General features: G+C 70.3%; 47 protein-coding genes (2 of these 47 cut by a window edge). 18 read left to right on the top strand and 29 right to left on the bottom strand.

What is annotated here, in order from left to right; translation table 11 throughout:
* Window positions 1-704, top strand: the 3' portion of a protein-coding gene (locus tag QWY84_RS03675) for a lysophospholipid acyltransferase family protein (RefSeq protein ID WP_290201100.1). It extends 175 nt beyond the left edge of the window; the window shows 704 of its 879 coding nt (coding positions 176-879); the start codon falls outside the window, past its left edge; its stop codon occupies window positions 702-704.
* A gap of 24 nt (window positions 705-728) precedes the next feature.
* On the opposite strand, the gene QWY84_RS03670 is transcribed toward QWY84_RS03675, so the two are convergent.
* The 9 genes from QWY84_RS03670 to def form a co-directional block, all read right to left on the bottom strand.
* A complete protein-coding gene (locus QWY84_RS03670; RefSeq protein WP_290201099.1) occupies window positions 729-1,043 on the bottom strand; it encodes a tetratricopeptide repeat protein in 315 nt (104 codons plus the stop codon).
* Window positions 1,044-1,137: 94 nt separating this feature from the next.
* Complete coding sequence (locus tag QWY84_RS03665) at window positions 1,138-2,589, bottom strand: TrkH family potassium uptake protein (protein ID WP_290201098.1); 1,452 nt, start codon at window positions 2,587-2,589, stop codon at window positions 1,138-1,140.
* A 17-nt stretch (window positions 2,590-2,606) separates the two neighbouring features.
* Window positions 2,607-3,983, bottom strand: coding sequence for a Trk system potassium transporter TrkA (trkA, locus tag QWY84_RS03660; protein ID WP_290201097.1), 1,377 nt, complete (start codon window positions 3,981-3,983; stop codon window positions 2,607-2,609).
* A gap of 69 nt (window positions 3,984-4,052) precedes the next feature.
* Complete coding sequence (locus QWY84_RS03655; RefSeq protein ID WP_290201096.1) at window positions 4,053-5,414, bottom strand: sigma-54-dependent transcriptional regulator; 1,362 nt, start codon at window positions 5,412-5,414, stop codon at window positions 4,053-4,055.
* Window positions 5,411-7,609, bottom strand: a complete 2,199-nt coding sequence (locus QWY84_RS03650; protein WP_290201095.1) for a sensor histidine kinase — start codon at window positions 7,607-7,609, stop codon at window positions 5,411-5,413. Before QWY84_RS03650 ends, QWY84_RS03655 begins: the two co-directional genes overlap by 4 nt.
* Complete coding sequence (locus QWY84_RS03645) at window positions 7,591-8,181, bottom strand: DUF4390 domain-containing protein (RefSeq protein ID WP_290201094.1); 591 nt, start codon at window positions 8,179-8,181, stop codon at window positions 7,591-7,593. Before QWY84_RS03645 ends, QWY84_RS03650 begins: the two co-directional genes overlap by 19 nt.
* Complete coding sequence (rsmB, locus tag QWY84_RS03640; protein ID WP_290201093.1) at window positions 8,178-9,500, bottom strand: 16S rRNA (cytosine(967)-C(5))-methyltransferase RsmB; 1,323 nt, start codon at window positions 9,498-9,500, stop codon at window positions 8,178-8,180. The genes QWY84_RS03645 and rsmB overlap by 4 nt, the downstream gene beginning before the upstream one ends.
* Window positions 9,500-10,441 carry a methionyl-tRNA formyltransferase gene (fmt, locus tag QWY84_RS03635; protein ID WP_290201092.1) on the bottom strand — a complete coding sequence of 314 codons (942 nt, stop codon included), beginning with the start codon at window positions 10,439-10,441 and terminating at the stop codon, window positions 9,500-9,502. Before fmt ends, rsmB begins: the two co-directional genes overlap by 1 nt.
* A 149-nt stretch (window positions 10,442-10,590) precedes the next feature.
* A complete protein-coding gene (gene def / locus QWY84_RS03630; protein WP_290201091.1) occupies window positions 10,591-11,094 on the bottom strand; it encodes a peptide deformylase in 504 nt (167 codons plus the stop codon).
* A 130-nt stretch (window positions 11,095-11,224) separates the two neighbouring features.
* Here def and QWY84_RS03625 point away from each other — a divergent pair, with 130 nt between their 5' ends.
* The 12 genes from QWY84_RS03625 to QWY84_RS03570 all read left to right on the top strand — a co-directional run bounded on the left by QWY84_RS03625 (window position 11,225) and on the right by QWY84_RS03570 (window position 27,599).
* Window positions 11,225-12,256: a LysM peptidoglycan-binding domain-containing protein gene (locus tag QWY84_RS03625; RefSeq protein WP_290201090.1), complete on the top strand. Its 1,032-nt coding sequence runs from the start codon at window positions 11,225-11,227 to the stop codon at window positions 12,254-12,256.
* Between the two features lie 6 nt (window positions 12,257-12,262).
* Window positions 12,263-13,369 carry a DNA-processing protein DprA gene (gene dprA, locus QWY84_RS03620; RefSeq protein WP_290201089.1) on the top strand — a complete coding sequence of 369 codons (1,107 nt, stop codon included), beginning with the start codon at window positions 12,263-12,265 and terminating at the stop codon, window positions 13,367-13,369.
* 6 nt (window positions 13,370-13,375) lie between these two features.
* On the top strand, window positions 13,376-13,852 hold the full coding sequence (locus QWY84_RS03615) for a Smg family protein (RefSeq protein WP_290201088.1): 477 nt from the start codon (window positions 13,376-13,378) through the stop codon (window positions 13,850-13,852).
* Between the two features lie 112 nt (window positions 13,853-13,964).
* Complete coding sequence (locus QWY84_RS03610; RefSeq protein WP_290201087.1) at window positions 13,965-16,286, top strand: DNA topoisomerase I; 2,322 nt, start codon at window positions 13,965-13,967, stop codon at window positions 16,284-16,286.
* A gap of 4 nt (window positions 16,287-16,290) precedes the next feature.
* Window positions 16,291-16,839 (top strand): L-threonylcarbamoyladenylate synthase type 1 TsaC, encoded by a 549-nt coding sequence (gene tsaC, locus QWY84_RS03605; protein WP_290201086.1) that lies wholly within the window; start codon window positions 16,291-16,293, stop codon window positions 16,837-16,839.
* A gap of 12 nt (window positions 16,840-16,851) precedes the next feature.
* On the top strand, window positions 16,852-17,769 hold the full coding sequence (gene hemF, locus QWY84_RS03600; protein WP_290201085.1) for an oxygen-dependent coproporphyrinogen oxidase: 918 nt from the start codon (window positions 16,852-16,854) through the stop codon (window positions 17,767-17,769).
* Window positions 17,770-17,856: 87 nt separating this feature from the next.
* Window positions 17,857-18,573, top strand: coding sequence for a hypothetical protein (locus QWY84_RS03595; protein WP_290201084.1), 717 nt, complete (start codon window positions 17,857-17,859; stop codon window positions 18,571-18,573).
* A gap of 288 nt (window positions 18,574-18,861) precedes the next feature.
* Complete coding sequence (locus QWY84_RS03590) at window positions 18,862-19,488, top strand: DUF502 domain-containing protein (protein WP_290201083.1); 627 nt, start codon at window positions 18,862-18,864, stop codon at window positions 19,486-19,488.
* A 206-nt stretch (window positions 19,489-19,694) separates the two neighbouring features.
* Complete coding sequence (gene aceE / locus QWY84_RS03585) at window positions 19,695-22,352, top strand: pyruvate dehydrogenase (acetyl-transferring), homodimeric type (RefSeq protein WP_290201082.1); 2,658 nt, start codon at window positions 19,695-19,697, stop codon at window positions 22,350-22,352.
* Window positions 22,353-22,416: 64 nt separating this feature from the next.
* Complete coding sequence (gene aceF / locus QWY84_RS03580; RefSeq protein WP_290201081.1) at window positions 22,417-24,141, top strand: dihydrolipoyllysine-residue acetyltransferase; 1,725 nt, start codon at window positions 22,417-22,419, stop codon at window positions 24,139-24,141.
* Between the two features lie 233 nt (window positions 24,142-24,374).
* Entirely contained in the window at window positions 24,375-26,156 is a 1,782-nt protein-coding gene (gene lpdA / locus QWY84_RS03575) for a dihydrolipoyl dehydrogenase (protein WP_290201080.1), read from the top strand.
* A gap of 447 nt (window positions 26,157-26,603) precedes the next feature.
* Window positions 26,604-27,599, top strand: coding sequence for a 3-oxoacyl-ACP synthase III family protein (locus QWY84_RS03570; RefSeq protein ID WP_290201079.1), 996 nt, complete (start codon window positions 26,604-26,606; stop codon window positions 27,597-27,599).
* A 514-nt stretch (window positions 27,600-28,113) separates the two neighbouring features.
* On the opposite strand, the gene QWY84_RS03565 is transcribed toward QWY84_RS03570, so the two are convergent.
* Both QWY84_RS03565 and QWY84_RS03560 read right to left on the bottom strand, forming a co-directional pair.
* Window positions 28,114-29,151, bottom strand: a complete 1,038-nt coding sequence (locus QWY84_RS03565; protein WP_290201078.1) for an alpha/beta fold hydrolase — start codon at window positions 29,149-29,151, stop codon at window positions 28,114-28,116.
* Window positions 29,151-29,804, bottom strand: coding sequence for a hypothetical protein (locus tag QWY84_RS03560; protein WP_290201077.1), 654 nt, complete (start codon window positions 29,802-29,804; stop codon window positions 29,151-29,153). The genes QWY84_RS03565 and QWY84_RS03560 overlap by 1 nt, the downstream gene beginning before the upstream one ends.
* A 156-nt stretch (window positions 29,805-29,960) precedes the next feature.
* Here QWY84_RS03560 and QWY84_RS03555 point away from each other — a divergent pair, with 156 nt between their 5' ends.
* The 4 genes from QWY84_RS03555 (at window position 29,961) to QWY84_RS03540 (ending at window position 39,005) form a co-directional block, all read left to right on the top strand.
* Entirely contained in the window at window positions 29,961-34,802 is a 4,842-nt protein-coding gene (locus QWY84_RS03555) for an NAD-glutamate dehydrogenase (RefSeq protein WP_290201076.1), read from the top strand.
* Window positions 34,799-35,569, top strand: coding sequence for an alpha/beta fold hydrolase (locus QWY84_RS03550; protein ID WP_290201075.1), 771 nt, complete (start codon window positions 34,799-34,801; stop codon window positions 35,567-35,569). Before QWY84_RS03555 ends, QWY84_RS03550 begins: the two co-directional genes overlap by 4 nt.
* A gap of 114 nt (window positions 35,570-35,683) precedes the next feature.
* Window positions 35,684-37,978, top strand: coding sequence for an NADP-dependent malic enzyme (locus QWY84_RS03545; protein WP_290201074.1), 2,295 nt, complete (start codon window positions 35,684-35,686; stop codon window positions 37,976-37,978).
* Window positions 37,979-38,024: 46 nt separating this feature from the next.
* Window positions 38,025-39,005 carry a quinone oxidoreductase family protein gene (locus tag QWY84_RS03540; RefSeq protein WP_290201073.1) on the top strand — a complete coding sequence of 327 codons (981 nt, stop codon included), beginning with the start codon at window positions 38,025-38,027 and terminating at the stop codon, window positions 39,003-39,005.
* A 61-nt stretch (window positions 39,006-39,066) separates the two neighbouring features.
* Here QWY84_RS03540 and QWY84_RS03535 read toward each other — a convergent pair whose 3' ends face one another.
* The 6 genes from QWY84_RS03535 to QWY84_RS03510 all read right to left on the bottom strand — a co-directional run bounded on the left by QWY84_RS03535 (window position 39,067) and on the right by QWY84_RS03510 (window position 45,171).
* Window positions 39,067-40,305, bottom strand: coding sequence for a heme biosynthesis HemY N-terminal domain-containing protein (locus QWY84_RS03535; RefSeq protein WP_290201072.1), 1,239 nt, complete (start codon window positions 40,303-40,305; stop codon window positions 39,067-39,069).
* Window positions 40,302-41,543: a uroporphyrinogen-III C-methyltransferase gene (locus tag QWY84_RS03530; RefSeq protein WP_290201071.1), complete on the bottom strand. Its 1,242-nt coding sequence runs from the start codon at window positions 41,541-41,543 to the stop codon at window positions 40,302-40,304. The genes QWY84_RS03535 and QWY84_RS03530 overlap by 4 nt, the downstream gene beginning before the upstream one ends.
* On the bottom strand, window positions 41,540-42,340 hold the full coding sequence (locus QWY84_RS03525) for a uroporphyrinogen-III synthase (RefSeq protein WP_290201070.1): 801 nt from the start codon (window positions 42,338-42,340) through the stop codon (window positions 41,540-41,542). Before QWY84_RS03525 ends, QWY84_RS03530 begins: the two co-directional genes overlap by 4 nt.
* Before the next feature lie 9 nt (window positions 42,341-42,349).
* Window positions 42,350-43,291, bottom strand: coding sequence for a hydroxymethylbilane synthase (gene hemC, locus QWY84_RS03520; protein ID WP_290201069.1), 942 nt, complete (start codon window positions 43,289-43,291; stop codon window positions 42,350-42,352).
* 82 nt (window positions 43,292-43,373) lie between these two features.
* Window positions 43,374-44,123: a LytR/AlgR family response regulator transcription factor gene (locus QWY84_RS03515; protein WP_290201068.1), complete on the bottom strand. Its 750-nt coding sequence runs from the start codon at window positions 44,121-44,123 to the stop codon at window positions 43,374-43,376.
* Window positions 44,101-45,171: a histidine kinase gene (locus QWY84_RS03510; protein WP_290201067.1), complete on the bottom strand. Its 1,071-nt coding sequence runs from the start codon at window positions 45,169-45,171 to the stop codon at window positions 44,101-44,103. The genes QWY84_RS03515 and QWY84_RS03510 overlap by 23 nt, the downstream gene beginning before the upstream one ends.
* Before the next feature lie 349 nt (window positions 45,172-45,520).
* On the opposite strand from QWY84_RS03510, the gene argH reads away from it, so the two are divergent.
* Complete coding sequence (argH, locus tag QWY84_RS03505; RefSeq protein ID WP_290201066.1) at window positions 45,521-46,930, top strand: argininosuccinate lyase; 1,410 nt, start codon at window positions 45,521-45,523, stop codon at window positions 46,928-46,930.
* Between the two features lie 54 nt (window positions 46,931-46,984).
* Here argH and QWY84_RS03500 read toward each other — a convergent pair whose 3' ends face one another.
* From QWY84_RS03500 to QWY84_RS03445, 12 genes are all read right to left on the bottom strand, one after another.
* A complete protein-coding gene (locus tag QWY84_RS03500; protein WP_290201065.1) occupies window positions 46,985-47,410 on the bottom strand; it encodes a Tat pathway signal sequence domain protein in 426 nt (141 codons plus the stop codon).
* 17 nt (window positions 47,411-47,427) lie between these two features.
* Entirely contained in the window at window positions 47,428-48,399 is a 972-nt protein-coding gene (locus QWY84_RS03495) for an energy transducer TonB (protein ID WP_290201064.1), read from the bottom strand.
* Window positions 48,399-48,818, bottom strand: a complete 420-nt coding sequence (locus QWY84_RS03490) for an ExbD/TolR family protein (RefSeq protein WP_290201063.1) — start codon at window positions 48,816-48,818, stop codon at window positions 48,399-48,401. The genes QWY84_RS03495 and QWY84_RS03490 overlap by 1 nt, the downstream gene beginning before the upstream one ends.
* Window positions 48,815-49,243 (bottom strand): ExbD/TolR family protein, encoded by a 429-nt coding sequence (locus QWY84_RS03485; RefSeq protein WP_290201062.1) that lies wholly within the window; start codon window positions 49,241-49,243, stop codon window positions 48,815-48,817. The genes QWY84_RS03490 and QWY84_RS03485 overlap by 4 nt, the downstream gene beginning before the upstream one ends.
* Entirely contained in the window at window positions 49,200-49,919 is a 720-nt protein-coding gene (locus QWY84_RS03480; protein ID WP_290201061.1) for a MotA/TolQ/ExbB proton channel family protein, read from the bottom strand. Before QWY84_RS03480 ends, QWY84_RS03485 begins: the two co-directional genes overlap by 44 nt.
* A gap of 126 nt (window positions 49,920-50,045) precedes the next feature.
* Window positions 50,046-51,809, bottom strand: a complete 1,764-nt coding sequence (locus QWY84_RS03475) for an ABC transporter ATP-binding protein (RefSeq protein ID WP_290201060.1) — start codon at window positions 51,807-51,809, stop codon at window positions 50,046-50,048.
* Window positions 51,806-52,744: an ABC transporter substrate-binding protein gene (locus tag QWY84_RS03470; protein ID WP_290201059.1), complete on the bottom strand. Its 939-nt coding sequence runs from the start codon at window positions 52,742-52,744 to the stop codon at window positions 51,806-51,808. The genes QWY84_RS03475 and QWY84_RS03470 overlap by 4 nt, the downstream gene beginning before the upstream one ends.
* Window positions 52,741-53,682: a sucrase ferredoxin gene (locus tag QWY84_RS03465; RefSeq protein WP_290201058.1), complete on the bottom strand. Its 942-nt coding sequence runs from the start codon at window positions 53,680-53,682 to the stop codon at window positions 52,741-52,743. Before QWY84_RS03465 ends, QWY84_RS03470 begins: the two co-directional genes overlap by 4 nt.
* A gap of 13 nt (window positions 53,683-53,695) precedes the next feature.
* A complete protein-coding gene (locus QWY84_RS03460) occupies window positions 53,696-54,769 on the bottom strand; it encodes a FecCD family ABC transporter permease (protein ID WP_290201057.1) in 1,074 nt (357 codons plus the stop codon).
* Window positions 54,769-55,788 carry a FecCD family ABC transporter permease gene (locus tag QWY84_RS03455; RefSeq protein ID WP_290201056.1) on the bottom strand — a complete coding sequence of 340 codons (1,020 nt, stop codon included), beginning with the start codon at window positions 55,786-55,788 and terminating at the stop codon, window positions 54,769-54,771. Before QWY84_RS03455 ends, QWY84_RS03460 begins: the two co-directional genes overlap by 1 nt.
* On the bottom strand, window positions 55,785-56,678 hold the full coding sequence (locus QWY84_RS03450) for an ABC transporter ATP-binding protein (protein ID WP_290201055.1): 894 nt from the start codon (window positions 56,676-56,678) through the stop codon (window positions 55,785-55,787). The genes QWY84_RS03455 and QWY84_RS03450 overlap by 4 nt, the downstream gene beginning before the upstream one ends.
* Window positions 56,679-56,726: 48 nt before the next feature.
* On the bottom strand, window positions 56,727-57,671 hold the end of the coding sequence (locus QWY84_RS03445; protein ID WP_290201054.1) for a TonB-dependent siderophore receptor. 1,476 nt of this gene lie beyond the right edge of the window; 945 of the gene's 2,421 nt are visible here — the last part of the coding sequence; the start codon falls outside the window, past its right edge; it ends in the stop codon at window positions 56,727-56,729.

Below are 57,671 nucleotides of genomic sequence, written 5' to 3'. Positions count from 1 at the left end.
GGCGCCTGCGCATGCTGTTCGCCGCCTTCCGGGAGCTGGGCAAGCAGCTGCTGGAAACCGGCATCATCTGGTTCGCCGACGAGGCCCGCCTGCGGCGGCTGGTGGTCAACCCGGACGCCCTGGACACGCTCGCCGCCCACTGGCCGGAAGACCGCGGGCTGCTGCTGGCCGCGCCCCACCTCGGCAACTGGGAGCTGGCGAGCCTGTTCATCAACCAGCGCTTCCGGGTCCACAACCTCTACCGGCCGCCGCGCGACCCGGAACTGGAACCCCTGCTGCTCGAGGCGCGGGAGCGTACCGGGGCGCGCTCCCTGCCGGCGACCCCGGCAGGCATCCGTCAGCTCTACAAGCTCCTGCGCCAGGGCAGCCTGGTCGGCATCCTGCCGGACCAGACGCCGCGGGAAAGCGGCGTCCATGCGCCCTTCTTCGGGGTGCCGGCGCGCACCATGGGGCTGCTGTCGCAGATGGCGCGGAAGACGGGCGCGCCGGTGCTGTTCACGTTCATGGAACGCCTGCCGTGGGGGCGCGGATTCCGCCTGCACGTCCTGCCGGCCCCCGCGGGCATCGATGCCGACGATCCGCTGCAGGCGGCCACCGCCGTCAACGCCGGGGTCGAGGCCTGCGTCCGGCGCGCCCCCGCCCAGTACCAGTGGACCTATCGGCGCTTCCGCCCGGCGCCGCCGGGGCGGGAGCATCCTTACTAGGGCGTGTCGCCAGCCCTGCCGCGGTCACGACGACTGCTTGTCCAGCCGCTTGCGGAAGACTTCCATCTCCTTGGCCGCCTGCAGGTCGCCCTTGTCGCGGGCGATGCGGATGCCGTCGTCGTAGGCCGCGCGGGCGCCGTCCGGGTCTCCCGCCGCGGCCAGCGCCTGACCCAGCGCCTTCCAGGCGGCCGAGTAATCGGATTGCTGCTCCAGGGCGCGACGGAGATGCTCCACGGCCTCCTCGTGGCGCCCTTCCTTGAGATAGCCCTGTCCGAGGGACAGGCGGAGCATGGGGGAGTCCTGGCCGGAAGCCAGCAGCTGTTCCAGGCGATCAAGCATGGGTCGTCTCCGCGCCGGGGTACGGTGCAGGGATGCGGCCGCTGCCGGCGTTTTTCAACCGGGCGCCCGGGGGCCGGCCTCCCGGGCCTTGCCGTCAGCGGCGCCAGAACGCCGGGGTGAAGAGCACCAGCAGCGTGAACACCTCCAGGCGGCCCAGCAGCATGGCGAACATCAGCACCCACTTGGCCACGGGGCCGAGGCCGCCGAAGTTGTCCGCCACACCACCGAGCCCCGGTCCCAGGTTGGTAATGGTGGCGGCCACCGCCGAGAACGCCGTGACCTGATCCAGGCCCGTGCCCATGAGCACCAGCATCATCAGGGCGAACAGGGCGATGTACGCCGCGAAGAATCCCCAGACGGCATTGATCACGCGCTCGTCCACGGCCCGCCGGCCCATCTTCACCAGTACCTGGGCCTGGGGATGGATGAGCCGCAGGATCTCGCGGTAGCCCTGCTTGAGCAGCAGCACGAAACGCACCACCTTGATGCCGCCCGCCGTGGACATGGCGCAGCCGCCGATGAACGCGGCCATGATCAGCAGCACCGGCAGGAACACCGGCCAGCCTGCGAAATCGGTGCTGGCAAAGCCGGCGGTGGTGGCGATGGAGACCACCTGGAAGACCCCGTGATGCGCCGTGTCCAGCCAGCCCGCCTCTTCCCCGGTGACGAACAGGGTGACGGTGACCACGGCGGCGAGGGTGGCCAGGATCGCCAGGTACCAGCGGACCTCGGTATCCCGCAGGTAGTGGCGCAGGGAGCGGTCGCGCCAGGCGACGAAGTGCATGGCGAAGTTGATGCCCGCGATGATCATGAAGATCACGCAGATCAGCGAGATCACGGGGCTGTCGAAATGGCCGATGCTGGCGTCGTAGGTGGAGTAGCCGCCGATGGCCACCGTGGAGAAGCTGTGGCCGATGGCGTCGAACACGCTCATGCCCGCCAGCCAGTACGCCAGCCCGCAGGCGATGGTCAGGCTCAGGTAGATGTACCACAGCGCCTTGGCCGTCCCGGCGATGCGGGGCGTGAGCTTGGTGTCCTTGACCGGCCCCGGGGTCTCGGCCCGGTACAGCTGCATGCCGCCGACGCCGAGCATGGGCAGGATGGCCACGGCCAGCACGATGATGCCCATGCCGCCGAGCCACTGCAGCTGCTGGCGGTAGAAGCGGATGGAATGGGGCAGCTCCTCGATGCCGGCGAGCACGGTGGAGCCGGTGGTGGTCAGCCCGGAGAGGCTTTCGAAGGCCGCGTCCGTAAGCGGGATGGCCGGGTCCTCGGCCAGGTAGAGGGGCAGCCCCCCGGTGATCCCCAGGACGACCCAGAACAGAACGACCACCAGGAAGCCGTCCCGGGTGCGCAGATCGTAGCGGGCATTGCGCACGGGCAGCCACGCCAGTCCGCCCACGGCCAGGATGACCGCGAACGACGCCAGGAAGGGCACCAGCCCCGGGTCGCCGTACAGCACTGACACCAGCGCGGGCGGCAGCATGGTGATGCTGAACAGCATCAGCAGGAGGCCGACAATGCGCAGGACCGCGGAAAGATGCATGGAAGGCTGCCCGCCCGTCAGATAAAGGTAACGCCCACCTGGAACAGGCGCTCGACCTCGGGGATGCGCCGCTTGTCCACCAGGAACAGGATTACGTGATCCTCGGGCTCGATCACGGTGTCGTGATGGCCCATGATGACCTCGTCACCGCGCACCACGCAGCCGATGGTGGTCCCCGGCGGCAGGGGGATGTTCTCGATGCGCCGGCCCACCACCTGCGACGAGCGGGCGTCGCCGTGGGCCACGGCCTCGATGGCCTCGGCGGCGCCGCGGCGCAGGCTGTGCACCATGACCACGTCGCCCCGGCGGACATGGGCCAGCAGGGTGCCGATGGTGGCCTGCTGGGGCGAGATGGCGATGTCGATATCCTCGCTGCCCTGGACCAGGTCGACATAGGCCGGGCGGTTGATCAGGGACATGACCATGCGGGCGCCGCGCCGCTTGGCGAGCATGCCGGAGAGGATATTGGCCTCGTCGTCGTCGGTCAGCGCGCAGAAGATGTCGGTGTTCTCGATGTTCTCCTCGAGCAGCAGCTCCTCGTCTGCGGCATCGCCCAGCAGCACGATGGAGCGGTTGAGCTCCTCGGAGATGGCCCGGGCCCGCCCGGCCGAGCGCTCGATGATCTTGACCTGGTAGCGGGCTTCCAGGGCCTGGGCCAGGCGCTTGCCGATGTTGCCGCCGCCGGCGAGCATGATGCGCTTGACGGGCTTGTCGAGCCGGCGGAGCTCGCTCATGACCGCGCGGATATTCTTGCGCGCGGCGACGAAGAAGACCTCGTCGCCGGCCTCGATCACCGTATCACCCTCCGGGATGATGGCCTTGCCCCGCCGGAACAGCGCCGCCACGCGGGTCTGTACTCGCGGCATGTGCTCGCGCAGGGTGCGCAGCGCCTGGCCCACCAGCGGCCCGCCGTAGTAGGCGCGTACCGCCACCATGCGCACCTTGCCCCCGGCGAAGTCGAGCACCTGCAACGCACCCGGATGCTCGATCAGGCGCTTGACGTACTGGGTCACCAGCTGTTCCGGGCTGATGAGCACGTCCACCGGCAGGGCTTCCGGCGAGAACAGCTGCGGGTAGGCGAGATACTCCGGCGCCCGCACCCGGGCGATCCGCGTGGGCGTGTGGAACAGCGTATAACCCACCTGGCAGGCGATCATGTTGGCTTCGTCACTGCTGGTGACGGCGATCATGAGGTCGGCGTCGTCGGCGCCGGCGCCCTTGAGCACCGGCGGGTGCGTGGCGCTGCCCACCACCGTGCGCAGGTCCAGGCGATCCTGCAGGTCCTGCAGGCGCCGGCCGTCGGTATCCACCAGCGTGACGTCGTTGGCCTCGCTGGCCAGGTTCTGCGCCAGCGAGCTGCCCACCTGGCCGGCACCGAGGATGATGATCTTCATTGGCGGCAATCCACGCTGGGGGCCATAGGGAAACGCTGAATCATTCCCGCGTGCTTGCTAAGCGGGACACTAGAAGTCGTGCGGATCAATCCCCAGGGCCTTCAGCTTGCGGTAAAGGTGCGTGCGTTCCATGCCGGCAAGCTTGGCCAGCTCGCCGACACTCCCCCCGGCCTCGCGCAACTGGTGCTGGAGGTACATGCGCTCGAAATCCTCGCGCGCCTCGCGCAGCGGCTGATCGAACGGCATGGCCCGGGCATCCGGTGCCGTGCCCGTGCCGGCACCCAGCGCCGCATCCACCTCGCCGGCGCTGATCTCCTCGCCCTCGCCGAGGATCAGCAGGCGCTGCACGAGGTTCTTGAGCTCGCGCACGTTACCGGGCCAGGGATAGCCACGCAAGCGCGCCACCGCCGCCTCGGAGAAGCGCCGCCGGGGCAGCTTCTCCCGGGCGATGAACCGCTCCAGGTAGAAATCCAGCAGCTCCGGGATGTCCTCCGGGTGCTCGCGCAGGGGCGGGATGCGCAGCGGCACGACATTGAGGTGGTAGTAGAGGTCCTCGCGGAAACGGCCCTCGCGGACCTCGGCTTCCAGATCCGTGCGGGTGGCGGCCAGGACGCGCACGTCCACCGCCACCGGCTCCTCGCCACCCAGCCGGTGGAACTTCTGCCCGGTCAGCGCGCTGAGCAGGCGCACCTGGGCGCCCATGTCCAGGTCCGCGACCTCGTCGATGAACAGCGTCCCGAGATTGGCCTGTTCCAGCCGTCCGTAGCTCACGCGCCCGTCGCGCTCGCTGCCGAACAGCTCCGGGGCCGCGGTACTGCTGCCCGCCAGGGAACCGGCGGCGACCTCGACGAACGGCCCTTCGCGACGGGGGCTGTGCTCGTGCAGGTAGCGGGCGAAATTGCGCTTGCCGCTGCCCGCCTCGCCGGAGATCAGCACCCAGGTGTGGTGGCTGGCGATACGCCGGGCCTGGGAGCGCAGCTCGGCCATGACCGCGCTGCGGCCCACCGGATCGACGAGGCCGTCGCTCTCGGCCCGCAGGCCGCGGTTCTCCCGGGCGAGGCGATCCGCCTCCAGGGCGCGCTCGACCACCAGAAGCAGCTTGGCCAGCGACAACGGCTTCTCGAGAAAGTCATAGGCGCCGAGACGGGTCGCCTCGACGGCGGACTCGATGTTGCCGTGCCCGGAAATCATGACCACCGGGCAGGGCAGCCCGCCGCCCTCGGACCACTCCTTGAGCAGCCCGATACCGTCGGTATCCGGCATCCAGATGTCCAGGAGGATGAGATCGGGACGGCGCTCCCGCAGGGCCTGGCGGGCACCGTTGGCATCGGCCGCCGCGCGCACCTGATAGTCCTCGTCCTCCAGGATCTCCTGGACCAGGCTGCGGATGTCCACCTCGTCATCGACGACCAGGATGTTCGGCGCGCTCATTGTCCCCCCTTGGCGATACGCTCCAGCGGCACCACCTCCGGCATGGGCAGCCGCACGGTCACGCAGGCGCCCGCGCTCAGGTTCTCGGCCGTGATGCTGCCGTTATGCTCTTCCACGATCTTCTTGACAATGGGCATGCCCAGTCCCGTTCCCTTGGCCTTGGTCGTGACATAGGGCTCGAAGAGATGATCCATGACCTCTTCGCCGAAGCCGGGTCCGTGGTCGGCAACCTGGAGCTCGATGCCGTGGAAGCCCGGGTCGTCCCGGTGCCGGGTCCGCAGCACCAGGTGGCAACGCTCCCCCGCCGGGGTCGCCTCGACGGCGTTCTTGATCAGGTTGTGCAGCAGCTGCCGGATACGCCCGACGTCTACCAGTATGCCGGGCAACGCCTCGTCCAGATCCAGCTCGATCCGCGGCCCGTCCTCGCTGCCCCGGTAGAGGTCCGCGACCTCCTGCACCACGCGGTTGAGCTCGACCATGGCCAGCTCCAGGCGCGGCGGGCGGGCGTACTCGTTGAAGGCATTCACCATGGCCTTCATGGCCGAGACCTGCTGGATGATCGTCTCCGTGGAGCGCTCCAGCACCTCGGCATCGCGCCCCTCGAGCCCCGGCTCCAGCTTGCGTCGCAGCCGCTCGGCCGCGAGCTGGATCGGCGTCAGCGGATTCTTGATCTCGTGGGCCAGCCGGCGCGCCACCTCGCCCCACGCGGCATCGCGCTGGGCCTGGATCAGGGCGGTGACGTCGTCCACCACGATCACGTGGCCGCCGCCCCCCTGGCCGCCCGGCAGGGTGGCGCCGCTGCACGTGAGCACCTGCCGGCCCTGGGGCCCGAACAGGCTGAGCTCTTCCCGCCACTCGGAGTCCTGCCCCTCCATGCGCCGGTTCACCAGGGCCACGAAGGGCTCCAGGTGCGGGTGATGCTCGGTGACCATGAGCAGCGGCTTGCCGCTGTAGGAGCGCAGGTTGAGCCCGAAGATCTGCCCGGCGGCATGATTCCACGTGCGGATATTGCCGGCGCCGTCCAGGGCGAGAACCCCCGACGACAGGCGCGCCAGCACCGTCTCCAGGTAGGCGCGCTGGTTCTCCACCTGGGCCTGGCTGCCCTTGGCCTCGTCCCGGGCCTGGGCCACGCGGCGGCTCATCTCGTTGAACGAGCGCACCAGGAAGCCCAGCTCGTCGTTGCCCGCCGGCGGCAGCTGCCGGCCGTAATCCCCGGCGGCCACCGCCGCCGTGCCCTCGGCCAGCGAGCGCACGGGCTCGACCAGCCGCCGGGCGGCGTAGAAGGCGGACCACACCGCGAACAGCAGGCTCAGGAGCAGCACCAGGGACAGCGTGATGGTGAAGGTTTCCTTGAGGGGGCGGCTGAGGTAGCTCACCTCCCGGTAGGCGGCGTAGGCGTTCTGGACCTGCTCCGCCAGATCGTTGAGCCGCGGCGGCACGGCGTAGAGGGTCTGCAGGATGCGCTGGTCCGGCGCCCCCTGGGCACCCGCCGCGGGCACGAGCACGCGGATATGCAGGCCCTCGTCGCCGATGGGATCGAGGCCCACGTAGGGCCGCCCCATGCGCACCTGGAGGAGCACGTCGTCCTCGGGCAGATGCGGCAGGATGGCCGCCTCCGGCTCGCGGCTGCTGGTGGCGATGATGCGGCCGCTGGAGCGCATGACCGTCATCTCCGAGGCGCCGTCGCGCTCCCGGAGCCGCTCCAGAACCAGGGGCAGCAGGCCGTCGGGGACATCCGCCAGCTCCCGCGCGGAGCGCTCGGTGCGCTCCAGCAGCTCGCGTTTGCGCACGTCGAACGACGCCTGGGACAGCCGCAGGGCGGCGTCCAGCGCCTGCTGCTCGCTGCGCTCGCTGAACCAGGCATCGATGCCCCGGTCGAGGAACTGGATGGAGAAGTAGTAGACGACGCTGACCGGGACCACGGCCAGGACGATGAACATGGTCACCAGGCGCACGGTGATGCGGCTGCCGGCCTGCCCGCGGCGGCGCTGCGCCAGCAGCCGCCAGAGGTTGTAGGCGATGAGCAGCACCAGGGCCACCAGGGCGACGCTGTTGACCACCAGCAGCCAGGGGTAGAGCTCCCCGAACAGCTCGGAGTTCCGCGTGGCGAGGCTGAGCAGGTAGAGGGAACCGAGCAGGAGCAGACACAGTGTCAGCCGGAAGACGGTCCCGGGCTTCATCCATCCAGCGGCCATGAGTACCACTCGCTCGCAAGACGCCACTCGGGGGAGACCAGGGCGACGGTCCGCAGCGGATACGGCAGGGCATCCACGTCCAGCCGGGCGCGCACCTGCAGGACGTAGTCACCGTTGCCCTGGATGCGCACCCGGTCGATGGCGCGATGGCCGACCATGCTGGCCCAGGCGTTCAGGGCGGCGTCGCGCCGGAAGAACGTGCGCTGCTCGCCGGTGTCGTGATGCATCACGACATACCGCCTCGACAGGGCGTGGTACCGGAGCTCGGTGCGGACGTCCGAGCCGGCCAGCTCCGAGTCCCACCACCAGTCCCGCACGCGCAGCACGCGGACCTGCATCTGCAGCGCCAGCGGCACGCCGCTCTCCAAGGCGTCCTCGGCCTCGCGGCTGAGGCGGACATCGAAGCGCGCATCGACGTAGACGCCGCTGTCGTCGTTGCGCACGTCGGCGCCGGCCAGGGTGAATCCGGGCCCGGCGGCAACGGCCGGCGCGGACACCGACATCAGCACGATGACCGTCACCAGCAGCGCGTGTCGCGGACAGAGGATGGAATGGGGCGCCCGTGTCGTCATTGTTTTCCAAGGCACGCGTAGTAGAAGCCATCCATTCCGGCGTCGCCGCAGAGAATCTGCCGGCCGAACTCCTGCGCCCTGCCCCAGTCGCCCGCGATCGGGTGAACGGCCACGTCGCTCCGCGCTCCGGCAAAGGCACCGACAACCCCTTCATTTTCCTCCGGCAGCATGGAGCAGGTCGCGTAGACCAGCATACCCCCCGGCGCCAGCAGGGGCCAGGCCGCGGCCAGCAGTCGGGCCTGCAGCCCGGGCAGGCTGAGCAGGTCGTCCGGCTGGCGCAGCAGCTTGATGTCCGGGTGGCGGCGGATCACCCCGGTGGCGGAGCAGGGCGCGTCCAGGAGAATGCGCTGGAAGGGCCGGCCGTCCCACCAGGCCTCCGGCGCGGTGCCGTCCCCCGCGACCAGGCGCGCTTCCAGCTCCAGGCGCTCCAGGTTCTCGCGCACCCGTCCCAGGCGGCGCTCGTCGTGGTCCACCGCCGTCACGCTGGCGACCTCCGGCTGGTACTCGAGGATATGGCAGGTCTTGCCGCCCGGCGCGGCGCACAGATCGAGAACGCGGTCCCCCGGCTGCGGATCCAGCAACGCGGCCGCCTGCTGCCCGGCGGCGTCCTGGACGGATACGGCGCCGGAATCGAAAGCCGGCAGCCGCTCCACGGGCACCGGCTCATCCAGTACCAGGGCATCGCCAGCCGCCGGGTGCGGGCTCGCGGCGTGCCCGGCGTCGGCCAGGCGCTGCCGGTAGGCCTCGCGGCTGCCCTGGCGGCGGTTCACCCGCAGCGTCATGGGCGGGCGCTCGTTGTTCGCTGCCATCACGGCCTGCCAGTCGCCGGGCCAGGCACGCCGCGCGGCATCCACCAGCCACTGCGGATGCGCGTGGAGCGCGGTCTCCACCCGCTGCCACGCGGCCTCCAGATCGGCGCGCTCGGCCAGGCACCGGCGCAGCACCGCATTGACCAGCCCGCCGGCCCAGCGCCGGCCCAGGGCGCGGGCGGCGGCCACCGTTTCCGACACGGCCGCGTGATCGGGAATGCGGGTGGCCAGGCACTGGTAGACCCCGACCACCAGCAGGGCGTGGACGTCCCGGTCCCGCTTGCGCAGGGGCCGCTCCAGGAGCTGCTCGAGCACCCACGCCAGGCGTGGGTACCACCGCAATGCGCCGTAGGCGAGCTCCTGGGCCAGGGCCCGCTCGCCCGGGGCGACCCGCTGCAGCACCTCCGGCAGCACATCGGCCAGGGAGCGCCCCCCGCACACGCCGTCCACCGCCTGTGCAGCGCCCTGCCGGGCCGTGGCGGAGCGGCGCTGGCGTCCGGTGCGAGCCATCAGCGGAAACGCGTCCCGGCCGGTACGGCATGGCCGTTGACAAAGGCGGCCGCGGGCAGGGGCCGACCGCCCGGCGCCTGCAGCTCCAGCAGGCGCAGCGTGCCGCGGCCGCAGGCCACGTCGATGCCGTCGGGTCCGGCCGCCGTTACCACCCCGGGGGCCTCGCCGGCCGGCGTCGCCAGCGGCCGGGCCCGCCAGATGCGCAGCCGGGCCCCGTCCCAGTCCGTCTCGGCCACGGGCCACGGGTTGAACGCCGCGACCCGGCGCGCGATGCCGACGGCGTCCTCGTTCCAGTCAATCCGTGCTTCCGCCTTGTCGAGCTTACGGGCATACGTCACCCCCGCCGCCGGCTGCGGTTGCGGCGCCAGGTCGCCCTCCAGGAGGGAATCCAGATCGGCCCGCAGAAGCTCCGCGCCCAGCTCCGCCAGGCGGTCGTGCAGCGTGCCCCCGGTGTCCTCCGGCCGGATGAGCGTCCGCCGGCAGTCGTATACGGGACCCGTATCCAGGCCCGGCTCCATGCGCATCAGGCACATCCCGGTCTCCTCATCCCCGGCCAGCAGCGCCCGCTGGATGGGCGCAGCGCCACGCCAGCGGGGCAACAGCGAGGCGTGCAGGTTGACGCAGCCCTGCGCCGGCAGCGACAGGACCGCCTCCGGCAGGAGCAGCCCGTAGGCCACCACCACCAGCAGATCCGGCGCCGCCGCGACCATGGCGGCCCGCTGGTCCGGGGTGGCCAGGGCATCCGGCTGATGCACCGGCACCCCGGCCTCGCCGGCCACGGCCTTGACCGGCGCGGGCCGGGGCCGGCGGCCCCGGCCCGCCGGCCGATCCGGCTGCGTCCAGACACCGACGACATCGTGCTCCGAGGCCAGCAGCGCGCGCAGCGCCGGGACGGCGAACTCCGGCGTTCCGGCGAAGGCGATGCGGGACCGTTGCGTCATGCTGGTGTCCTGTAACCCGGGTTCGTTGGATTTTGCCTGACCTCCGGGCCGCCGGGGCAAGGCCGTCGGCCCGACGGCGCGGCGCCCCCTGCGGCGAGGGCCGGCAACGCCGCACACCAGCGAACTCGCTACGGGTTCCGGCCGGACTCTCAGGCCGACAGGCGCGTATGCTTGATCAGCTTGCGGTGGGCCCGCTTGCGCTTGAGCTCGGAGAGGTGGTCGAGGAAAAGCTTGCCGTCGAGATGGTCGATCTCATGCTGCAGGCACACGGCCAGGAGGCCGTCCGCCTCGATCTCCAGCGGATCGCCGTTGCGGTCCAGGGCACGTACCCGCACCCGCTCGGCCCGTTCCACGTAATCCTGGTAGCCGGGCACGGACAGGCAGCCCTCCTGGCCGCGTTCGGCGCCGGTCGCCTCCACGATCTCCGGGTTGACCAGCACGCGGGGCTCGTCGTGATTGTCGGAGACGTCGATGACGATGACGCGCTCGTGGACATCCACCTGGGTCGCCGCCAGGCCGATGCCGGGGGCATCGTACATGGTCTCCAGCATGTCGTCCGCCAGCGTCCGGATGCGGTCGTCCACCGCGTCCACGGGGCGGGCCACGGTCCGCAGACGGCTGTCGGGGTACTGCAGAATCTCGAGTTTGGGCATGGTTCCGTTGCGCAGCTGAGCAGTTCAGGTTAGCGTAAAGTCTAGAATCATAAGTGACCCGCAGGCAATTCGGAAACGTAGTGTCGGCAACCTGCCTGCAACACCCGCCGACATCGGACAAGGATTACCCATGCGTATCAGGATGCTTATTGCGCTGTTGTGCGGGCTTTCGCTGACGGCACCGCTGGCGCTCGCCAACGAGGACGCGTTCCGCGACGACCACCCGGAGCGCTATACCGTCGAGCGCGGCGACACCCTCTGGGATATCTCCGAGCGCTTTCTGGACAGCCCCTGGCTGTGGCCGGAGATCTGGCACGTCAACCCGGAGATCGACAACCCGCACCTGATCTATCCGGGCGACGAGATCCGTCTCGTGTACATCGACGGCGAGCCGCGGCTGACCGTCGACCGGGGCCAGCGCACCGTGCGCCTGTCCCCCGAGGTGCGCGAGGAGGAGCTCGAGCCGGCGATCAACACCATTCCCATGGAGGCCATCCGGCCGTTCCTGGATCGCAGCCGGGTGGTCGACGAGGGCACCCTGGAAGACGCGCCGTACGTGGTGGCCGGCGAGGAGGAGCGCGTGCTCGCCAGCCGCGGCGACAATATCTACGTCCGGCGGCTGCCGGAGGGCGACAACCGCGGCGAGACGTTCGCCATCGTCCGCCGGGGGGATCCGTACATCGACCCGGAAACCGAGGAGGTCCTCGGCTTCGAGGCGCGCTACCTGGGCGACGCCCGCATCACGCGCCAGGGCGATCCGGGCACCGCCCGGGTGACGCGCAGCAACCGCGAGATCCGCGCCGGCGACCGCCTGCTCGAGACCACCTCCGGGGCGATCCGCACGAACTTCCAGCCGCGGGCGCCCGAGCAGGATATCGAAGGCTACATCATCGACGTCATGGACGGCGTCAGCCAGATCGGGCAGTTCGATGTCGTGGTGCTCAACCGCGGCAGCCGCGACGGCCTCGAGGAAGGCAACGTGCTCGCCGTCTACAAGGCCGGCCGCGAGGTCGATGACGACATCGCGGACGAGACGGTCACCCTGCCGCAGGAACGCGCCGGGGAGCTCATCGTCTTCCGCGTCTACGACAAGCTGAGCTTCGGGCTCGTCATGAACGCCACCCGGGCCATGAGCAACATGGACATGGTGCGCAATCCCTGAGGGTCCATGAGCGAGCAGCACGCCTGGCTTGCCCTGGTACGGACACCGGGCCTGGGCTCGGCACTGGCCGCCTCCCTGCTGGAACGATTCGGCTCGCCCCGGGCCGTGCTGGATGCGGGCCCGGAGGCCTGGCGGCGGGCGGGGGCGACGGCCGCCGCCGTCGACGGGCTGCGCAACCCGGACGAGGAAGGCATCCAGCTGGACCAGGCCTGGCTCGCGGCCGGCGCCGACCACCACCTCATCACCCGGGATGACCCCCGCTATCCGGCCCTGCTGCGGGAGATCCCGAACCCGCCGCTGTGCCTGTTCGTCAACGGCGACCCCGAGGTCCTCGCGCTGCCCCAGCTGGCCATCGTGGGCAGCCGCAACCCGACCCCCGGGGGCCGGCGCACGGCGCGGGAATTCGGCCGCCACCTCGCGGGCCGCGGGCTGACCATCACCAGCGGCCTGGCCCTGGGCGTGGATGCGGCGGCACACCAGGGGGCCCTGGACGCGGGCGGGCCCACCGTGGCCGTGACCGCCACCGGACCGGACCGTGTCTATCCCGGGCGCAATCGCTCGCTTGCCCACGCCATCGCCGCCGACGGCGCGGTGGTCACCGAGTTCCCCTGCGGCACGCCCGCCCGCGCCGGCCACTTCCCCCGGCGCAACCGCATCATCAGCGGGCTGGCGGCCGGCACCCTGGTGGTCGAGGCGAGCCCCCGCTCCGGCTCGCTGATCACGGCCCGCTACGCCCTGGAACAGGGACGCGAGGTCTTCGCCATCCCGGGGTCCATCCACAATCCGCTGGCCCGCGGCTGCCACCGGCTCATCCGCGACGGCACGGCCAAGCTGGTGGAGCAGGCCGACGAGATCCTGGAGGAGCTGCCGGCGCTGCTGCGACCGCAGGACTGCGGGACCGGGGCGGACGAGGCACCGGCCGAGCCGGCTGCGGAGCTGGATGCGGAGCACCGCCGGGTCCTGGAGGCGGTGGGCCATGACCCCGTCCCCCTGGAGACCGTGTTGCAACGCACCGGATTGACGGCCGATACGGTTTCCTCCATTCTCCTGCTACTGGAACTCTCTGGCCGAGTCGAAGCGATGCCCGGCGGGCGCTATATCCGGGCGGGATAGAGATTGATGAAGGAAAACGTGTTCGACGTCCTGATGTATCTGTTCGAGAACTACCTCTACGACGACGAACCGCAACCGGACCGCGATTCCCTCGAGGGCGAGCTTTTCGAGGCAGGTTTTCATCCCGGCGAAGTGCGCCGCGCTTTCGCATGGCTGGACGACCTGGCCAACACCAGGGAGCTCCCGGGCGGGGCCGCGCTGAACGGCAGCCGCTCCGTGCGCCTGTTCACCGAGTCCGAGTCCACCAAGCTGGACCTGGAGAGCCGCGGCTTCATCCTCTTTCTCGAACAGATCGGCGTGCTGACCCCGGTCAGCCGTGAGGTGGTCATCGACCGGCTCATGGCGCTGGACGATGACGACATCGACCTGGACCAGGTGAAATGGGTCACCCTGATGGTGCTGTTCAACCAGCCGGGCCAGGAAGAAGCCTTCGCATGGATGGAGAATTATCTGTTCGACAACCCGGTGCACCTGATCCACTAGAACGCGAGCACGCCGCCCCGTCCGCACCCGGCGCAGGCATCACGCCCCGGGGCGCGGCGCCGACAACCTGTCCAGCAATCGAGCACCCTGCACCGCGGGGTTTTATTTTCCCATGAGCAAGTATCTGGTCATCGTCGAATCACCGGCGAAAGCGAAGACGATCAACAAGTACCTGGGCCCCGAGTACCAGGTGATGGCCTCGTACGGGCATGTGCGCGACCTGGTGCCGAAGGAGGGGGCGGTGGATCCCTCCCGGGACTTCGCCATGCAGTACTCGGTCATCGACAAGAACAAGAAGCACGTCGACGCCATTGCCAAGGCCCTGAAGAAGGCCGACGCCCTGTACCTGGCCACGGACCCGGACCGCGAGGGCGAGGCCATCTCCTGGCACCTCTACGAGCTCCTGCGCGAGCAGGGCCTGCTGGACGACAAGCCGGTGCGCCGGGTGGTCTTCCACGAGATCACCGAGCGCGCCATCCAGGAGGCCCTGCACAACGCCCGGGACCTGTCCATGGACCTGGTCAACGCCCAGCAGGCACGCCGCGCCCTGGACTACCTGGTGGGCTTCAACCTGTCGCCCCTGCTGTGGCGCAAGATCCACAGCGGCCTGTCGGCCGGCCGGGTGCAGTCCCCCGCGCTGCGCATGATCGTCGAGCGCGAGGAGGAGATCGAGGCGTTCGAGCCCCGGGAATACTGGACCATCGAGTCGGACCTGAAGAAGGAGGAGCAGCCGTTCCAGGCCAAGCTGACCTACTTTCAGGGCGAGAAGCTCGAGCAGTTCAGCATCGACAACGAGACCCGCGCCACCGAGGTGGAGCAGGCCCTCACCCAGGCGGGCCGGGACGGGCTGCCGGTCAGGAAGGTGGAGCGCAAGCAGCGCCGGCGCAATCCGGCGGCACCGTTCACCACCTCGACACTGCAGCAGGAGGCCTCCCGCAAGCTCGGCTTCGGCGCCCAGCGCACCATGCGGGTGGCGCAGCAGCTCTACGAGGGCATCGACACGGGCAGCGGCGCGGTGGGCCTGATCACCTACATGCGCACGGACTCCGTCAACCTCGCCCAGGAAGCGGTCCAGGACATGCGTGCCGTCATCCAGGAGCGCTTCGGCAAGGACAAGCTGCCCGGCTCGCCGCAGGTCTACCGCACCAAGGCCAAGAACGCCCAGGAGGCGCACGAGGCGGTGCGCCCCACGTCCGCGGGGCGCCACCCGGACGAGCTGCGCCATCAGCTGACCCAGGACCAGCACCGGCTCTACGAGCTCATCTGGAAGCGGGCGCTGGCTTCCCAGATGATCCACGCCACCATCAACACGGTATCCGTGGACCTGGCGTGCGGCGAAGGCAACGTCTTCCGCGCCACGGGCTCCACGGTCGCCGACCCCGGGTTCATGGCGGTCTACCAGGAGGGTGTCGACGACGCCAAGGCGGACAGCAACGACCGCATCCTGCCGCCGCTGGAAGAGGGCGACGTGGTGTCGCTGGTGCAGATCCGCCCGGAGCAGCATTTCACGGAGCCGCCGCCGCGCTACAGCGAGGCGAGCCTGGTGCGCACCCTGGAGGAATACGGCATCGGCCGGCCCTCGACCTACGCCAGCATCATCTCGACGCTGGTCAACCGCGAATACGTGGAGCTGGAGAACCGGCGCTTCCGGCCGACGCCCATCGGGCGCGTGGTCAACAAGTTTCTCACCGACCATTTCACCCAGTACGTGGACTACGACTTCACCGCGCGGCTGGAGGATGACCTGGACGAGATCTCCCTGGGCCACAAGGACTGGGTGCCGCTGCTGCGGGACTTCTGGGAGCCCTTCAAGGCCCGGGTGGAGGAGAAGAAGGACATCTCCCGCGAGGAAGTGGTCCAGGCCCGGGAGCTGGGCACGGATCCGGAATCGGGCAAGCCCGTCCAGGTGCGCGTGGGCCGCTACGGGCCGTTCGTGCAGCTGGGCACCAAGGACGACGCGGAGAAGCCCCGCTTCGCCGGCCTGCGGCCCGGCCAGCGCATGGACACCATCACCCTGGACGAGGCCCTGGCCCTGTTCCAGCTGCCCCGGGATCTGGGCGAGACCGACGAGGGCGAGCCCATGCAGGCGAGCATCGGCCGTTTCGGCCCGTACGTGAAATACGGCAGCAAGTTCGTCTCGCTCAAGGAGGACGACCCGTACACCATCACCCCCGAGCGGGCGAAGGAGGTGGTCGCCGAGAAGAAGCGCGAGGACGCCAACCGCATCATCAACGAGTTCGACGGCGGCATCCGCGTGCTGCGGGGGCGCTACGGCCCCTACGTCACCGACGGCAAGAAGAACGCCAAGATCCCCAAGGACGTGGAGCCGGAATCGCTGGATCTGGCGGCGTGCCAGGACCTGCTCGCCAAGGCCCCGGAGCGCAAGGGCAAGCGCAAGGCTCCGGCGAAGAAGCGCACGGCGAAGAGCGGCTGAAACCGTGAATCCACGGCTGCTGGAGGCACAACGGGTCCTGCGGCGGGGTGGCCTGATCGCCTACCCCACGGAGGCGGTCTTCGGGCTCGGCTGCGACCCGCTGGACCGGGCGGCGGTCACGCGCCTGCTCCGGCTGAAGGGCCGCTCGCCGGGCAAGGGAGTCATCCTCCTGGCCGGCACCATCGATGCGCTGCTCCCCTACCTGGCCGCCACGGACGAGCAGCTCGACCGCGCCCAGGCCACCTGGCCCGGTCCGGTGACCTGGACTCTCCCCTGCCGGGCGGATGTACCGGTGTGGCTGCGCGGCGGCCGCCGCACGCTGGCCGTGCGGGTCACGGCCCATCCCGTGGCGGCGCAGCTGAGCAACGATTTCGGCGACGCCCTGATCTCCACCAGTGCCAACCGCAGCGGCGCGCCGCCGGCGCGCACCGCCCGGGAGGCCCGGTGGCGCCTGGGCAGCGCCCTGGACACCGTGGTCCCCGGTGCCACCGGCGGGCGCGAGCGCCCCACGGAGATCCGGGACGGCGTCACCGGCGCCGTACTGCGCCACTGAGCGGAGCCTGCCATGAGCCAGCCCGACCCGGACGCCGTCAGGACCTACCTCCTGGCCCTCCAGGACAAGCTCTGCGCCAGCCTCGAAGGCGAGGACGGCGCGGCGCGCTTCCACGAGGACGCCTGGCAGCGAGCCGAGGGCGGCGGCGGCCGCTCGCGGGTGCTCCACCGCGGCGCGGTGTTCGAGCAGGCCGGCATCAACTTCTCCCACGTGCACGGCGACAGCCTGCCGCAGGCCGCATCGGAACGCCGCCCGGAGCTGGCCGGCCGCAGCTTCCAGGCCCTCGGCGTGTCGCTGGTGATCCATCCGTACAACCCGTACGTGCCCACGGCCCACGCCAACGTGCGCTTCTTCATCGCCGAGCGGCCGGACGCCGCGCCGGTGTGGTGGTTCGGCGGCGGATTCGACCTCACCCCGTACTACGGCTTCGACGCCGACTGCCGGCACTGGCACGCCACCGCCCGGGCGGCGTGCGAGCCCTTCGGCCCGGACGTCTATCCGCGCTACAAGGCCTGGTGCGACGACTACTTCCACCTGCCCCACCGCGGCGAGCAGCGTGGCATCGGCGGGTTGTTCTTCGACGACCTGGGCGACTGGGGCTTCGATCGCTGCTTCGCGTTCATGCAGTCCGTGGGGGATCACTTCGAGCCGGCCTACCTGCCCATCGTCCGGCACCGGCGGGCAACCGGTTACGGCGAGCGGGAGCGCCAGTTCCAGCTCTACCGGCGCGGCCGGTACGTCGAGTTCAACCTGCTGTTCGACCGCGGCACGAAGTTCGGCATCCAGTCCGGCGGGCGCACGGAATCCATTCTCATGTCACTGCCGCCGCTGGCGCGCTGGGAGTACGGCTATCAGCCGGAGCCGGGCTCCCCGGAAGCCGAGCTCACCACCCGGTATCTGACGCCGCGGGACTGGTTGAGCGACGCCTGAAGACAAGTGACCCGCGCGCGCCCGGCGCACACTGCCCTCCAGGCAGAATGGTTCGCGAGGGCAGCGGTCATGGCGGGCGAAGCGCAAGTGACGACACTGTACAATGCCGATCTCCGCGTGGTGATCCGGCACCTGATGGGCCAGCCGGAGTCGGCCCGGGACCGCATTGGCGCCCGGCACCGGCGTGTTCTCTCCCTCTATTGCGCCGGCTGGTGCCAGGGCCTGCCGTTCGCCGGCCTGATCCGCGACCCCGACGGCGACGCCGAGGTGGTTGCCTTCGGCGACGCAGCGGGAACCCTGCCGGCCGCCGCCTGGCGCAGCATCCGGCTGCGGGCCCTGCGGTGCACGCCGGACGCGGTCTGGCACCACCCCTTCCCGCTGGAGACGGCCGCCGACTACACCGCCCAGGAAACGGCGCTGGTGGAGCATCTGCGCCAGCACGCCGCCGACGCCGGCTGGACCACCGGTACCCCCGACGAGACGCTGCGTCCGGCAGCGGACCCGCGCACCGGCGACGCATCGTTCTGCTTGCATCCGCCGGTACTGGGCACGGCCTCCGTGCCGCGCTGGAGCCCGGACCCGGACGAGCCGCCGCGCTACATCCGTGTCTTCCCCGGGCGCATCGCCTACCGCGGCGAGCGCTACACGGTCACCGGCGCCGAGGCCGTGGACCCGCGCGACCAGCGCCTGCTCATGGCGTACCGCGGTGGCCACCGGCAGGCGGCCGCCGAGCTGTGGCTCAACGACCAGGGCCGCATCGTCGCCAATACGCGGCCCCAGCGGGCGCGCGACTCGTCGTCCTGAGCCCGTCCCCGGGCCCGCGCCGCCGGCGCGGGCCCGGAGGATCCTCCGCCCCGACCCGAGCTCTTCCCCCGACCGGGAGTTACGGCCCTGGCGGCACTGCCGCCGAGCACCGTGATCCACCAGCGCCGGGGGCAGGCCATGCACTGAATCTTCCCATCGGTACCCTGCCCGGTTCACACTTCCGCTATCCTGGCTCCGGCCTGCCCGGGACAACGGGAACTCCCGCCATGGCGGGAGCGTACCTTGCCGGCACTCTGCTTGACCGATCAACTGGAAGGAGCACGACGCATGCGCCATCTGAGCAGTATCTTCCTGAAGGGACTCGCGGCGATCCTGCCGGTGTTCGTTACCGTCTACCTGGTGGTATGGATCGCGCGCACGGCGGAGAACGTCCTGGGCGGGATCATCCGCTTCATCCTGCCGGAGAGCTGGTACATCCCGGGCATCGGCCTGCTGCTCGGCATCGGGCTGATCTTCGCGGTGGGCGTGCTGCTGCAGGCCTACCTAATCCGCCGGCTGTTCGACGTCGGCGAGGCCCTGGTGCACCGGATCCCGCTGATCAACACGGTCTACTCGGCGGTCCAGGACCTCATGGACTTCATCTCCCGCAGCAATCGCCAGCAGGCATCCCAGGTGGTGCTGGTACGGGTCCATCTCGGGGAGGTTTCCGGCCGCCTGATGGGCTTCGTCACCCGGGAGGAGTGGGCCGGCCTGCCGGACAACATGGCCGACGACGGCGAGGTGGCGGTGTACATGCCCATGAGCTATCAGATCGGCGGCTATACGCTGATCCTCCCCCGCAGCCACCTGGAACCCGTGGACATGGGAATCGACGAAGGCATGCGCTTCGCGTTGACCGCGGGCATGTCCACCCAGGCGAATCGTGGCGCATCGCAACATACACCACGGGAATAAATCCTTGTCCGACCACGGCAAAATACCCTGTGGCCAGCGGGGGACGGGCCTTCTATGATGGGACACGACAACGAGGAGAAGCACACACATAACCACGCCTGATCTTCCGGTACCCCCGCTCACGAGGCGGCGGGTCGTGTCCCGTCGCTGCACCACAGCGACGCCGGCGCCACCGGAAGCACCGGGCCCCACCATGAGGCGGTTCCATGGCTGAGAAGCTGGACGATATCGATCCCCAGGAGACAGGTGAGTGGCTGGAAGCCCTGGAAGCAGTGATCGAGATGGAGGGGCCGGAACGGGCCCACTACCTGCTCGAGACGCTGGTGGACAAGGCCCGCCGCCGGGGCGGTCATATCCCGTTCAAGTCCACCACTGCCTATCTGAACACCATTCCGCCGCACATGGAGAAGCGCTCGCCCGGCGACCACGCCCTGGAGTGGCGCATCCGCTCGATCATCCGCTGGAACGCCATGGCCATGGTGCTCCAGGGCAACGAGGCGCGCCCGGGCGTCGGCGGCCACATCGCCAGCTTCGCCTCCAGCGCCACCCTCTACGACGTCGGCTTCAATCATTTCTGGCGCGCGCCCACGGACAACCACGGCGGCGACATGGTGTTCATCCAGGGGCACTCCTCGCCCGGCATCTACGCCCGCTCCTACCTGGAGGGGCGCCTGGACGAGGAGCACCTGCGCGGCTTCCGCCAGGATGTCGGCGGCAAGGGGGTCACCTCGTACCCGCACCCCTGGCTGATGCCGGACTACTGGCAGTACCCCACGGTGTCCATGGGGCTGGGGCCGATCATGGGCATCTACCAGGCGCGCTTCATGAAGTACCTCCACGACCGGGGCATCGTCGACACCTCGGACCGCAAGGTATGGGTGTTCATGGGTGACGGCGAGATGGACGAGCCGGAATCCCTGGGCGCCATCGACGTGGCCGCGCGCGAGGGCCTGGACAACCTGATCTTCGTCATCAACTGCAACCTGCAGCGCCTGGACGGCCCGGTGCGCGGCAACGGCAAGATCATCCAGGAGCTCGAGGGCGAGTTCCGGGGCGCCGGCTGGAACGTGCTCAAGGTGATCTGGGGCTCCTACTGGGACCCGCTCCTGGACAAGGACGACAAGGGCCTGCTGCGCAAGCGCATGGAAGAGGCCGTCGACGGCGAGTACCAGAACTTCAAGGCCAAGGGCGGGGCGTACACGCGCGAGAACTTCTTCGGCAAGTACCCGGAGCTGAAGGACATGGTGTCCAACATGTCCGACGAGGACATCGCGCGCCTCAACCGCGGCGGTCACGATCCGCACAAGGTCTATGCCGCCTACCACGCCGCCGTGAACCACACCGGCCAGCCGTCGGTGATCCTGGCCAAGACGGTCAAGGGCTACGGCATGGGCCAGTCCGGCGAAGGCCAGAACATCGCCCACCAGCAGAAGAAGATGGGCATCGAGGCGCTGCGCCACTATCGCGACCGCTTCGAGATCCCCATTCCCGACGAGGAGCTGGAGAAGGCGCCGTTCTACAAGCCCGCCGAGGACAGCCCGGAGATGAAATACCTCCACGAGCGGCGCCAGGCGCTGGGCGGCTACCTGCCGCAACGGCGGACCGACGCGCCGGCGCTGGAGGTGCCGGAGCTGTCGGCGTTCGACCTCCTGCTCAAGGAGTCCGGCGAGCGCGAGATGTCCACCACCATGGCCTTCGTGCGCATCCTGGCCATCCTGACCCGGGACAAGAAGCTGGCCCAGCACATCGTGCCCATTGTCCCGGACGAGGCGCGCACCTTCGGCATGGAGGGGCTGTTCCGGCAGATGGGCATCTACTCCTCGGTGGGGCAGCTCTACGAGCCCGAGGACTCGGACCAGCTCATGGTCTACAAGGAGAGCAAGAAGGGGCAGATCCTCCAGGAGGGCATCAACGAGGCCGGAGCGTTCAGCTCCTGGATCGCCGCGGGAACGAGCTATTCCAACCACGGCATCCACATGGTGCCCTTCTACGCCTACTACTCCATGTTCGGCTTCCAGCGTGTCGGCGACCTGGCCTGGGCGGCCGGCGACATGCAGGTGCGGGGCTTTCTCATGGGCGGCACCGCCGGGCGCACCACCCTCAACGGCGAGGGTCTGCAGCACCAGGACGGGCACAGCCACCTGCTGGCCTCGACCATCCCCAACTGCGTGGCCTACGACCCGACCTTCCCCTACGAGATGGCGGTGATCATCCAGGACGGCATGCGGCGCATGTACCAGGTGGGCGAGAACGTTTTCTACTACATCACCATGATGAACGAGAACTACCCGCAGCCCGCCATGCCCGAGGGCGCCGAGGAAGGCATCCGCCGGGGGATGTACCTGTTCCGCGCGGGCGGCCGCGGCAAGAACAAGGTCCAGCTCATGGGCGCCGGCACCATCTTCCGGGAGGTCATCGAGGCCGCCGATGTGCTCAAGAGCGACTGGAAGGTGGACGCCGACATCTGGGGCTGCCCGTCGTTCAACGAGCTGCGCCGGGACGGGCTCGAGGTGGAGCGCTGGAACCTGCTCCACCCGGACAAGAAGCCCAAGTCCAGCTGGGTGGAGCAGCAGCTCAAGGGCCGCAAGGGGCCGGCCGTGGCCGCCACCGACTACATGCAGGCGGTGCCCGACCAGATCCGGGGGTACATGGATCGGCGCTTCTACGTCCTCGGCACCGACGGCTTCGGCCGCTCGGACACGCGCGAGCAGCTGCGCCATCACTTCGAGGTGGACCGCTACTACATCACCGTGGCAGCGCTGAAGGCCCTGGCCGACGAGGGCCAGCTGGATACCGCCACGGTGACCAAGGCCATCAAGAAGTACGGCATCGACCCGGACAAGCCGAACCCGGCCCGGGCGTAAACCGGCATCCCTGCGCCCGGGGCCTGCCGCGCCCCGGGCCGAGACGTCTGAGAAGGACCCGCTCATGGCCACGAAGACGATTACGGTTCCCGACATCGGTGATTTCGACGCCGTCGATGTCATCGAAGTCCTGGTCTCCGACGGCGACGCCGTCGAGGCCGAGCAATCCCTCATCACCCTGGAGTCGGACAAGGCGACCATGGAGGTGCCCGCGCCGGAGGCCGGCACCGTCAAGGGCGTGAAGATCAAGGTGGGCGACCAGGTCAAGGAGGGCGACGCCATCCTGGAGCTGGAGCCGGCGGAAGGCGACACCGGCGGCGAGCCGGCCGCACCCGCGGCCGGCGAGGCCGACAGCGGCGCCGCGGACGCCTCTCCGGACGAGGCGGAGGCGAGCGCTCCACCGCCGGAAGACGGCGGCAGCCAGACGGTCACCGTCCCGGATATCGGCGATTTCGACAAGGTGGACGTCATCGAGGTGCTGGTCGGCGAGGGCGACTCCGTGGAGCCGGAGCAGTCGCTGATCACCCTGGAATCCGACAAGGCCACCATGGAGGTGCCCGCCCCGGCCGCGGGCACCGTGGGCCCGGTCCACGTCAAGGTGGGCGACAAGGTCGGCAAGGGCGATGCCATCCTGGAGCTCCGGGGTGCCGGCGGTGGTACGGCACCGGCTGCCGGCAAGGGCGCCTCTACGGCGCCGGAGCCGGCCGCTTCCGGGGCCGCAGACAAGGAGCCGGAAGCGCCGGCCGGTGCAGCGCCCCGCGAGCCGGCGCCGGTGGAGCATCCCGTCCACCAGGTGGAGGCGGACGCCGCCCCGGTGGAGACCCAGCGCATCGACAGCGAGGGGCACAAGCGGGCCCATGCCTCGCCGGCGGTACGGCGCTTCGCCCGGGAGCTGGGCGTGGATCTCGGCAATCTGTCGGGCAAGGGCTCGGGCCGCAAGGGCCGCATCCTCAAGGAGGACGTCCAGAACTACGTCAAGGGCCTGGTCCGGCAGGTGCAGGACGCCGGCGGGGCGGCCGCGGCTGCCCCGGCACCGGGGGGAACGGGAGGGACAGGGATCCCGCCCATTCCGCCGGTGGACTTCAGCAAGTTCGGCGAGGTCGAGGAAGTCCCGCTGTCGCGGATCAAGAAGCTCTCCGGGCCGCACCTGCAGCGCAGCTGGCTCAATCTGCCGCACGTCACGCAGTTCGACGAGGCGGACATCACGGAGCTGGAGACGTTCCGCAAGGCGGAGAAGGACGCCGCCGAGAAGGAAGGCGTCAAGCTCACGCCGCTGGCCTTCCTGGTCAAGGCATCGGCCGGCGCCCTGGCGACCTACCGGGAGTTCAACAGCTCCCTGAAGCCCGAGGGCGACGCCCTCATCGTCAAGCACTACATCAACATCGGCGTGGCGGTGGATACGCCCCAGGGCCTGGTGGTGCCGGTGATCAAGGATGCCGACCGCAAGGGCGTCTACGACATCGCCCGGGACCTGGCCACGCTCAGCGGCAAGGCGCGCGACGGCAAGCTGGGGCCGGCGGACATGCAGGGCGGGACGTTCAGCATCTCCAGCCTCGGCGGCATCGGCGGCACGGCGTTCACGCCCATCATCAACGCGCCCGAGGTGGCGATTCTCGGGGTGTCGAAGTCGGAGATGAAGCCCAAGTGGAACGGCGAGGAGTTCGAGCCGCGGCTGATGCTGCCGCTGTCGCTGTCCTATGACCACCGGGTCATCGACGGCGCCGCGGCGGCGCGGTTCACCGCGCACCTGGCCGGGCTGCTGGCGGACATGCGGAAGCTGCTGCTTTGATGGCGATGGGCCGGGTCTGTGGTGCCCCGACCCGGGGGCGGGGACGGGGTGATCGGGTGGCGGACACGCCGTGAGTACATCCCTGTAGGCTTGTCTGCGATCATCCAGGATCGCCGACAATCCGCCACCCGATCACCCCGCCCCTGCCTGTGCCGGCTTCTGCCGTCAGACAATGCACCGTCCCCGGCTCCTCGGATCCGGGGCGCGCCACCGAACAACAGAAGGATCCGACCATGGCGACGACAACGATTACGGTTCCCGACATCGGCGATTTCGACGCCGTGGATGTCATTGAAGTGCTGGTGAGCGAGGGCGATACCATCGAGCCCGAGCAGTCGCTGATCACCCTGGAGTCCGACAAAGCCACCATGGAGGTCCCGGCCACCACCGGCGGCACGGTGACGTCGCTGAAGATCAAGGTCGGCGATCAGGTGAAGAAGGGCGACGCCATCGCCGAGGTGGAGCCCGCCGAAGGCGGCGCCGCGGCATCGGCGCCGGAAACGCCGAAGGAAGAGGACACGAGCGAGACGGCCCCGGCGGCCGGGAAGGCGGAGAAAGCGCCCGAGGCGCCGAAGGAGGCGCCGGCCGCGTCCGCGGACATGCCCGCGGACGCCGACTGCGACGTGGTGGTCATCGGCGCCGGCCCCGGGGGCTACACCGCGGCCTTCCGGGCCGCCGACCTGGGCCTGAAGACCATCCTGGTGGAGCGCTACGACACCCTGGGGGGCGTGTGCCTGAACGTGGGCTGCATCCCCTCCAAGGCCCTGCTGCACGTCGGCCACGTGCTCGACACCGCCGAGCAGTTCAAGGACCACGGCGTGGTCTTCGGCAAGCCGAAGCTGGAGCTGGACAAGCTGCGCGACTGGAAGAACCAGGTGGTGGGCAAGCTCACCGGCGGCCTGGCCTCCATGGCCAAGCAGCGCCAGGTGGAGACGGTCACAGGCACGGCCCGCTTCAGCGGGGCGCACCAGCTGGAGGTCGAGGGCAAGGACGGCAGCCGCACCATCACCTTCCGCCACGCCATCGTCGCTGCCGGCTCGCGGCCGGTGGCCCCGCCGGGCATGGACCTGGACGACCCGCGGGTGATGGACTCCACCGACGCCCTCAAGCTGGAGGAGATCCCGAAACGGCTGCTGGTCGTCGGCGGCGGCATCATCGGCCTGGAGATGGCCACGGTCTACGAGGCCCTGGGCTCGAAGGTCACCGTGGTGGAACTCCTGGACCGCATCATGGCCGGGCCGGACAAGGACGTGGTGCGCCCCTTCGAGAAGCGCGTGCGCAGCCGCTACGAGAATATCTTCACGGGCACCAAGGTGACCGGCATGGAGGCGCTCAAGAAGGGCATCAAGGTCTCCTTCGAGGGCAAGGATGCCCCGGAGACGGACACCTTCGACCGCGTACTGATCTCGGTGGGGCGGCGTCCCAACGGCGATCTCGTCAACGCCGAGGCGGCGGGTGTGACCGTCGACGGCGGCTTCATCCCGGCGGACGAGCACCTGCGCACGAACGTGCCGCACATCTTCGCCATCGGCGATGTCATCGGCCAGCCCATGCTCGCCCACAAGGCCACCCACGAGGCCAAGGTGGCCGCCGAGGTGATCGCCGGCCACAAGAGCGCGTTCGATGCCCGGGTCATCCCGAACGTGGCCTACACGGACCCGGAGGTGGCCTGGGTCGGGCTCACCGAGGCGGAGGCGAAGGAGCGGGGCATCAAGGTCGACAAGGGCACCTTCCCCTGGGCCGCCAGCGGCCGGGCCCTGGCCATGGGCCGCGAGGAGGGCATGACCAAGCTGCTGTTCGATGCCGACACCGGGCAGGTGGTCGGGGGCGCCATCGTCGGCGTCTCCGCCGGGGATCTCATCGCCGAGGTGGCCCATGCCATCGAGATGGGCAGTGATGCCACCGACATCGGCCTCACGGTCCACCCCCATCCCACGCTCAGCGAGACGGTGGCGTTCGCCGCGGAGATGGCGGAAGGGACCATCACGGACCTGTACGTGCCGAAGAAGAAGTAGGGGCCGCTTCGTCAAGTCAGTGCCGAGATTCGGCTTTGGTTGGGGATGTGCCGGAGAGCGCGAGCCCAGATGCGCCGTCACGCGGGCCCGTGCTGGGGGTCGGAATGCGGTTGGGGCTCCGCAGCTCCGCTTACGGCGCCTGCTTCCGGTGAAGCAGGCGCCTATCCTCCGCTCCGGCCTGGCCGGCTGACAGCACATCCCTGTGCTGACAGCCGGTGGCGGCATCCCTGCCGCCACCCCTTCGGGGCCGGACGGCCTGCGCTCCGGCGCTGCGCAAAGTCGCCCCAACCGCATTCCGACCCCCAGCACGGGCGAGGCGGCATAGCAGCCTCGTGGCATCCCTACCCGCTCCGCACCACCGGCCATTTCCTTGCGCCGGCGATTCGGTTAACCTGCCCGTTTCAGCTGACAACCGGGTCATGTTTCTGACCGGGAGGCCCCGAATCCATGAACCGACACGCCAAGATCATCTCCACGGCGCACTACCTGCCCGAGCGCTGCATCACCAACGAGCAGCTCAACGAGCGCTTCACCGCGCTGGGCAAGCCGGAGGTCACCGGCAAGCTCGCCGCCGGCACCGGCATCGAGCAGCGCTGGTACGCCCCCGATGACTGGGCCTCCTCCGACCTGGCCCTGCCCGCCGCGCGCCAGGCGCTGGAGAAGGCCGGGCGGCGTGTGGAGGACGTCGACCTGATCATCCTGGGAACCGATTCCCCGGACTACATCACCCCGTCCACCTCGGTGGTGCTGCAGAGCAAGCTCGGCGCCACCCAGGCGGGCACGTTCGATGTCGCCTGCGCCTGCGCCTCCTTCCCGACGGCCCTGGCCAACGCCGCCGGGCTGCTGGCCACCAACGGCCAGTACCGCACCATCCTGGTGGTGGGCGTGTACATGATGCGCAAGCTCGCCGACCCCGAGGACCCGACCGTGTTCTTCTACGGCGACGGCGCCGGCGCCGCGGTGGTGGAGCCGTCGGAGGAGCCCGGCTTCCTGGGCTCGTCGTTCCTGGCCAACGGCGACTACTCCGACTGCTGGGGCATCTACTCCGGCGGCACGGCGGAGCCGGCCACGGTGGAATCCGTCCATGCGGGGCGCACCAACGTGCGCATGGTCAAGCGCTATCCCCCGGAGATCAACGACGAGGGCTGGCCGCTGCTGTTCCAGCGGCTGTCGACCCAGTGCGGCTTCACGGTGGACGATGTGGACCAGGTGATCTTCACCCAGGTGAACCGGCACACGGTGGAGCTGGCCGCGGACAACATCGGTCTGCCCCGGGAGAAGGCGCCGATCATCATGGACAAGTGGGGCTACACCGGCTCGGCCTGCATCCCCATGGCGCTGTCCAAGACCGTGGACGAGGGCCGCATCAACAGCGGCGACCTGGTGGTCATGATCGGCTCCGGCGTGGGCTACAACCAGGCGGCCGTGGCGTTCCGGATGTAGGTCGGCCATGACACACGCCATCCCGTGTCACGAGCCGACCTTCGCTGATCCGGGGCACCGGGGCGGGGAGTCCGGTCACGGACACGCCGTACATACGTCCCTGTAGGCTCGACTGCGGCCGTCCTGGCCGCAGACGGTCCGTGACCGGACTCCCCGCCCCGGTGCGTGCCTGAGGCCGATATCGGGTGGCGCACCACGGCCGGTGGTGCCTGTCGGTGGTTGGCGGGGGTGCGTTGGGGTGGGCGACTTTGCGCAGCGCCGGAGCGCAGGGCGCCCGGCCCCGTCAGGGGTGGCCGCAGGGATGCGGCCACCGGCTGTCAGCACAGGGATGTGCTGTCAGCCGGCCAGCCCGGAGCGGAGGATAGGCCCCTGCTTCACTCGAAGCAGGGGCCGTAAGCGGAGCTCCGGAGCCCACCCCAACGCACCCCCGCCAACCACCGACCCGACCGCAAGCCCCGGCGCTCACCGCTTGACCGCGACCTCGGAACCGAGTTCGTCGACAGAAGCTGTCGTTCTACCGCTTGGACGGTGTATCGGCTGTCGACCGCTTCTTCGCGCCCGCCGCCTTCTTCTTGCTCGCATCCGGGGCAGACTGCTTGCGGGTGCCGGCCTGGCGCTTGGTGTCGGAAGACCCGCTGCGGGGCATGGGGATGGCGCGCAGGTGGTCCTGGTCGCAGTAGGTGAGCAGCGGCTCGGCGTTCGGGTCCTCGGCGGCGATCCACACGCTCTGGTCGCCCTGCCACTGCCCCGCCTCCACCTGCTGGACGAACTCCGCCAGCAGGCGGCTGGTGAGCGTCGGGATCTCCAGGGTGAAGGCATGGCAGACCCGCGGCACCAGCACCAGACGGGAGGGCGCGATGTGGCGGCGCATGATGTCGTGCAGGTGACGCGGCGTGAGGCAGTCGAACTCGGCGTTGAGAATCAGCGTCGGCGCGGTGATCCGCTCCAGCTCCGGCGTGATGGAGCGAAAGTCCGCCAGTGACTCCATCAGGTTCTGGATGCCGTAGAGCTCGTTGGTGGACGCCCCCACCCGCTTGATGACGTGCAGCAGCTCCCGGTTGGCCTCGATGTAGTCGTTGCTGAAGTTCAGCGGCATGAGCAGGTCCAGGTAGAACTCGAAGCCCACCCGGGCGAGCCCCTGGTAGAGGTTCACCGCATGCCCCTCCAGCTGCGCGTCCAGCTCCGAGAACGTGCTCACCGGGATCAGCCCGCCCGTGCGCTCCGGATACCGGATGGCGTACTTCAGGGCCACCACGCCGCCGAAGGAGATCCCCAGGACGTAGGGCCTGTCGATTCCCAGGTGCGTGTGCAGCGCCGCCAGCATGGTGGCGTGGTCGTCGAAGTCGGCTCCCAGCACGGGCTTCGAGGAGGCCCCCTGGCCCACCATGTCGTAGGTGAGCACCCGGCATCCCCGGGCCGGCAGCTGCTCGAAATAGGGGGCCCAGTGGCTGGTCCGCATGGACAGCCCGTTAATGATGGTGACGACCGGGTCGCCCTCGCGGCCGTGGAGCTCGTAGTACAGGGACTGGCCTTCGTGCTCGAACACCGGCATCAGGCGTCCCCCCGCTCGATGGTGGCCCCGGCGGGCTGCCCGAGGAGACCGAGCAGCTCGGCGAACGAGCCCTCGACCCGCTCGCGCTGCTCCTCGACGATGCGCTCGCGCTCCTGGCGCGACAGCCCGGCGTCCAGGTCCTTGAGCATGCGGATCTGCGTCTGGATCTGGCGGCCGTTCTCGTCCTCGATGGCCTTGAGCGCGCTGAGGAACGGATCGCTGTCCAGATCCATGGACGGCGGCAGCATGGGCAGGAAGCGGATCACCGACATGAATGCGTGACTGAGCGCCAGGTAGCCGTAGAAGCGCTCGTCCACCTCGAAGAACCCCGGCAGATACCGCGCCGCTTCCGTGCGCGACCACAGGTCCATGCTCAGCGTCGCCGCTTCCATGTAGATCATGGGCTGCGACGACCACTGCGTCGCCCGGCCGAGCAGGGTGGACAGCTCCATCTCCCGGTAGTACTGCCCGTGCAGGAAGCGATACGGCAGCCAGTCCACGGGCTGCCATTCGAGCTTGGCCAGCACGGAGGCGTTCAGCCCCTTGACCGCCTGCAGGTACAGGGTGATCCGGGTCTGATCCTCGGCATCCGGCGGGCCGTGCCGCAGGTGCCGCTTGACCCGGCGCTGGCGTTCCTCGAGTGACTCGGTCATTGGGGCTGGCCTCTTGTGTGCCTCCGGCGGCAGTCTACTAACCTTAACGCAGTTGCGACAGGACGAGGCAGCGCGTCGCCGTCCACGCACCGGGTGCACTCTGCCGGTGCACCTCGTATGCTGAGGCGAGCGCAAGAACAATAACGGGGACCGGCCATGGCAAGCACCACCGAGCAGCGCAAGCAGGAACTCCTGGCGGCCGTGGAGCAGCGCATCCGCGACCGCTGCCCGGCGGACGAGCAGGAGTTCATCAGCACCTTCGTGCGCCGCTACTACGAGCGTGTCGCCGCCGACGACCTCGCCGAGCGCGAGGCCGCCGATCTCTACGGGGCGGCACTGTCCCACTGGCATCTGGCGCGCAAGCGGCGCCGCGGACAGCACCGCGTGCACGTGTACAACCCGGAGCCCGAGCAGCACGGCTGGGAGTCGACGCACACCATCGTCCAGGTGGCCTGCGACGACCGGCCCTTCCTGGTGGATTCCGTGGCCATGGCCATGAACCGCCACGCCCTGACCGTGCACCTGATCATCCACCCGATCATCCACGTGCGCCGCGACGAGCACGGCGCCATCGAGGCCGTGGACGCCGAGGACGGCCGCCCCGAGGCCTACATGCATTTCGAGGTGGACCGCCAGAGCGACCCGGAGCGGCTGGAAGCGCTGGAACAGGAGGTCTATCAGGTCCTGGAGAACGTCGACCAGGTGGTCGAGGACTTCCAGTCCATGCACCAGCGCATGGAGGAGGCGCGCCAGCAGCTGGAGACCCACGCCCCGGAAGGCCCGGACCGCGACGAGAGCATCGCCTTTCTGGAGTGGCTGACCGCGGACCACTTCACCTTTCTCGGCTACCGCTGCTACGACCTGGAGACCCGGAACGGGGAAGACGCCCTCACGCCGGTGAAGGGGTCCGGGCTGGGCATCCTGCGACGCGCCAGCACCAAGGGCCCCTCGGACAGCTTCAGCGCGCTGCCGGAGGGCGTCCGCGCCCTGGCGCGCAGCCCCGAGATGCTCATCCTGACCAAGTCCACCCACCGCGCCACCATCCACCGTCCCGGCTACATGGACTACGTAGGCGTCAAGCGCCTGGACGACAACGGCAAGGTCATCGGCGAGCACCGCTTCCTGGGGCTGTACACCTCCGCGGCGTACAACCGCAATCCGCGCGCCATCCCGCTGCTGCGTCGCAAGATCCAGACGGTGCTGGAACGCGCCGACCTGCCCCACCCGGGGCACGCCAGCAAGGCACTGATCAACATCCTGGAGACCTATCCCCGGGACGAGCTGTTCCAGATCCACCCGGACACGCTCTACGACATCGCCATGGGCATCCTGCAGCTCCAGGAGCGCCAGCGCGTGCGGCTGTTCGTGCGCCACGACACCTACCGGCGGTTCGTCTCCTGCCTGGTGTTCGTCCCCCGGGACCGGTACAACACCGACGTGCGCCAGCGCATGCAGAGCATGCTGGAGAATGCCTTCGATGCCGCCCACTGCGAGTTCACCGTAAACCTCTCGGAATCGGTGCTCGCCCGCATCCACTTCATCCTGCACGTGGACCAGGGAGCACCCCTGGACCAGGACGCCGACGAGCTCGAGCGCCGGCTCGCCCATACCATCCGTGCCTGGAGCGACGACCTGCAGGATGCCCTGCGGGAGTACTACGGCGAGGCCCGGGGCAACAGCCTGTTCGAGCGTTACGGCAAGAGTTTCGGCGCCGCCTACCGGGAGGATACCTCGGCCCGCGCCTCGGCCCACGACGTCGAGCGCCTGGAGCAGCTCGACGCCGACAACGACCTCAACATCGTCCTCTACCGGCCGCTGGAGGCCCCCGAGGACACGGTCCGCCTGCGCCTCTACCATCGGGGGCGCAGCATTACCCTCTCCGATGCCCTGCCCGTGCTGGAGAACATGGGCGTACGCGTGCTCGACGAGCGTCCCTATCGCGTGCAGCCCCGCGGGCGCAATGCCGTCGAGGCATGGATCCACGACTTCGGCCTGCGCTACCCCGGCGGCGATCTGGACGTCGAGCAGCTGCGCGGCAACGTCGAGCAGGCCTTCGCGGCCGTGTGGTACCGGCGCGCGGACAACGACGGCTTCAATCACCTGGTCCTCGCCGCCCGGCTGGCGTGGGACGAGATCGTCGTCCTGCGCGCCTACAGCCGCTACCTGCGGCAGGCCGGCACGGCGTACAGCCAGGCCTACATGGAGGAGACCCTGGCCCGGAACCCGCGCATCACGCGGCTGCTGGTGCGCCTGTTCCACAACCGCTTCGATCCCGAGCGCCACGATGCCAAGCGTGCGGCGCGCCTGGCGGAGCAGATCGAGCGCGCCCTCCACGACGTCCCGAGCCTGGACGAGGACCGTATGCTGCGGCGCCTGCTCGCCGCCATGCAGGCCACGGTGCGCACCAACGCCTATCGCCGCGACGCCGCCGGCAACCGCCGGGACTGGCTCAGCCTCAAGCTCATCCCGGAACGCATCCCGGAGATGCCGAAGCCCTGGCCCGCCTACGAGATCTACGTGTACTCGCCGCGCACCGAGGGCGTGCACCTGCGCGGCGGCAAGGTGGCCCGCGGCGGCCTGCGCTGGTCCGAGCGCAAGGAGGACTACCGCACCGAGGTGCTCGGGCTCATGAAGGCGCAGATGGTCAAGAACGCCGTCATCGTCCCCGTCGGCGCCAAGGGCGGCTTCGTCGCCAAGCAGCTGCCGGAGGAGCGCGACGCGCAGCCCGGCGAGGTGGAGAGCTGCTACCGCATCTTCATCCGCGCATTGCTGGACGTCACCGACAACTATGCCGGCGACGCCGTGCAGCCGCCGGCGGACGTCATCCGCCACGACGACGATGACCCCTACCTGGTGGTGGCCGCCGACAAGGGCACGGCCACCTTTTCCGACGTCGCCAACGAGATCGCCACCGAGTACGGCTTCTGGCTCGGCGACGCCTTCGCCTCCGGCGGCTCCAACGGCTACGACCACAAGAAGATGGCCATCACCGCCCGCGGCGCCTGGGTGGCCGTCATGCGCCACTTCCGGGAGCTCGGCCACGACATCCAGAGCGAGCCCTTCAGCGTCGTCGGCGTCGGCGACATGTCCGGGGACGTGTTCGGCAACGGCATGCTCCTGTCCGACCAGATCCGCCTGCTGGCCGCGTTCGACCACCGGCATATCTTCATCGACCCGAACCCGGACCCCGCCGCCAGCTTCGCCGAGCGCCAGCGGCTGTTCCAGAAGCCGCGCTCCAGCTGGGACGACTACAACCGCAAGCTGCTGTCCAAGGGCGGCGGCATCTATCCGCGCAGCGCCAAGAGCATCGAGCTCAGCGCCGCCGCCCGCAAGGCCCTGGACATCGAGGCCCGCCAGGTCACGCCCAACGAGCTCATGTACGCCATCCTCCGGGCGCCGGTGGACCTGTTCTGGAACGGCGGCATCGGCACCTATATCAAGTCGTCCCTGGAAGGCCATCTGGATGTCGGTGACCGCGCCAACGACGCCATCCGCGTGGACGCCCGCGACATGCGCTGCCGCGTCGTCGGCGAGGGCGGCAATCTGGGGGTGACGCAGCTGGGCCGCATCGAGTTCGCCCGCCACGGCGGGCGCATCAACACCGACGCCATCGACAACGCCGGCGGCGTGAGCTGCTCCGACCACGAGGTCAATATCAAGATCCTGCTCAACGAGGAGGTGGAGAAGGGCGATCTCACCGACAAGCAGCGCAGCAACCTGCTCGCCTCCATGTCCGACGGCGTGGCGCAGCTGGTGCTGGAGGACAACTACCGGCAGACCGAGGCCCTGAGCACCATGGAGTACCGGGCCGCCGAGCTGCTGGGCGAGCACGGGCGCCAGATCCGGGCCCTGGAGCACGCCGGCGAGCTGGACCGCCAGCTCGAGGGCCTGCCCGACGACGCCGAGATGGAGGAGCGGGCGCAGGCCGGCGAGGGCCTCACCCGGCCGGAGCTCGCGGTGCTGCTCGCCCACGCCAAGCTCGCCGGGTTCCGGTCCGTGGTCCAGAGCGACCTGGTGGACGACCAGGGACTGCAGGAAGTGCTGGTGCGCTACTTCCCGGAGCAGCTGCAGTCGGACAGCCACCGGGCGTACATGCGCGGCCACCGCCTGCGGCGCGAGATCATCGCCACGCAGATCACCAACGACATGCTCAACCGCATGGGCGGTGGTTTCCTCTACCGCCTCGAGGACAAGACCGGCGTCCCCGCCGGCGATGTCGCCCGGGCATACTTCGCCGCCCGCCAGATCCACGGCCTGGAGGCCCTCTGGGACGCCCTGGACGCCCAGGACAACCGCATTCCGGCCGGCCTGCAGCAGACCATCCGGCTGGACATCGTCCGGCTGGCCGAGCGAACGGCGCTGTGGCTGTTGCGCAACCTGCGCGCAGAGCTCTCCAGTCCCGAGGTCACCGACCGCCTGGCCGCCATGACCGGCACGCTCGGCGACCAGCTGGACTCCCTGCTGCCGGAGCCGGATCAGGCCGCCCTGGGCGAGCAGATCGAGGCCCTCACGGGCCAGGGCGTCCCCGACGACCTGGCCGCCCGTGTAGCACGGCTTGAGCCCTTGTCGGCAGCCCTGGACATCTCCATGATCGCCGAGGACACCGGACGGCCGCCGGAGCGCGCGGCGGCGGTGTACTTCCAGCTGGGCCGCTCCCTGAATCTCCGCTGGCTGGAGAAGACCATCCGCGACCTGGAGACGGCCAATGCCTGGGAAGAGCGCTGCCGGGTGGGCCTGGAGGACGATTTCGCCCTGTACCTGCGGCTTCTGACCACCAGTGTCCTGTACCATGACACCCTGGACGACACCCCGGCGGACCGGGTTGCGGCCTGGCAGGACGGCATCGCCGGGCCCGTGGAGCGGCTGCGCCAGACCCTCGGCGACATCGGTACCGGCGGCCGGCCGGACCTGGCGATGCTGACCGTGGCGGTGCAGGACCTGAAGAACGTCGCCGTCCTTTCGGGGCGGCACCAGATGGTGGACAGCGCCCAGGCATGAGCGAGCTCCTGCACACACGTATCCAGGGGAAAGGCGAACCGGTGGTCATCCTGCACGGGCTGTTCGGCTCGGGCACGAACTGGAACCGCATCGCCCGCGCCCTGGCCCCGGACTACCAGATGGTGGTCATCGATCTGCCCAACCACGGCCAATCGCCCCACCGGGAGCACATGGACTACCCGGAGATGGCCGCTGCGGTGGCGGAGACGCTGGATCATCACGGCATCCCCCCGGCGTCCGTGGTCGGCCACAGCATGGGCGGCAAGGTCGCCATGACCCTGGCGCTGACACGCGGGGAGTACGTGCGGCGCCTGCTGGTCGCCGACATCGCGCCGATCCCGTACGGGGATCACGGCCACGGGCGGCTGCTGCGCGCCCTGCAGCGCATGGACCCGAAGCGCCTGGGCTCCCGGGCGGCCGCCAGCGAGGCCCTGGCCGACGACATCCCCGAGGCCGGGCTGCGCCAGTTCCTGCTCACCAACCTGGAGGCGCGCGACGGCGGCTTCGCCTGGCGCATCCCGCTGCAGGCGCTGGAGGCCAACCTGCCCGTCATTGCCGATTTCCCCGACCTGGCCGGCCAGTACACCGGGCCGACCCTGTTCCTCCACGGCGAGCACTCCGAGTACGTCCCCGGGGATGCCCACGGGGTCATCCGGGGCTGGTTTCCGGAAGCGGTCATCGAGGCCCTGCCCGGCGCCGGCCACTGGCTGCACGCCGAGCAGCCGGAGGCCTTCCTGGAGCGGCTGCGCGGCTTCCTGCAGGGATGACGCGAACGGCGGGGCGCGGTCGGTGGCAACCCGGCTGATCGCGCCGGTATCATGGGAGATCCGTTTACTCCGGGCTGGCCGTGCCCCAATGAATAACAACTGCGGAGAAGTGTAATGTCCGATGACCTGCGCGAGAACGCGCTCGAGTACCATCGCCATCCCACCCCCGGAAAACTGCAGGTCGTCCCCACGAAGCCGCTGGCGACCCAGCGGGACCTGGCCCTGGCCTACTCGCCCGGCGTCGCCGCCGCCTGCCAGCTGATCGTCGACGACGAGACGGAAGCGGCCAATGTCACCGCGCGCGGCAACCTGGTGGCGGTGGTCACCAACGGCACCGCGGTTCTCGGGCTGGGCAACATCGGCCCCCTGGCGGCCAAGCCCGTGATGGAGGGCAAGGGGGTGCTGTTCAAGAAGTTCTCCGGCATCGACGTCTTCGACGTCGAGGTCCAGGAACGCGACCCGGACCGCCTGGTGGACATCATCGCCAGTCTCGAGCCCACCTTCGGCGGCATCAATCTCGAGGACATCAAGGCGCCCGAGTGCTTCCAGGTCGAGGAGCAGCTCAAGGAGCGCATGAACATCCCCGTGTTCCACGACGATCAGCACGGCACCGCCATCATCACCGCCGCCGCCGTGCGCAACGGCCTGCGCGTGGTGGATAAGAAGGTCGAGGACGTCACGGTGGTGTGCTCCGGCGCCGGCGCCGCCGCCATCGCCTGCCTGGAGCTGCTGGTGAGCCTGGGCATGAGGCGCGAGCACATCACCATGCTCGACTCCCGCGGCGTCATCCACACCGGCCGCGACAACCTCGACCCGCGCAAGGCCGCCTTTGCCCGGGACACCGAGGCGCGCACCCTGGACGACGCCATCGACGGCGCCGATATCTTCATCGGCCTCTCGGGGCCCGGCGTGCTCACCCGCGCCATGGTGGCCAAGATGGCCCGTGACCCGCTGGTGTTCGCCATGGCCAATCCCACGCCGGAGATCCTCCCCGAGGAGGCCCGGGAGGAACGCCCGGACTGCATCATGGCCACCGGGCGCTCGGACTACCCCAACCAGGTCAACAACGTCCTGTGCTTTCCTTTCATCTTCCGCGGCGCCCTGGACGTGGGCGCGACCACCATCAACGACTCCATGAAGCTCGCCTGCGTCGAGGCCATCGCCGACCTGGCCATGGAGGAGTCCTCCGACGTGGTGGTGGCCGCCTACGGCGGCAAGCCCCTGCGCTTCGGCCCCGAGTACCTGATCCCCAAGCCCTTCGACCCGCGGCTGATCTCGCGTATCGCCCCGGCGGTGGCACAGGCCGCCATGGACAGCGGCGTGGCGGTGCGGCCCATCGAGGACATGCAGGCGTACAAGCTGCGGCTGAACCAGTTCGTGTTCCAGTCCGGCCTGCTCATGAAGCCCCTGTTCGAGCGCGCCCGCGACAACCCCAAGCGCGTGGTCTACGCCGAGGGCGAGCAGGACCGGGTGCTGCGCGCCGTGCAGGTCGTCGTCGACGACGGCCTGGCCCGGCCCGTGCTCATCGGCCGCCGGCGGGTCGTGGACATGCGCATCAAGCGGCTGGGCCTGCGGCTGCGCATGGACGAGGACTTCGAGCTGGCGGACCCGGAGGACGACCCCCGCTACCGCGAGTACTGGACGCTGTATCACTCCATCATGGAGCGCCGCGGCGTCACGCCGGACCAGGCCCGCAACGTGGTGCGCACCCGCAACACGGTGATCGCAGCGCTCATGCTGCGCCGGGGCGAGGCCGACGCCATGCTGTGCGGCATCGACGGCCGCTACCACCGCCAGCTCGGCCATATCGAGTCCGTCCTCGGGCGGCGGCCCGGCGTGCGCAACATGGCGGCCATGAACACGCTGATCCTGCCCAAGGGGACGTTCTTCCTGTGCGACACCTACGTCAACCAGGACCCCACCGCGCAGCAGCTGGCCGAGATGACCATTCTCGCCGCCGACGAGGTCCGCCGCTTCGGCATCACGCCCAAGGTGGCGCTGCTGTCGCACTCCAGCTTCGGCTCCTCGGACGCCGCCTCGGCGGTGAAGATGCGCGAGGCGCTGGAGCTCATCGAGGCCCGGGACCCGAACCTGGAGGTGGAAGGCGAGATGCACGGTGATGCCGCGATCTCGGAGGAGATCCGCCACCGCATCTTCCCGAACGCGCGCCTCAAGGGCACCGCAAACCTGCTGATCCTGCCCACTCTCGACGCCTCCAACATCGCCTTCAATCTGCTCAAGGCCACCAGCGAGGGCGTCTCCGTGGGCCCCATCCTGCTGGGCGCGAACCAGCCGGCGCACATCCTCACACCCTCCGTGACGGTGCGCGGGGTCATCAACATGACCGCGCTGGCCGCCGTGGAGGCCGGCATGATGCCGTCCGCGGACGAGCGCGAGGCCGGCGGCTGAGGCCGCCGGCGGCATCGCCATCACGCAAACGGAGGAGATGAGACCCATGTCCCATGCCATTGTCGTGCACGAAACCGGCGGCCCCGAGCAGATGCGCTGGGAACCCGTTCCTGCGCCCGAGCCGGGTCCGGGGGAGGCCCGCATCCGCCATACGGCCGTGGGGCTGAACTACATCGACGTCTACTTCCGCACGGGCCTGTACGCCCCGCCGCAACTGCCGTTCACGCCGGGCATGGAGGCCGCCGGGGTGGTCGAGGCCGTGGGCGAGGGGGTCGACAACGTCGCCCCGGGCGACCGCGTCGCCTATGCCGCCGGACCGCCCGGCGCCTACGCCGAGACCCGCGTTCTGGCGGCGGACCGCCTGGTCACCATCCCCGACGGCATCAGCGACGAGCAGGCGGCCGCCATGATGCTCAAGGGCATGACGGCCTGGTACCTGCTGCGGCGCACGTACCCGGTCGCCGCCGGCGAGACCGTTCTGGTCCACGCCGCCGCCGGGGGGGTCGGGCTCATCGCCTGCCAGTGGGCCCATCACCTGGGCGCCACCGTCATCGGAACCGTGGGCAGCGCGGACAAGGCGGAGCTGGCCCGGGCCCACGGATGCCACCACCCGGTGAACTACAACAGCGAGGACTTCGTCGACCGCGTGCGCGAGATCACCGGCGGCGCTGGCGTCCCGGTGGTCTACGACGGCGTGGGGCAGGCCACCTTCGACGGCTCGCTGGACTGCCTGCGACCAAGGGGCCTGATGGTGAGCTTCGGCCAGTCATCGGGGCCGGTACCGCCGTTGAACCTGGGGCAGCTGGCCGCCAAGGGGTCGCTGTTCCTCACCCGGCCGACCCTGTTCCACTACGTGGCCGCCCGCGACGAGCTGGAGACCGCCGCCGGCGAGTTGTTCGACCTGGTTCGCAAGGGGGTCGTTGCCGTCGAGGTCAACCACCGCTTCCCCCTGCGGGAGGCGGCGGAGGCGCACCGGGCGCTGGAAGGGCGGCAGACCACGGGCTCCACGGTGCTGACCCTGGACTAGTTGTAAACCCAGGTTCGTTGGATGCCAGGACACTGGGGCCTGCCGGTCGCCCCGGGGCCGGTCAGGCGGTGGCCTTGCCGGCGGCCTCGCGCAGGCTTTCCAGCTCCGGCAGCGAGCGGAAGCCGCCGGCCTGCTCGGCCGCCCGGCGATACGCCCTGCGGGCGCCGTCGCGCTCGCCCATGTGCTCGAGGAGATCGGCCAGCAGATACCACGCCTCGGCGCTGGGCTTGCGGGCCACGCTGGCCTCCAGGTAGGAGCGTGCCCGCCCCCACAAGCGGCAGCGGATGGCCTGTCGCCCCACGGCCAGGAGCAGCTCCGGGTCCTCGGGATGCTCCCGCAGCCAGCCCTCGGCGACGTTGAACACCCGCTCCGGGTCGTCCACCTGCAGCCGCCCGTAGCGATCCACGAAGCGGGCATCCCAGTTCCGGCGCAGGGCCAGGCGCAGCCGTTTCTCCAGCTGCCCGCTGTTGGGCGTGTGCCGGAGCATGCCGTCGGCATAGGCGACCACGACGTCGGGCTCGTCCTGCATCGGCCGGGGCAGGCGCTCCCAGGCGCGCTCCAGGGCATCGCGCCCCTGGCGGGCGGCCTGATCCAGCAGGCCGATGGCGGCGTTGCGCTCGAGCTCCGCCAGCCGGGCGGCATCCATGCCGGCGTGCCGGCGCAGCCGCGGCAGCAGGTCCAGGACCCGCTCCCATTCCCCCAGCACCTCGCAGGCCCGCGCCAGCATGGACAGGACCCGCTCATGGCGGGGATAGCGCTCCTGCAGGAGATTCAGCGTCGCGAACGCCGTCTCCCACTGCTCGTCCTCGATGTACAGCTGCGCCTGCAGCAGCCCGATGGCGAGACGGGCATTGGGGTCGGCCTTTTCCGCCAGCGCCAGGTAGCTGTCGCGCCGGCCCTCGGCCCCGGCGCGGTGGGCGGCCCAGGCGGCGCTCAGGTAATGCAGCACCGGGGTCTCGCTGTTGTCCACGGCCCGGATCAGGGAGCGCTCCGCCTCCGGGTAGTCGCCCTCGGTCAGCCGCACCAGGCCCTGGACCAGGCGCCCCCGCGAGCGCCCGATGCGCCGGTCGGCCAGCCAGCGGCGCACGCCCCCGGGCAGTGCGCCGAGCCGCCGCAGCAGGCCCACCAGCAGGAGCAGGCCCAGCACCGTGGCAACCAGGGCGCCCACCGCGAAGAACAGGCTGGTCTCCACGGCCAGATCCCCGACGGAGACCAGCACGTAGCCGGACTGCTCGTGGAACCAGATGGCCGCCGCCGCGCTGGCGAACAGGACGAGCAGGATCAGGAACAGTCGTTTCATCCCGCGTTCTCCTCATTCGCCTCGCGGCCCGGCACCGGCCTTTGGGGCAGAATCTCGCCCAGGTCCGGGAGATCCGCCTGGAGGTCGGCGTCCCGCAGCCGCTGGACGGTTTCCATGGCGTCCTGCACCTGCTCGTCGTCGCCGTCGAAGTGGCGACCCAGCCAGTCCGCCACGTCGGCCAGGCTCTGGCGGTAGACCGCGTCGTCCCGCTGCAGCAGCGCCGCCCGCGCTGTCAGCAGCTGCAGCCGGAGATTCTCGCGCAGGTAGTGGCTCTCCTCCGGCGCCATCAGGCGCGGCGGGGTCTCGCCCCGGCGCACCACCACCAGCGAGCCGATGGCATCGCGGAACTGCTGCCAGGCGCGTAGGCCGGCCTGTCGCCACCCGTCCAGGGTATCCAGCTCGGCATCCCGCTGGCGCGGCATCTCCGCGCTCTCCACCTGCCGCTCGGTGCGCTCCAGGGGAAGCGTGTCAATGGCCTGGATCAGCTGGCGAATGTCCGTGGCAAGACCTTCCCGATCGGGCTTGCGCACGTCCAGCAGGGCATTGATGGCCTCGGCGACGGCCTGGCGCTGCTCCACCGTGGACGCCCCCAGCTCCTCCAGCAGCCGATCCGCCTCCTTGAGCGCCTGCAGGGCGCCGTCGACGTCGCCGTGGAAGCGGGTACGGTAGCGGGCCACCCCGTACAGGTAGCCGGCCTCGGCGAGAATCCAGTCATCCCGGTGCGCGGCGGCCAGCTCCCGGATCCGGTCCATGCGCTCCTGGGCGCGGGCCTGGCTGTCGCGGATGCTGGCCATGGTCTCCTCGGCCTGCGCCAGCGTCTGGACGTGGCTGGCATGCTCCTGGGCGAGATTGTCCACGCGGCCCGCAAGCCGCTCGCTGCGGCTGTTGAGCTCCTCGCGCAGCTCCGTGACCTCGGCCCGGCGGGCGAACTCGTCGTGCCCCTGCTCCAGGACGCGGAGACGCTCCCACAGCCACCAGCCGCCGGCCGCCCCGGCCGTCGCGACCACCAGGGCCACCACCAGCGCGACGACGGCGACAGCCAGCGGGCGCCCCGGCCGCCGCGGCCCGTCGCCGCCGGTGCCGGGCGCCCCGCCCGCCGACCCGCCATCGCCGCCGGTGCCGGCAGGTGCCGGTGTCGCCGCCGGCGCCTGCGTGCCCGCTTCCGTGTCGGCGGCGCTGCGGTCGGCGTCCTGGCCGGTGGCCTCGTTGTTGTTCTGGTCCTTCGACGCGTCACTCATGGATGGTTCTGTCTCCGATTCTCTGCAGCCCAGCGCGCGACCGCCTCGGTCAATGCGTCGGTACCGGTCCCGTCGGCAACCACGATACCACCGGCAAACCCGAGACCGGATGCCCGCGACGCGACGCGCTCGCTCATCACCACCAGGCCGGTGGCCAGAAGCCGGCTCCGGCGCGCCTCGCCCGCCAGGCCCACGAGGTTGTCCAGCGCCTCGGTGCTGGTCACCACCGCCACGTCCAGCATGCCCCGGGCCCAGGCACGATCCAGGACGGCGGGGTCGCTGTCCGGACGAACCCGCCGGTAGGCCGGCAGGACCTCGACCCGTGCACCCCGCTCCGCCAGCGTCGTGCGCAATGTCTCCCGGCCGCTCTCCCCCCGCACCAGCATAGCCCGTTGCCCGTCCACGTGCCGGAACGCGGGTTCATCCAGCAGCGCCTCGCTGTCCGAGCCGGCGGCGGGCACACAGTCGACGGCCACGCCGCGCGCCTCGAGCTCGGCGGCGGTACCGGCGCCCACGGTGGCCACGCGGACGCCGTCCGGCCAGGCCTCGCCGCGGGCGGCCAGCCGGTCCAGCAGCGAGCGGGCGGCGTTGGGGCTGACGAACACGACCCAGTCCATGGCCGCAAGCCGGTCGATGCCCCGTTCCACCGCATCCGCATCCGGCGGCGGGGCAATGGCCAGGGTCGGAAAGCGGATCACCCGGGCGCCGCGGGCTTCCAGCGCCCGGCACAGAGGCTCCGCCTGGTGCGCCGGGCGGGTGACCAGCACGCCCAGGCCCCGGAGGGGATCGCGTTCCACGCCCATGCGTCAGTGGGCCTCGCCCTCGGCGAACAACCGCGCCAGGATCTCCCGGGCGCCGCGGTCAAGCAGGTCCCGGCCCAGGCGCGAGCCCAGGGCGTCGGCATCGGCGGCGGCGCCGGCGATCTCGCCGCGGACCACGTCGCTGCCGTCGGGTTCGCCGACCAGCCCGCGCAGGTGCAGGCGGTCGCCGTCCAGATGGGCATAGGCACCGATGGGAACCTGGCAGCTGCCTTCCAGCTCGCGGTTCATGGCGCGCTCGGCCGCCACGCGCGTATGGCTGGCGCCGTGATCCAGCGGCGCGATCAGCGCCTCGACCGCCGCGTCGCCGAGCCGACACTGGATACCCAGCGCCCCCTGGCCCACGGCCGGCAGGCTTTCCTCCGGGGGCATGATGCGGGTGATGCGGCCGTCCATGCCCAGGCGCTGCAGGCCCGAGGCCGCCAGGATGATGGCGTCGAAGCGACCCTCGTCCAGCCGGGCGAGGCGCGTGTTGACGCTGCCGCGCAGGGTCTGCACGTGCACGTCCGGTCGCGCGGCCCGGATCTGGCACTGCCGCCGCAGGCTGGCGCTGCCGACGACGCCGCCGGCGGGGATCTCCGCCAGCGACGGGTAGCGATTGGAGAGATAGGCGTCGCGCGGATCGCCGCGATCGAGGATGACGGGCAGGTGGAGCTCGGGGGTGATGGCCGCCGGGACATCCTTCATGGAGTGCACGGCGATATCCGCGCGGCCGTCCAGCAGCCCCTCCTCGAGCTCCTTGAGAAACAGGCCCTTGCCGCCGATGCGGGCCAGGGGCGCATCCTGGATGCGGTCGCCCTGGGTGCTCATGCGCACCAGCTCCACCTGCAGGCCAGGATGGACGGCCTGCAGCCGCTGCGCCACGTGCTCGGCCTGCCAGACGGCAAGCGGCGACTTGCGGGTAGCGATACGCAGGGTCTCGGGCGGCATGACGGCTCCTGGACGAGGGGACATACGGACCGTACAGGATGCCACGACTCGGCCGGGAGTACCGAATGCCGCGCCGCCGGCGTCAGCGCTCGCCGAGATGCTCCAGCAGGTCCCGGACCTGCCCCGCGTGCCGGCGGCTGACTTCCAGCCGCTTCTGCAGACCGCGCAGCACCAGGTAGCGCCGCCCGCCGGCGCCGTGCTCCAGGCGGCCCAGGCGGTCCCGCGCCACCAGGGCGTTGCGGTGGATGCGCACGAAACGATCGCCGAACTCCCCTTCCAGCTGGCGCAGGGATTCCTCGATGAGGTCCTCGCCTTCGGCGTGGCAGACGGTGACGTACTTGTTGTCGGCCTGGAAATAGTGGATATCGGCCACCGGCACCAGCTCCAGCACCCCGCGGCGGCGGCAGAGGATATGCGCACGTGCGCCGTCGTCCGCCCCCTGGACGGTGCCGCCCAGGGCATCCAGCTGCGGCCGGGTGACCCGGCGGGCCCGCTCCAGGGCCCGTGCCAGCCGATCGCGCCGGACCGGCTTGACCAGGTAGTCGACGGCCTCGGCATCGAAGGCCGCCAGCGCATGCTCGCCGTAGGCGGTCACGAAGATGACCGCAGGCGGCGCGTCAGCCTCGGCCAGGGCGCGCGCCGCGGCAACGCCGTCGGTCCCGGGCATGCGGATGTCCATGAGCACCACATCCGGCTGATGGCGGCTCGCCAGGCGGATGGCCTCGTCGCCGTCCCGGGCGCCGGCGACCACCTCGTGCCCGCCCAGGTCGGTCACGTGCTGGGCCAGGCGTTCCCGGGCGGGCGCCTCGTCATCCACGATCAGTATGCGCATGGGCGTCTCCTTCGCTCTCTCCCTGTCCCGCCCCGTGCCGGGGCAGCTCCAGGCAGACAGTGTAGGTTTCGCCGTCGCGGTGAACATGGAACTGTGCCGCATCGCCGAAAGCCAGGCGCAGACGCTCGCGGACATTGTCCAGGGCCATGCCGTGTCCCGGTCGGCCGGTCGCGCCGGCGGTCACGGGGTTGTCGACGCACAGCCGCAGCGTCGCGCCCCGCAGGCTGCCGCGGATGCGGATGGTGCCGCCCTCGCGGCGGGGCTCGATGCCGTGATACACCGCGTTCTCCAGCAGCGGCTGCAGGGTCAGCGGGGGCAGCAGGGCGTCCCGGGGCAGATCCTCCATCTCCCACAGGACGTGCAGGCGCTCGCCCAGGCGCAGCTGCTCCATGTGCAGGTACCCTTCGGCCAGGCGCAGCTCGTCGTCCAGCTGCGTCAGCCCGTCGCCGGTCTCCAGGCTGGCCCGGAACAGCTCCGCCAGGTCTTCCACGGCGGTCTCGGCCTCCGCGGGCCGCACCCGGATCATGGAGGCGATGGTGTTGAGGCTGTTGAACAGGAAATGCGGGCGAATCCTTGCCTGGAGGGCCTGCACCCGGGCGGCGGAGGCACTCTCGACGCGGCGGCGCCAGTCCCGCTGCAGGTACAGGTAGCGCAGGGCGACCGCGGAGACGAGCGCGGCGACGCCGACGCTGCGCAGCAGGTATTCTCCCGGCCGCGCGCCGCTGTCCAGGACCAGGCCGCGGGCGACCCAGGTGACGGCACCTGTGATCACCAGGATCAGCAGCCAGGCGGCGACGCCGGCGGCGGCCGGGCGCAGGCGCGCGAGCCAGGTGCGCAGCAGGCACAGCACCACGGCGCAGCCCAGGGCGATCCACTGCACGTACAGCGAGTACAGGCCCAGGGCCTGCCAGCGATTGACGCCGGCCGGCTGCGCGAGCACCAGAACGAACACCAGCAGCTCGGCGATGAGCACGACGGCGAACAGCGTGCGGACGTGACAGAAGTCGGGCAGAAAGCCGGCGGTGTCGGGGTGCTTGTTGTTGTCCATCACTTGCCAGTGTCCTGTAACCCGGGATCGGGCCGTTCTGCTGGCTGCCAGTTTGGTGGGTGAGCGCGGCCGCGACAAGCGGCCGGGGTAGGAGCACTGATATACTCGCGGGCTCGACGCTCGACGGATACCGGTCATCCGGACGGCGGCTCCGATCCGGGGCACGCTTCCGGGGATTCCGGTTCCGGACACGCTGTAAATACGTCCATGTACGCTTGACTGCGGCCGTCCTGGCCGCAGACAGTCCGGAACCGGAACCCCCGGAAGCGTGCGTGGCCATCCGGCGAAGGGACGGCTTCGTCCAGCGCCTCGTACATCGCACGATCGCACTGCGGAGACTGGGAAGGTCATGAGCGACAACAACAGCAGCCAGCAACTGTGGACCGGCCGTTTCACCGAGGCCACGGACGCCTTCGTCGAGGCCTTCACCGCCTCGGAGCATTTCGACCGCCGGCTCTATCGCCAGGACATCCGCGGGTCCATCGCCCATGCCCGCATGCTCGCCGCCTGCGGCGTGCTCACCGGGGCCGAGCGCGATGCCATCGTGCAGGGGCTGCAGGAGATCGAGGCGGAGATCGAAAGCGGCGGCTTCCAGTGGTCGCCGGCCCTGGAAGACGTGCACATGAACATCGAGAAGCGCCTCACCGATCGCATCGGCGAGGCAGGCAAGAAGCTGCACACGGGGCGCTCGCGCAACGACCAGATCGCCACGGACGTGCGGCTGTACCTGCGCGAGGCCATCGACGCCGTGTGCGCCGAGCTCATGCGCTTCCAGCGCGGTCTCGTGGAGCTGGCCGGGCGTGAGGCGGACACCATCCTGCCCGGGTTCACCCACCTGCAGGTCGCCCAGCCCCTGAGCTTCGGCCACCACCTGCTGGCCTGGTACGAGATGCTGGTGCGCGACCAGGAGCGCATGGCCGACTGCCGCCGGCGGCTCAACGTCATGCCGCTGGGCTCGGCCGCGCTGGCGGGCACGAGCTATCCCATCAATCGCGACATGACCTGCGCGGAGCTGGGCTTCGACCGCCCCGGGGACAATTCCCTGGACTCGGTCTCGGACCGGGACTTCGCCATGGAATTCACCGCCGCGGCGGCGATCCTGCTCACGCACACATCGCGCATGGCCGAGGAGATGATCCTGTGGACCTCGCCCATGTTCGACTTCATTGACCTGCCGGATCGCTTCTGCACGGGCTCGAGCATCATGCCGCAGAAGAAGAACCCGGACGTCGCCGAGATCGTGCGCGGCAAGACGGCCCGCGTGAACGGCCACCTGGTGGGCCTGCTCACCCTGATGAAATCCCAGCCCCTGGCCTACAACCGGGACAACCAGGAGGACAAGGAGCCCCTGTTCGATACCGTGGACACGGTGCTGGACTGCCTGCGCGCCTTCGCCGACATGGTCCCGGCCATGGAGCCCAAGCGGGACAACATGTTCGCAGCGGCGAAGAAGGGCTTCTCCACGGCCACGGACCTGGCCGACTACCTGGTGCGCCGGGGGGTGGCGTTCCGGGATGCCCATGCCATCGTCGGCGCCGCCGTGCGCTACGGCGTGGACAACGGCGTCGACCTGGCGGACATGGACCTGGCCACCCTGCAGGGCTTTTCGGATGCCATCGGCGAGGATGTCTACCAGGTGCTCACCCTGGAGGGCTCGCTGGCGGCCCGCAACCACATCGGCGGGACCGCGCCGGAGCAGGTGCGCACCCAGGTGGCCAGGGCACGGGAGCGGCTGGACCGGATCGCGGCGGATTCCTGACCGCTACCCGCGCGGCTGCGTCGCAGCCTGCCGGCGAGCCGGCGGCTTCGTGCATTACTGAATGAACGGCACGTCGGTCTTGCTGGCCGTGGTGAGCCGGCCCATGCAGTCGTCCCGCTCGCCGCCGGCGTCGGCGCAGGCAAGGACGCCGTTGAGCAGAACGCGCCCGATGTCGCCGCAGGCGACATCGCCGATGCCGAAGACCTTGACCTGCGTCCTCCCGGCGGCCAGTGGCGCGGTCTCGACGGCAAGACGCTTGGCGATGATGCCGTTGTCGTCGAACATGACCAGGTCCAGGCGCAGGCTCTCGAAGGCCTCGCCCGTGCCGTTTTCCATGACCAGATAGGCGCGGCAGGCGTCGCCCTGGGATTCGAGCTTGTTGAGCTCCACGGAGATGGCCCCGTCTTCAGCCGCAACCACCGCGGGCAGCCCCGTCAGCAGGGCGATCAGCAGGACGAGAAGCAGTCGGGCATTACGCATGGTGGCCTCCTCGGGGGTCAGCGCAGGGAAAACTGAACGGGTACGGTCAACTCCAGCCGCTCTCGGCTCATGTCCTCCGGAAAGGGCGGCAGCGGTTCGGCCCGCTCGATCATCGCCCGTGTCGCGTCATCCAGGGCCCGGTGGCCGGAGGCTTCCACGATCTCGGAATCCAGGATGTTGCCCGAGCGATCGATGACGAAGCGCAGGACGGCGACGCCCTCCTGGCGCCGCATTCGCGCTCTGCGTGGGTACTCCTTGTGCCGTTCCAGGTGCGCGCGCAGCCGCGCCTTGTAGTCCTCGTCCACACCCGGTGCCCCGCCTGCGGCGGCGGACTCGCCGCGCCCCCGATCCCGGGTCTCCTGGCTGCCTCCTTGCCCCTGGGTCCCGGTTTCCGTCGCCGTGACCCGCTCGCGCTCCACCTCCGCCGGCTCGGCCTCGGTGACGGCCGCTTCGGCCGGCTCTGGCTCTGGCTCTGGTTCCGGTTCCGGTTCCGGTTCCGGTTCCGGTTCCGGAGGAGCATTCTCCGCCGTCACCGGCTCGGTGGCGTCCACGCTTTCCGCTTCAGCGACTTCCTCCGGCTCCGCTTCAGCCTCGGCTTCAACCGGTTCCGCATTCGCCAGCTCCGGCTCCGGTTCGTCGGCCCGTTCCGGCTCGTCGGGCGTCTCGGGCGGCGGCTCATCCAGGGCCAGGGCCTGCTCCGGCCGGGCGGCCTCGGCCACCGTCGCCTCCTGCGGCCGGGCGTCGGTCGCCGGCTCCGCCACCTCGGTGGCCTCGGGAGGTGCCGCTGCCGTCTCGGCGGCCTCCGGCGCCTCGGGCTGCACGCTCCCCGGTGCACCACCGGCCGCGCCCATGGAGACTTCCAGGCCCCCGACACCGGGATTCTCGGCCCCGCTGTCGGGGGCGTGCCAGAGAATCGCCACCGCGGCCGCCGCATGCAGCAGCAGGGCAACGAACAGGGCAAGCAGCCACTGGCGCCGGGTCGTGATCATCAGCGTTCCGGGACGGTCAGCAGCTGCAGGCGCTCCACCCCCGCGTCGCGCAGGCGTTCCGTGACCGCGACCACGTCCACCGCCTCGGCGCGACCGTCGGCCTTGAGCCGCACCCGGAGCTCGTCGTTGTCGGCGAGCCGCTGGCGCAGGGCGTTCTCCAGCGCGTCCGCGTCCAGCTCCCTGCCATCCAGTGCCAGCCTGCCGTCCGCCCCCACGAGGACCAGGGCATTCTCGCTGTCGGGCCGTCCTTCGCTGCGCGACTCGGCCGGCTCCACGCGGAACGCATCGGTGGCGCTCATCTGGCCGGCGATCATGAAGAAGATCAGCAGCAGGAATACGACGTTGATCAGCGGCAGGATGCGATCGTCCTCGCTGCGCGGTCGCGGCGGCTGCTGGAGTGGACGCTGCCCGGCGCTCACGGCGTGTTCCTCCGGATCAGGGAGAGGTCCTGCGGTTGCATGGCGGCCAGCTCGTCGAGGACGGACACCACACGCTGCAGATCCACGCCCGGCGCCGGCCGGACCAGCACCCGGGTCTCCGGGGCCGCCTCCAGGCGTGCACCGACCCGGCGGTCCAGCTCGTCCGCATCCACGGTCTCGCCGCCCACGCGCAGGTCCGAGGCACGCACTTCCACCAGCAGCGCACCCTCCAGGGTACCCGCAGCGCTCGCCTGCGCCGGGGCGCTGAGGTCGATGGCACGCCAGTCCAGGAAGCTGGATGCCAGCATGAAGAACACCAGCAGGATGAACACGACGTCGATCAAGGGCGTCAGGCTGACCAGCGGCCGCCGACGCGCGCGCCTACCGGCCAGCCGCGGCTGCAGCGTGGAGTCGTGCGGGTTCATCAGCGCGCTCGTCCTCGTGGGTATCATCGCCGGCCGGGTCGAGATCCACCGTAAACACCCGGGTGACGGTATCGTCGATGGTGTGCGCCAGTCGCTCGATGCGGCGCTCCAGCCAGTTAAGCAGCGCCACCACGGGAATGGCCACGGCGAGGCCGGCCGCGGTGGTGAGAAGCGCCTGCCAGATGCCGCCGGAGAGGACGGACGGGTCCACCTGGCTGCCCGCCATCTCCATTTGCCGGAACGCCTCGATCATGCCCAGCACCGTCCCGAACAGCCCCAGCAGTGGGGCCAGGGAGCCGATGACCTCCAGCGGGCGGAGCCCGGTGCGCAGCACCTCCAGCGCGCCGTGGCCGTAGCGGTTGACCTCCTCGCGCACTTTGACCTCGGGCAGCCCGCGGCGCACGCCGCGCAGGGCGCGGGCGAGGGCCTGGGCGGCCGGGTTGCGTGCGGCCTCCGCATGCCCGATGGCCTCCACCAGGCGCCCTTGCCGGTACAGCGTCAGAGCCTCCGTGGCGCGGCGCGTGTCGCCGACCCGGGCACTGCGGAACTGCCAGAGCTTGACCAGCAGGATGGCCAGCGCAACCACCGACATGGCGGCGAGGATCAGCAGCACGGGGCCGCCCGCGCCGAAGAAATCGAGTAACCGGTCCCAGGCGATCATGCTGTCGGTCTCCATGGGTTCGTCCCGCGCGGTCGCGCGCTCCGGGCGCGCCGAGTGTGAAATGATCGACAAGTATACGCAGGAATAAGAATTATTCTCAAGATTGGCGGGTCCGCCTGATCGCGTCCGGTCCCGGGTGCTTCACGCCTGACACCGCGACATGGCTGCATACTTGCCGTCCTTTGCGAGCAGCTCGTTGTGCGTGCCCTGCTCCACGAGCCGGCCCGCCTCAAGGTAGAGAATGCGGTCCATGACGGTAACGGTGGAGAGCCGGTGGGCGATCGCAATGACGGTCCGTCCCTGCATCAGTCGCCAGAGCGCGGCCTGGATGACCGCCTCGCTCTCACTGTCGAGGGATGCCGTCGCCTCGTCCAGCAGCAGGATGGGTGCGTCCTTCAATAGCGCGCGGGCAATGGCGATGCGCTGGCGCTCGCCGCCCGAGAGCTTGACGCCGCGCTCGCCCACCACGGCGTCATAGCCGCCCGGCCGGGCGAGAATGAACTCGTGACAATGCGCCGCCCGGGCGGCGGCCTTGACCTCGTCTTTGGTGGCGTCCGGCCGCGCGTAGCGGATGTTGTCGCGGATGCTGCGGTGAAAGAGCTCCGTCGCCTGGGAGACCTTGGCGATCCGGCGGTGCAGGCTTTGCCATTGGACGGCGGCGATGTCCTGGCCGTCGATGCGGATGACGCCGTCGTGGAGCGCGTGGTGGCGCGCGAGCAGCTTGAGCAGCGTGCTCTTGCCCGCGCCCGACGGGCCGACGAGCCCTACCCGCTCCCCGGCCGCGATGGCCAGGTCCAGGCCGTCGAACACGCGCTGGCCGTCCGGGTAGCAGTAGCGCACGGCCTCCAGCTCGATGGCGCCCTGGCGAACCGCCAGCGGCGGCGCGCCGGGACAATCGACGATGGCGTGGGGAATGGCCAGCGAGTCGAGGCTCTCGCGCAGGACGCCGACGAATTCGAAGCACTCCAGCACGTCATCGCCGAGCTGCGTGATCACCATGGCGAGATTGACGCCGATGGTGAGCAGCATGGCGATGTCGCCGGCGCTGAGCGCACCCGCTGCGGCGTGCCCGAGTGCTACCCAGGTAAGCCCGCTCATGAAGCCGACGGTGAGCAACAGCAGCACCACCCGCATGGCGGTGAAATAGAGCCGGGCGTTGCGGCCCCGGCGGTATTCCTCGGCGACGTCTTCGCCGAGCAGCGCCTGCTCATGGGCCTCGCCGGCGAAATCGCGCACGACCTCGACATTGCCGAAACTGTCCGCCATGCGCCCGCTCACGCGCGAGCGGGCCGCCGCCATGCGGCGCGAGAACTCGACGCCGTAGCGGGCCATCACCACGGCAACGGCGACGAACACCACGGCGAAGACGGCGTAGGCCACCGCGAACTGCGGCAGGGTCGTGGCCACCAGCCCGCCGGAGACGAGCAGCGTGACGAAGGTGCGGGGCCCGGCCAGGGCCACCTCGTTGAACAGCGCTCCCGCACCGTCGGCGGCCTGGCGCACCCGCTGGCTCAGCGCGCCGGCGAAGCGGTCGTGAAAGAACTGCGGCGCGTGGCCGGTGGTCCAGGCGAACAGGCGGTTGATTACGTCCGCCCGCAGGCGCGGCACCGTGTAGGCGTTGACCAGCACGTAGAGACGCTGGAACAGCGGCCCCGCCAGCCAGCAGAGCACCAGCGCCGCGAACAGCCACGCGAGCTCCGGCGGCTGCGCCCGGTCACGTGCCACCGCGCCCACGGCGTCCACCAACCGGCCGATGACGAAGGGCGTGAAGGCCTGAAGGGTAAAGGCGAGCAAGGCCATCAGCACCATCAGCGCTGCCCGGCGCCGCACGAACGCCCGCACCGCCCACGCGGTGAATGCGATCGGCGCGTCGGGAAAGGGCGGCTGGCCGGTCACGCTCGTCATGGAGCGCTCCGCCCCCGGCCTGGGATATGCGTCGTGAGCTGATCGATGACGTAGTCGAGCGCGGCGAAGCTGTCCTGCGTCTTGCTGCGATGCAGGGCGATGAAGCGCCCCTCGCGGCAGGCGGTGATCCGCTCGCACCAGCCGGGCAGGGCCCGCTCGAGAGCCCGGTGAGGGTCCCGCGGCTCCTGGCCGTAGTTCGGCTCGAAGGTGCTGAACAGGTAATCCGGCTGCAGATCCGGCAGCCGCTCGGCGCTGAGGCTCGCCGAATCGGTCGCCAGGGAGCGGACCATCGCGGGCTCGGCAAAGCCGACATCGCGCACCACCTGGTTGAAGGCACCATAGTCCCGGTAGAGGGTTACCTGCCCGCCGTACGCCTGCACCAGGGCGATGGAGATCGCTGCCGGCTCGCCGATCCACCGGCGCAACGCCGCGATCCTGCGCTGGTAGCGCGCGTGCAGGCGCTCGAAGGCGGCCGTGCGACCACTCGCCTCGGCGATCAGCCGATAGGTCTCCAGCATGTCCTCGCTATGCCACGGGATCACCACCACCGGCGCCACCGCCTCCAGCCGCGGCAGCTGATGCTGCTGCCAGGGTGGCGCGATGATCAGGTCCGGCTCGAGCATGGCGATGCGCTCGGCGTTGAGCTGGTTGAAGGTGCCGAGGAACTCGATGCCCAGCTCCTCGAAGCCTTCGCCGCGCAGATCACGCACGCCGCGAATGAACAGCCGGCCCTCGTCGTCGATGCGCCCGGCACTGCCCACCACCGGCGCGCCGAGCTCGATCAGCGGATGGGTAATGGCGGCGTCGTGCAGCGAGACGATGCGCTGCGGCTGCGCCGGCACCGCCACCGGGCCCTGCGCGCTCTCCACGACGCGCGTGTCGCCGGCGGCGGGCAGCGCCAGGCACAGGCCGAGCAGCAGGAGGAGCCGCCTCATGAATCGGCCTCCGCGCGCGCTTGCGCAGTCACTGCTTCGGCCAGCCAGAAACGGGCGGTATGCGTCTCGCCCCGCTCCAGGTCCTCGCAGTTGCTGTAGAACGTGACCCTGCGCGATCGGCAACGCACATCCAGTACGCCCCCGGTTTCGTCCGAGCGCCAACGCACACGCACCGTGCGCCGCCCGGCGCGATCGGGAACGGGCGTGCGCTCGACCTGCACCTCGGCGGTGATACCGCGCTCCTGGAGCCACCCGCGGGCGCCGGCGTCGGCGCACTGCTCCAGGGCGTTGCGATCCGGCACACCCCGAAAGCACGGCAGGTACGGCCGATTCTCGCGCTCCGCGGCGAGCAGGCCGGCCACCTGATCCGGGTCGACGCGGCCGTAGCGGCGCACCGCGGGCAGCGCCACGACGTTGGCCGCGAGCCGGCAGCCGCCGACGTGGGTCGTCTCCCACACGTCGAAATCGCCACCGCTTCGGGCCACTTCGGTGCAGATCGCGCGATAGCTGGCGTGCCCGAACTTCGCGCAGCAGCGATCCTTGCGCCCGTGCGTGCAGCAGATGAGCGTGCGCGGCGCCGTGCGCCCACAGATCCAGGGAGCCGCCGCCGCAGCGTCCTCCCGCAGGGCGTCGAGCAGCACCGGCAGGTCGCCGTCGCCGCAGCCGTACACGTTGCCGGACATCGGCGCCAGGATCCGCCGGCGGCTGTGGTCGTGGCCCCGCCGGTCGATGAGCTGGACCCGCCAGCCATCCTTGCGCAGCGCCATCAAGCGCTGGAACACGGCCTCCGGCATGTCCTTGGCGCCGAACACCTGGCTAGTCCACTTGCGCCGCGGCCAGGTAAGCAGCAGGTGCGGCTCGTACACGCCGCCCTTGCCCGGCAGCGGCTCGTCGATACGCCGGTCCTCCACGGAACAGAAGCGCTTGTCGCTCGTCATCTCGCCTGTGCCCCTAGAGTGTGTGGCGCCGCTGCCACAGCAGCAGCAGGAAATACGGCACGCCGATCAGCGCGGTGATGATGCCGGCCGGGATCTGCACCGGTGCGAACGCCAGCCGGCCGACGGTATCGGCCGCCGCCACCAGCACCGCGCCGACGAGGGCGCTGGCAACGAGCAGCGTGCCCTGGCGCTCGCCCACCAGGAGCCTCGCGACGTGGGGGGCGACCAGGCCGGCGAAGCCGAGGGTGCCCACGGCCGCAACCGCCCCTGCGCCCGCAGCGACCGCCGCGGCCACGGTGATGACCAGGGCGCGACGCACGGGCAGCCCGAGCCCGGCGGCGACGTCCCCGCCCAGCAGCAGGGCGTTGAGGCCGCGGCTGGCCGCGAGCATGACGGGCAGCACCACCGCCGTCCAGGCGGCGAGCATGGCCACCTCGCCCCAGCCGGCGGCGTGCACGCTGCCGGCGAGCCAGACCAGCGCCGGCATGACCCACTCGAGCTTGCCGTAGGTGAGGAGCAGGCTGCTCACCCCGGAAAGAAAGGCGCCGACGCCGATGCCGGTGAGGATGAACCGGATGGTGCCCGCGCCGTCGCGGCCCATGAGCGCATACATGATTGCCGCCACCGCGAACGCCCCCAGCACCGCGGCCGCCGGCACGGCCCCGCCCGGCAGGCCGGGCAGCACGATGAGCACCAGCAGCACCGCCACCGCCGCTCCCTGGGACACGCCGACCAGCGACGGATCGGCCAGCGGGTTGCGGGTCACCGCCTGCAGGCAGGCACCGGAGACGGCGAGCAGCGTGCCGGCGAGCGCCGCCGCCAGCGTGCGCGGCAGGCGGAACTCGCGCACGATCAGTCCCAGCTGCGGATCCGACGCGCTGCCGCCGCTGAGCACGGCGAACACGTCGGCCAGCGGCACCGGGTAGCTGCCGTTGGCGGCGCTCACGGCGATGACGGTGAGCAGCACGACGCCGAGCAGCGCCAGCACCAGCAGGGCGCGGACGGGCAGCAGCAGCGCCAGCCGCTCGCCGGGGCTGCGCAGCCGCAGCATCCGCGCTGCGCCGGCACCATGGCGTACCACCGCCATCAGTGCACCTGCCGGCGGACCAGTGCCACGAACACGGGCGCCCCCACCAGTGCGGTGACGATGCCCGTGGCCAGCTCCTGCGGCGCGAGCACCGTGCGCGCGACAATGTCGGCCGCGGTCAGCACGGCCGCCCCGGTGACGGCCGACAACGGCACCACCCAGCGGTAGTCCAGGCCGACGAACGCGCGCACCATGTGCGGTACGACCAGGCCGATGAAGCCGATGGGTCCGGTGACCGTGACCGCCGCGCCGCACAGCAGCACCACGCTGGCGAGGGCGAGCAAGCGCAGCCGTCCGGCGCGCACGCCGAGGCCGCGGGCGACATCCGCCCCGAGCCCGAGCGCGGTGATCTGCCGGGCTATGAGCAGCGCCACCGCTAGCCCCAGCGCCAGATACGGGAGCGCCGTGGCGAACACCTCCATGTCGCGCCCCGTCAGGGTGCCGGCGAGCCAGACCCGCAGGCGGTCGAAGCCGTCCTGGTTGAGCAGGTGCGCGGCGCTGATCAGCGAGCCCAGGAACGCCGACACCGCCACCCCGGCGAGGGTGAGCTTGAGCGGCATCGCGCCGCCGCGGCCGATGGAGCCGATGAGGTAGACCACCACGCTGGTCACCAGCGCCCCGCCGAATGCGAGCCACGGCAACGTCCCGGGGCCGCCGACGCCGAGGAACGTCGCCAGCACCACCGCGGTTGCCGCGCCGAGATTGACCCCGAGGATGTCCGGGGCCGCCAGCGGGTTGAGGGTCACCCCCTGCATGAGCGCCCCGGCGACTGCCAGCGCCGCGCCTACCGTGAGCGCGATCAGCAACCGCGGCAGGCGCAGCTCGCGCACGATGAACTGCTCGAACTGCGCCGGGTCGTAGGCCACCAATGCATCGATGAGCGTGCCCGGCGACAGCTCCCGGGCGCCGAGGCCGAGATGGGCCAGGGCGATCACCGCCAGCACCAGCAACGCCAGCGCGCTGCCGCCGAGCCGACCGAGCGGCTTCCGGGACGCGGGTGCCACCGCCGCGGCCGTCATGCCCGCGCGCCCTCCGCCCGCGCCACCGCCGCCGGGGCGCACAGCAGATGACCCGTGGCCGGGTCGCGCAAAACGTTGCAGGTGACGCCGAACACCGCCTCGATGTTCTCCGCCGTGAACACGGCCTCCGGCGCCCCTTCGGCGTGCACGCCGCCGTCGCGCAGCAACACCATGTGGTCAGCGTGGGCGGCCGCCTGGTTGAGGTCGTGCAGCACCGCGACTACGGTGCGTCCGAGCTCGTGGGTGAGCCGCGCCATGAGCGCCAGGATCTCGAGCTGGTAGCGCAGGTCGAGGAAGGTGGTGGGCTCGTCCAGGAGGATGAGCGGCGTGCGCTGGGCGAGGGTCATGGCGATCCAGCAGCGCTGGCGCTGGCCGCCGGAGAGCGTGCCCAGCGGCCGCTCGGCGAGCGCCTCCATGCGGGTGATCGCCAGCGCCTCGGCCACAGCAGCCTCGTCCTTCGACGACCACTGGCGCAACAGGCTCTGGTGCGGGAAACGCCCCTGGGCGACGAGCTCGCGCACGCGCATACCCTCGGGCGTCACCGGCGCCTGCGGGAGCAGACCGAGCCGCCGCGCCACCTCACGCGTGGGCAACCGGTGGATGGCGCGGCCATCCAGCAGCACGCTACCGCTCTGCGGTCCGGCCAGCCTCGCGAGGGTGCGCAGCAGGGTGGACTTGCCGCAGCCGTTCGGCCCGAGCAGCGCGGTGAAGCGCCCGTCCGGCACGGCGAGCTCGAGCCCCGCGAGGACCCGGGCATCGCCGTAGCCAGCATCCAGCGCTTCGGCCTGCAGGCGCGGGGCACGATCGGGCGCCGGACCCGCACGGTCATCCGTCCCGGATCGCCCAACGGCGGCGGACCCTTCGGCTGCCTGGTCACACGTAAGGGTCATGATCTCCGCAACGGTCCTGCCCTCTGGTTGCGGCCACGCGGACCTCCATCAGAACTCCAGCGACACGGTTCCGGTCACGGTCAGCGGCTCGCCCGGATGCGCGATGGACTGGTCGCTGGCGCGGTTGATGTAGCGCTCGTCGAAGACGTTGTCGACGTTGAGCCGCAGCGTCAGCGAACGGTCGCCGGCAAGCGGCTTTTCGTACCACACGGCGGCATCGAAGACCACGAACTCATCGAGCTCGATCTGATCGTCGAAAGCGGTCAGCCGCTCGCTTTCGTAGCGCACGCCGCCGCCGACGTGAAGCCCGGTGAGCCCGGAATCCGCCGGGAGCTCGTAGGTCAGCCAGGAGCGCAGGGACCACTCCGGGACGTTGCCAAGGCGTCGCCCGATGCGATCGGGCTCTGTCGCGTTTTCCGTCTCCTCGGCATCGATGTAGGCGACATTGGTGATGGTCCGGAGCGAGTCGGTCAGCTGGCCCGCGAGGTCCAGCTCAACCCCGCGGCTGCGTTGCTCGACGCCGGCGAAGTACGCGAAGTCGCCCGTGGCATTGAAGAACTCGGAATCGAACACGGCCACGTTGTCCCGCTCCACCTGGAAGACGGCGATGTTGGCAACGAACGGGGTGGTCTCGTCGCCGAGCTTGACGCCGAGCTCGTACTGCGTGCCGGTCTCGGGATCGAGCGCGCTGCCACCCCGGTCGACCACGCCGAGCCGCTGGGGGTCGAACGACTCGGAGTAGCTCGCGAACGGCGCGACCCGGTCGCTGACCTGATAGAGCACGCCGGCGCGAGCGGTGAACTCCGAGTTATCCCGTTCCTCGCCGCTGAGGTTGTCCTTCCGGTGAACATCGTCGAAGCGTCCGCCGACCAGGACGTGGAGACGGTCGTCGAGCAGCGAGATCTGATCCTGCAGGTAGACCGCGGTCCACTCGGCCTCGTCGTCGAACGACCGCTCCAGCTGGATGCCGCCGGGCGGGGGCGTGTAACGGAC

The organism is Aquisalimonas lutea (assembly GCF_030409225.1).
GTDB classification, from domain to species: domain Bacteria; phylum Pseudomonadota; class Gammaproteobacteria; order Nitrococcales; family Aquisalimonadaceae; genus Aquisalimonas; species Aquisalimonas lutea.
Note: the sequence above shows the minus strand (reverse complement) of the source record. Positions and strands in the feature narration are given on the sequence as shown.

Coding starts and splice junctions, on each gene's coding strand:
- hemF (WP_290201085.1), top strand. CDS start 16,852: ATGAGCCAGCCCGACCCGGACGCCGTCAGGACCTACCTCCTGGCCCTC.
- QWY84_RS03455 (WP_290201056.1), bottom strand. CDS start 55,788: ATGACGGCCGCGGCGGTGGCACCCGCGTCCCGGAAGCCGCTCGGTCGG.
- QWY84_RS03625 (WP_290201090.1), top strand. CDS start 11,225: ATGCGTATCAGGATGCTTATTGCGCTGTTGTGCGGGCTTTCGCTGACG.
- QWY84_RS03550 (WP_290201075.1), top strand. CDS start 34,799: ATGAGCGAGCTCCTGCACACACGTATCCAGGGGAAAGGCGAACCGGTG.
- QWY84_RS03645 (WP_290201094.1), bottom strand. CDS start 8,181: ATGACGACACGGGCGCCCCATTCCATCCTCTGTCCGCGACACGCGCTG.
- lpdA (WP_290201080.1), top strand. CDS start 24,375: ATGGCGACGACAACGATTACGGTTCCCGACATCGGCGATTTCGACGCC.
- QWY84_RS03590 (WP_290201083.1), top strand. CDS start 18,862: ATGCGCCATCTGAGCAGTATCTTCCTGAAGGGACTCGCGGCGATCCTG.
- QWY84_RS03470 (WP_290201059.1), bottom strand. CDS start 52,744: ATGAGGCGGCTCCTCCTGCTGCTCGGCCTGTGCCTGGCGCTGCCCGCC.
- QWY84_RS03530 (WP_290201071.1), bottom strand. CDS start 41,543: ATGAGTGACGCGTCGAAGGACCAGAACAACAACGAGGCCACCGGCCAG.
- QWY84_RS03510 (WP_290201067.1), bottom strand. CDS start 45,171: ATGGACAACAACAAGCACCCCGACACCGCCGGCTTTCTGCCCGACTTC.
- def (WP_290201091.1), bottom strand. CDS start 11,094: ATGCCCAAACTCGAGATTCTGCAGTACCCCGACAGCCGTCTGCGGACC.
- QWY84_RS03555 (WP_290201076.1), top strand. CDS start 29,961: ATGGCAAGCACCACCGAGCAGCGCAAGCAGGAACTCCTGGCGGCCGTG.
- QWY84_RS03485 (WP_290201062.1), bottom strand. CDS start 49,243: ATGAACCCGCACGACTCCACGCTGCAGCCGCGGCTGGCCGGTAGGCGC.
- hemC (WP_290201069.1), bottom strand. CDS start 43,291: ATGCCGCCCGAGACCCTGCGTATCGCTACCCGCAAGTCGCCGCTTGCC.
- QWY84_RS03465 (WP_290201058.1), bottom strand. CDS start 53,682: ATGACGAGCGACAAGCGCTTCTGTTCCGTGGAGGACCGGCGTATCGAC.
- QWY84_RS03535 (WP_290201072.1), bottom strand. CDS start 40,305: ATGAAACGACTGTTCCTGATCCTGCTCGTCCTGTTCGCCAGCGCGGCG.
- QWY84_RS03480 (WP_290201061.1), bottom strand. CDS start 49,919: ATGGAGACCGACAGCATGATCGCCTGGGACCGGTTACTCGATTTCTTC.
- QWY84_RS03615 (WP_290201088.1), top strand. CDS start 13,376: ATGAAGGAAAACGTGTTCGACGTCCTGATGTATCTGTTCGAGAACTAC.
- aceF (WP_290201081.1), top strand. CDS start 22,417: ATGGCCACGAAGACGATTACGGTTCCCGACATCGGTGATTTCGACGCC.
- QWY84_RS03540 (WP_290201073.1), top strand. CDS start 38,025: ATGTCCCATGCCATTGTCGTGCACGAAACCGGCGGCCCCGAGCAGATG.
- argH (WP_290201066.1), top strand. CDS start 45,521: ATGAGCGACAACAACAGCAGCCAGCAACTGTGGACCGGCCGTTTCACC.
- rsmB (WP_290201093.1), bottom strand. CDS start 9,500: ATGGCTCGCACCGGACGCCAGCGCCGCTCCGCCACGGCCCGGCAGGGC.
- QWY84_RS03665 (WP_290201098.1), bottom strand. CDS start 2,589: ATGCATCTTTCCGCGGTCCTGCGCATTGTCGGCCTCCTGCTGATGCTG.
- QWY84_RS03460 (WP_290201057.1), bottom strand. CDS start 54,769: ATGGCGGTGGTACGCCATGGTGCCGGCGCAGCGCGGATGCTGCGGCTG.
- aceE (WP_290201082.1), top strand. CDS start 19,695: ATGGCTGAGAAGCTGGACGATATCGATCCCCAGGAGACAGGTGAGTGG.
- QWY84_RS03655 (WP_290201096.1), bottom strand. CDS start 5,414: ATGAGCGCGCCGAACATCCTGGTCGTCGATGACGAGGTGGACATCCGC.
- QWY84_RS03495 (WP_290201064.1), bottom strand. CDS start 48,399: ATGATCACGACCCGGCGCCAGTGGCTGCTTGCCCTGTTCGTTGCCCTG.
- QWY84_RS03570 (WP_290201079.1), top strand. CDS start 26,604: ATGAACCGACACGCCAAGATCATCTCCACGGCGCACTACCTGCCCGAG.
- QWY84_RS03670 (WP_290201099.1), bottom strand. CDS start 1,043: ATGCTTGATCGCCTGGAACAGCTGCTGGCTTCCGGCCAGGACTCCCCC.
- QWY84_RS03565 (WP_290201078.1), bottom strand. CDS start 29,151: ATGCCGGTGTTCGAGCACGAAGGCCAGTCCCTGTACTACGAGCTCCAC.
- QWY84_RS03515 (WP_290201068.1), bottom strand. CDS start 44,123: ATGCGCATACTGATCGTGGATGACGAGGCGCCCGCCCGGGAACGCCTG.
- QWY84_RS03450 (WP_290201055.1), bottom strand. CDS start 56,678: ATGACCCTTACGTGTGACCAGGCAGCCGAAGGGTCCGCCGCCGTTGGG.
- QWY84_RS03650 (WP_290201095.1), bottom strand. CDS start 7,609: ATGGCCGCTGGATGGATGAAGCCCGGGACCGTCTTCCGGCTGACACTG.
- QWY84_RS03475 (WP_290201060.1), bottom strand. CDS start 51,809: ATGACGAGCGTGACCGGCCAGCCGCCCTTTCCCGACGCGCCGATCGCA.
- QWY84_RS03545 (WP_290201074.1), top strand. CDS start 35,684: ATGTCCGATGACCTGCGCGAGAACGCGCTCGAGTACCATCGCCATCCC.
- dprA (WP_290201089.1), top strand. CDS start 12,263: ATGAGCGAGCAGCACGCCTGGCTTGCCCTGGTACGGACACCGGGCCTG.
- QWY84_RS03610 (WP_290201087.1), top strand. CDS start 13,965: ATGAGCAAGTATCTGGTCATCGTCGAATCACCGGCGAAAGCGAAGACG.
- QWY84_RS03500 (WP_290201065.1), bottom strand. CDS start 47,410: ATGCGTAATGCCCGACTGCTTCTCGTCCTGCTGATCGCCCTGCTGACG.
- QWY84_RS03560 (WP_290201077.1), bottom strand. CDS start 29,804: ATGACCGAGTCACTCGAGGAACGCCAGCGCCGGGTCAAGCGGCACCTG.
- trkA (WP_290201097.1), bottom strand. CDS start 3,983: ATGAAGATCATCATCCTCGGTGCCGGCCAGGTGGGCAGCTCGCTGGCG.
- fmt (WP_290201092.1), bottom strand. CDS start 10,441: ATGACGCAACGGTCCCGCATCGCCTTCGCCGGAACGCCGGAGTTCGCC.